At 48.1% G+C, this 57671-nt stretch carries 51 protein-coding genes and 2 pseudogenes (1 of these 53 only partly in view); 31 read left to right on the top strand and 22 right to left on the bottom strand.

Translation table 11 applies throughout. The annotated features are described in order from the left end of the window. Positions 1–369, top strand: partial view of an FMN-dependent NADH-azoreductase gene (locus OZ401_RS21025; RefSeq protein WP_341470490.1) — the 3' portion only. Its footprint begins 327 nt before the window's first position; only the last 369 of its 696 coding nucleotides appear in the window; the start codon falls outside the window, past its left edge; its stop codon occupies positions 367–369. 264 nt (positions 370–633) lie between these two features. Further along, positions 634–1236: a DUF2087 domain-containing protein gene (locus OZ401_RS21020; protein ID WP_341470489.1), complete on the top strand. Its 603-nt coding sequence runs from the start codon at positions 634–636 to the stop codon at positions 1234–1236. A gap of 121 nt (positions 1237–1357) precedes the next feature. Here OZ401_RS21020 and OZ401_RS21015 read toward each other — a convergent pair whose 3' ends face one another. From OZ401_RS21015 to OZ401_RS21005, 3 genes are all read right to left on the bottom strand, one after another. Beyond that, positions 1358–1696 carry a hypothetical protein gene (locus OZ401_RS21015; RefSeq protein ID WP_341470488.1) on the bottom strand — a complete coding sequence of 113 codons (339 nt, stop codon included), beginning with the start codon at positions 1694–1696 and terminating at the stop codon, positions 1358–1360. 20 nt (positions 1697–1716) lie between these two features. Next, a complete protein-coding gene (locus OZ401_RS21010) occupies positions 1717–2415 on the bottom strand; it encodes a hypothetical protein (RefSeq protein WP_341470487.1) in 699 nt (232 codons plus the stop codon). Positions 2416–2693: 278 nt separating this feature from the next. Then, positions 2694–4241 (bottom strand): alpha/beta fold hydrolase, encoded by a 1548-nt coding sequence (locus OZ401_RS21005; RefSeq protein ID WP_341470486.1) that lies wholly within the window; start codon positions 4239–4241, stop codon positions 2694–2696. Positions 4242–4933: 692 nt separating this feature from the next. Here OZ401_RS21005 and OZ401_RS21000 point away from each other — a divergent pair. The 4 genes from OZ401_RS21000 to OZ401_RS20985 all read left to right on the top strand — a co-directional run bounded on the left by OZ401_RS21000 (position 4934) and on the right by OZ401_RS20985 (position 7331). After that, entirely contained in the window at positions 4934–5527 is a 594-nt protein-coding gene (locus OZ401_RS21000; protein WP_341470485.1) for a YggT family protein, read from the top strand. An 89-nt stretch (positions 5528–5616) separates the two neighbouring features. Continuing rightward, the gene (locus OZ401_RS20995; protein WP_341470484.1) at positions 5617–5880 is read left to right on the top strand and encodes a GlsB/YeaQ/YmgE family stress response membrane protein; all 264 of its coding nucleotides are present in this window, start codon (positions 5617–5619) and stop codon (positions 5878–5880) included. A 589-nt stretch (positions 5881–6469) separates the two neighbouring features. Further along, positions 6470–6838 carry a response regulator gene (locus OZ401_RS20990; protein WP_341470483.1) on the top strand — a complete coding sequence of 123 codons (369 nt, stop codon included), beginning with the start codon at positions 6470–6472 and terminating at the stop codon, positions 6836–6838. Positions 6839–7133: 295 nt separating this feature from the next. Continuing rightward, positions 7134–7331: a hypothetical protein gene (locus OZ401_RS20985; protein ID WP_341470482.1), complete on the top strand. Its 198-nt coding sequence runs from the start codon at positions 7134–7136 to the stop codon at positions 7329–7331. Between the two features lie 56 nt (positions 7332–7387). Here OZ401_RS20985 and OZ401_RS20980 read toward each other — a convergent pair whose 3' ends face one another. The 4 genes from OZ401_RS20980 to OZ401_RS20965 form a co-directional block, all read right to left on the bottom strand. After that, entirely contained in the window at positions 7388–8245 is an 858-nt protein-coding gene (locus OZ401_RS20980; RefSeq protein ID WP_341470481.1) for a metal ABC transporter permease, read from the bottom strand. Continuing rightward, positions 8235–9104, bottom strand: a complete 870-nt coding sequence (locus OZ401_RS20975; protein ID WP_341470480.1) for a metal ABC transporter permease — start codon at positions 9102–9104, stop codon at positions 8235–8237. The genes OZ401_RS20980 and OZ401_RS20975 overlap by 11 nt, the downstream gene beginning before the upstream one ends. A gap of 19 nt (positions 9105–9123) precedes the next feature. Beyond that, entirely contained in the window at positions 9124–9828 is a 705-nt protein-coding gene (locus OZ401_RS20970) for a Uma2 family endonuclease (RefSeq protein ID WP_341470479.1), read from the bottom strand. An 86-nt stretch (positions 9829–9914) separates the two neighbouring features. Further along, positions 9915–10817: a metal ABC transporter solute-binding protein, Zn/Mn family gene (locus OZ401_RS20965; protein ID WP_341470478.1), complete on the bottom strand. Its 903-nt coding sequence runs from the start codon at positions 10815–10817 to the stop codon at positions 9915–9917. 377 nt (positions 10818–11194) lie between these two features. Between OZ401_RS20965 and OZ401_RS20960 the strand changes: the two genes are divergently transcribed. Next, on the top strand, positions 11195–15094 hold the full coding sequence (locus OZ401_RS20960) for a PAS domain S-box protein (protein ID WP_341470477.1): 3900 nt from the start codon (positions 11195–11197) through the stop codon (positions 15092–15094). Positions 15095–15187: 93 nt separating this feature from the next. Here the strand turns inward: OZ401_RS20960 and OZ401_RS20955 are convergent, their stop codons facing one another. Further along, a complete protein-coding gene (locus tag OZ401_RS20955) occupies positions 15188–15661 on the bottom strand; it encodes a VOC family protein (protein WP_341470476.1) in 474 nt (157 codons plus the stop codon). A 205-nt stretch (positions 15662–15866) separates the two neighbouring features. Between OZ401_RS20955 and OZ401_RS20950 the strand changes: the two genes are divergently transcribed. From OZ401_RS20950 to OZ401_RS20940, 4 genes and pseudogenes are all read left to right on the top strand, one after another. Then, positions 15867–16208, top strand: a complete 342-nt coding sequence (locus OZ401_RS20950) for a DUF1801 domain-containing protein (protein WP_341470475.1) — start codon at positions 15867–15869, stop codon at positions 16206–16208. A gap of 340 nt (positions 16209–16548) precedes the next feature. Then, positions 16549–17271, top strand: a pseudogene (locus OZ401_RS25950) (WD40 repeat domain-containing protein); the annotation flags it as partial. Further along, entirely contained in the window at positions 17251–17403 is a 153-nt protein-coding gene (locus OZ401_RS25945) for a hypothetical protein (protein ID WP_425607641.1), read from the top strand. The pseudogene OZ401_RS25950 and the gene OZ401_RS25945, both read left to right, overlap by 21 nt. A 75-nt stretch (positions 17404–17478) precedes the next feature. Continuing rightward, on the top strand, positions 17479–19143 hold the full coding sequence (locus tag OZ401_RS20940; RefSeq protein WP_341470473.1) for a RodZ family helix-turn-helix domain-containing protein: 1665 nt from the start codon (positions 17479–17481) through the stop codon (positions 19141–19143). 252 nt (positions 19144–19395) lie between these two features. Here the strand turns inward: OZ401_RS20940 and treS are convergent, their stop codons facing one another. The 3 genes from treS to OZ401_RS20925 form a co-directional block, all read right to left on the bottom strand. Beyond that, complete coding sequence (gene treS, locus OZ401_RS20935) at positions 19396–21021, bottom strand: maltose alpha-D-glucosyltransferase (RefSeq protein WP_341470472.1); 1626 nt, start codon at positions 21019–21021, stop codon at positions 19396–19398. A gap of 59 nt (positions 21022–21080) precedes the next feature. After that, positions 21081–23093: an alpha-amylase family protein gene (locus OZ401_RS20930; RefSeq protein WP_341470471.1), complete on the bottom strand. Its 2013-nt coding sequence runs from the start codon at positions 23091–23093 to the stop codon at positions 21081–21083. Between the two features lie 72 nt (positions 23094–23165). Beyond that, positions 23166–24182 carry a LacI family DNA-binding transcriptional regulator gene (locus OZ401_RS20925; protein WP_341470470.1) on the bottom strand — a complete coding sequence of 339 codons (1017 nt, stop codon included), beginning with the start codon at positions 24180–24182 and terminating at the stop codon, positions 23166–23168. Positions 24183–24499: 317 nt separating this feature from the next. Here OZ401_RS20925 and OZ401_RS20920 point away from each other — a divergent pair, with 317 nt between their 5' ends. The 7 genes from OZ401_RS20920 to OZ401_RS20890 all read left to right on the top strand — a co-directional run bounded on the left by OZ401_RS20920 (position 24500) and on the right by OZ401_RS20890 (position 30766). Continuing rightward, positions 24500–26029: an ABC transporter substrate-binding protein gene (locus OZ401_RS20920; protein WP_341470469.1), complete on the top strand. Its 1530-nt coding sequence runs from the start codon at positions 24500–24502 to the stop codon at positions 26027–26029. Positions 26030–26302: 273 nt separating this feature from the next. Next, a complete protein-coding gene (locus OZ401_RS20915) occupies positions 26303–27427 on the top strand; it encodes a carbohydrate ABC transporter permease (protein ID WP_341470468.1) in 1125 nt (374 codons plus the stop codon). Beyond that, on the top strand, positions 27427–28554 hold the full coding sequence (locus OZ401_RS20910; RefSeq protein WP_341470467.1) for a carbohydrate ABC transporter permease: 1128 nt from the start codon (positions 27427–27429) through the stop codon (positions 28552–28554). Before OZ401_RS20915 ends, OZ401_RS20910 begins: the two co-directional genes overlap by 1 nt. Before the next feature lie 177 nt (positions 28555–28731). After that, entirely contained in the window at positions 28732–28992 is a 261-nt protein-coding gene (locus tag OZ401_RS20905) for a hypothetical protein (protein WP_341470466.1), read from the top strand. Between the two features lie 69 nt (positions 28993–29061). Then, entirely contained in the window at positions 29062–29508 is a 447-nt protein-coding gene (locus tag OZ401_RS20900; protein ID WP_341470465.1) for a hypothetical protein, read from the top strand. 30 nt (positions 29509–29538) lie between these two features. Further along, positions 29539–29730 carry a hypothetical protein gene (locus OZ401_RS20895; protein WP_341470464.1) on the top strand — a complete coding sequence of 64 codons (192 nt, stop codon included), beginning with the start codon at positions 29539–29541 and terminating at the stop codon, positions 29728–29730. Between the two features lie 76 nt (positions 29731–29806). Further along, the gene (locus OZ401_RS20890) at positions 29807–30766 is read left to right on the top strand and encodes a hypothetical protein (RefSeq protein WP_341470463.1); all 960 of its coding nucleotides are present in this window, start codon (positions 29807–29809) and stop codon (positions 30764–30766) included. 14 nt (positions 30767–30780) lie between these two features. On the opposite strand, the gene OZ401_RS20885 is transcribed toward OZ401_RS20890, so the two are convergent. From OZ401_RS20885 to OZ401_RS20865, 5 genes are all read right to left on the bottom strand, one after another. After that, positions 30781–31149 carry a hypothetical protein gene (locus OZ401_RS20885; protein ID WP_341470462.1) on the bottom strand — a complete coding sequence of 123 codons (369 nt, stop codon included), beginning with the start codon at positions 31147–31149 and terminating at the stop codon, positions 30781–30783. A 264-nt stretch (positions 31150–31413) separates the two neighbouring features. Continuing rightward, positions 31414–31812, bottom strand: coding sequence for a hypothetical protein (locus tag OZ401_RS20880; RefSeq protein ID WP_341470461.1), 399 nt, complete (start codon positions 31810–31812; stop codon positions 31414–31416). Between the two features lie 149 nt (positions 31813–31961). Then, entirely contained in the window at positions 31962–32360 is a 399-nt protein-coding gene (locus tag OZ401_RS20875) for a tetratricopeptide repeat protein (protein WP_341470460.1), read from the bottom strand. Between the two features lie 203 nt (positions 32361–32563). Next, positions 32564–33184 (bottom strand): DUF1295 domain-containing protein, encoded by a 621-nt coding sequence (locus tag OZ401_RS20870; protein ID WP_341470459.1) that lies wholly within the window; start codon positions 33182–33184, stop codon positions 32564–32566. Positions 33185–33339: 155 nt separating this feature from the next. Further along, positions 33340–33702 (bottom strand): hypothetical protein, encoded by a 363-nt coding sequence (locus OZ401_RS20865; protein ID WP_341470458.1) that lies wholly within the window; start codon positions 33700–33702, stop codon positions 33340–33342. Between the two features lie 135 nt (positions 33703–33837). Here OZ401_RS20865 and OZ401_RS20860 point away from each other — a divergent pair, with 135 nt between their 5' ends. Beyond that, positions 33838–34944 carry a cystathionine gamma-lyase gene (locus OZ401_RS20860; RefSeq protein WP_341470457.1) on the top strand — a complete coding sequence of 369 codons (1107 nt, stop codon included), beginning with the start codon at positions 33838–33840 and terminating at the stop codon, positions 34942–34944. 378 nt (positions 34945–35322) lie between these two features. Further along, the gene (locus OZ401_RS20855; protein WP_341470456.1) at positions 35323–35508 is read left to right on the top strand and encodes a hypothetical protein; all 186 of its coding nucleotides are present in this window, start codon (positions 35323–35325) and stop codon (positions 35506–35508) included. A 14-nt stretch (positions 35509–35522) separates the two neighbouring features. Here OZ401_RS20855 and OZ401_RS20850 read toward each other — a convergent pair whose 3' ends face one another. From OZ401_RS20850 to OZ401_RS20830, 5 genes and pseudogenes are all read right to left on the bottom strand, one after another. Continuing rightward, complete coding sequence (locus OZ401_RS20850; RefSeq protein WP_341470455.1) at positions 35523–40379, bottom strand: PAS domain S-box protein; 4857 nt, start codon at positions 40377–40379, stop codon at positions 35523–35525. 217 nt (positions 40380–40596) lie between these two features. After that, the gene (locus OZ401_RS20845; RefSeq protein WP_341470454.1) at positions 40597–41097 is read right to left on the bottom strand and encodes a beta-class carbonic anhydrase; all 501 of its coding nucleotides are present in this window, start codon (positions 41095–41097) and stop codon (positions 40597–40599) included. A 137-nt stretch (positions 41098–41234) separates the two neighbouring features. After that, entirely contained in the window at positions 41235–41759 is a 525-nt protein-coding gene (locus tag OZ401_RS20840) for a GNAT family N-acetyltransferase (protein WP_341470453.1), read from the bottom strand. Positions 41760–41777: 18 nt separating this feature from the next. Then, positions 41778–42227: a hypothetical protein gene (locus OZ401_RS20835; protein WP_341470452.1), complete on the bottom strand. Its 450-nt coding sequence runs from the start codon at positions 42225–42227 to the stop codon at positions 41778–41780. A gap of 45 nt (positions 42228–42272) precedes the next feature. Beyond that, positions 42273–42431 (bottom strand): annotated as a pseudogene (locus OZ401_RS20830) (carbohydrate kinase); the annotation flags it as partial. 221 nt (positions 42432–42652) lie between these two features. Between OZ401_RS20830 and OZ401_RS20825 the strand changes: the two are divergent. Next, positions 42653–44185: a glycosyltransferase family 39 protein gene (locus OZ401_RS20825; protein ID WP_341470451.1), complete on the top strand. Its 1533-nt coding sequence runs from the start codon at positions 42653–42655 to the stop codon at positions 44183–44185. Positions 44186–44232: 47 nt separating this feature from the next. Here OZ401_RS20825 and scpC read toward each other — a convergent pair whose 3' ends face one another. Then, positions 44233–45750, bottom strand: a complete 1518-nt coding sequence (gene scpC / locus OZ401_RS20820; protein WP_341470450.1) for a succinyl-CoA:acetate CoA-transferase ScpC — start codon at positions 45748–45750, stop codon at positions 44233–44235. A gap of 351 nt (positions 45751–46101) precedes the next feature. On the opposite strand from scpC, the gene OZ401_RS20815 reads away from it, so the two are divergent. The 10 genes from OZ401_RS20815 (at position 46102) to OZ401_RS20770 (ending at position 57595) form a co-directional block, all read left to right on the top strand. After that, complete coding sequence (locus OZ401_RS20815; RefSeq protein WP_341470449.1) at positions 46102–47799, top strand: hypothetical protein; 1698 nt, start codon at positions 46102–46104, stop codon at positions 47797–47799. Between the two features lie 445 nt (positions 47800–48244). Continuing rightward, positions 48245–49555, top strand: a complete 1311-nt coding sequence (locus OZ401_RS20810; RefSeq protein ID WP_341470448.1) for a Rieske 2Fe-2S domain-containing protein — start codon at positions 48245–48247, stop codon at positions 49553–49555. Between the two features lie 224 nt (positions 49556–49779). Next, on the top strand, positions 49780–50598 hold the full coding sequence (locus tag OZ401_RS20805) for an IclR family transcriptional regulator (RefSeq protein ID WP_341470447.1): 819 nt from the start codon (positions 49780–49782) through the stop codon (positions 50596–50598). Positions 50599–50607: 9 nt separating this feature from the next. Further along, positions 50608–50811 carry a hypothetical protein gene (locus tag OZ401_RS20800; RefSeq protein ID WP_341470446.1) on the top strand — a complete coding sequence of 68 codons (204 nt, stop codon included), beginning with the start codon at positions 50608–50610 and terminating at the stop codon, positions 50809–50811. Between the two features lie 13 nt (positions 50812–50824). Then, positions 50825–51331, top strand: a complete 507-nt coding sequence (locus OZ401_RS20795) for a transposase (protein WP_341470445.1) — start codon at positions 50825–50827, stop codon at positions 51329–51331. A gap of 59 nt (positions 51332–51390) precedes the next feature. After that, the gene (locus OZ401_RS20790) at positions 51391–51609 is read left to right on the top strand and encodes a hypothetical protein (protein WP_341470444.1); all 219 of its coding nucleotides are present in this window, start codon (positions 51391–51393) and stop codon (positions 51607–51609) included. Between the two features lie 34 nt (positions 51610–51643). After that, positions 51644–53455, top strand: a complete 1812-nt coding sequence (locus OZ401_RS20785; RefSeq protein WP_341470443.1) for a beta-galactosidase — start codon at positions 51644–51646, stop codon at positions 53453–53455. Between the two features lie 67 nt (positions 53456–53522). Further along, complete coding sequence (locus OZ401_RS20780) at positions 53523–53807, top strand: hypothetical protein (RefSeq protein ID WP_341470442.1); 285 nt, start codon at positions 53523–53525, stop codon at positions 53805–53807. A 129-nt stretch (positions 53808–53936) separates the two neighbouring features. Beyond that, the gene (locus OZ401_RS20775; RefSeq protein WP_341470441.1) at positions 53937–56015 is read left to right on the top strand and encodes a hybrid sensor histidine kinase/response regulator; all 2079 of its coding nucleotides are present in this window, start codon (positions 53937–53939) and stop codon (positions 56013–56015) included. A gap of 131 nt (positions 56016–56146) precedes the next feature. Then, entirely contained in the window at positions 56147–57595 is a 1449-nt protein-coding gene (locus OZ401_RS20770) for an SUMF1/EgtB/PvdO family nonheme iron enzyme (protein WP_341470440.1), read from the top strand. Positions 57596–57671 lie beyond the last annotated feature (76 nt).

Here is a 57671-nt window from a genome sequence, read left to right as displayed (position 1 = left end):
ATTGATGCCATCGTTCAACCGGGCTACCTGTTCCGATACAATGAAGAGGGTCGTCCTGAAGGACTGGTAAAGGGCAAGAAAATGATTTGCGTTACCTCACGCGGCGGGGATTACTCGACTGGTCCACTCCAAGCTTTTGATTTTGTGGAAAGCTATTTGCGTACCATTTTTGGGTTCGTGGGCATTACCGACATGCATTTTTTCAACGCCCAACCGATGGATGTTTCCCTCGATATTCGCAAAGCTGCCTACAAAAAAGTTATCGGCGAGGTTCGAGACTATGTAGCACAAAGCAGTTGGCAATTTGAGGCGGCTGCCGCAATCCTTGCCATGCCGGAGGGAATCAAGCCCGCGCCTTTGCTCGATTAAATATAGCGCGTGACGTTGCGCGATGGGGCGCATCGCTTTGCCAGCATATACGCGATGATGCTATTGAAGCCGCCAGTTGTTTTCGGCGGCTTTGATTGGCGGTTATCTTGGACTCCCCCTTACTCTCCTACACTCCGGCAGGCACATCAAGTTAATGCCCTAAAACGGTTCTTGCCACTGCTTCGGGTTTGCGGATGTTGACATTATATAAATGCCATTATATATTATAATCAGGTAAGCTATTAAAAAAAGGTAGGTAATATAATGGACAACAACTCTTTGCAAGAAACGCTTCAATTGCTGAAGGCTTTTGCTACTCCCATGCGCCTCGCAATTTGTGGGTATCTGGCAGCACGACCCGGACAAAGTATTCAGGTGGCAGAACTCGCGCAAATACCCGGCGTTATCCGTGAAGGTTTTGAGAAAGACCTACGGCAATTATCCGATGCTGGTTTGGTAACTGTCACGGAGTGGGTAAACTGGGTAAATTCAGGCGAACGACTCCCGGCAGCACTTTCCATTAATCCTGCCTACCAGCAAATTATGTCCGCGCAGATTGCTGGTTTGCAGCGCATTAATAAAACCCTTGCCCCCGTAACAGCTAAACCTATTCAAGATGAGCGTGAGAAAACGCTCTCGCACTTTTTCAAAGATGGACGTTTACTGGAAATGCCGGTACAGTTAAAGCGCCAGCAGTACATTCTAGAAGTAATTGCCGCTTCGTTTGAGCCTGACAAACGCTACACTGAACGAGAGGTAGATGCTTTGCTCAAAACCATCTACCCGAAAGACCACTGCACCTTGCGCCGGAATCTGATAGATTTCAAACTTCTCCAAAGAGAGAATGGAATTTACTGGAAAATATAAAAGTAGGTTACGTGTTGTTACGAATAAAAAGGCTCTAGCTAATAAAGACAAGGGGCTTAAACCCCTTGTCTGAAATCACCTCTAAAATGGATGTGAAAAGTTACCTTGCGAACGATACCTCTTAACCCTCCGGCGTTTCCAATTTGGTGTTAGCCAGATTTGGTTGAGGGGTGGAAGCATTACTGCCCGCGGCTTGTGCCGACAAGTTGGGGCGCATTACCGCTTGTGAAAGATTGGCTCTAGCTAATGCCGGCATTACCATCCCGTGACCGGACGGCATAAACTCGCGGTCTTCCGCAATTGAAGCAATAATCCGATAGCTTTGCCCGCCCGCCTCAGTTTTGGCATGCACAATTGCTTGGCTCTCGGAAAGGCTAATTTCAGCCTGTACCCCCGCTTCCTTTAGACATTCCTGTATTTTCTTGGCGAGGGTTACTTGAATATTTCTCTTACTTTCCATTGTTAAACCTCCTTGGACTGCTATCGTGGCAGTAACGCTAACGAAACATGCTCATTGACATTGACCGCGCCGCCGCCGCTGCGAGTGCCATCCCCCGGCAGTAAGTAAATCATATCGAATCTGCGGTCGGCAAACAAGGCGAGGCGAGAGTCCAACATTGCTTGCAGCGTTGCCACTCCACCCGGCACTCCGCCGTTCAAGCGGTCATTGATTGCACCGGTGCAGAAAGGGCCACCCCCATTATAATGGTAACTCCAGCCATCAACATGCGCGTGTAAATGACCTGCGCCATCCAAGAAAAGTACCACATAATAATCTATATCCCCATCGGCATCGCTACAGTACCACGGGGTACTAACATGGAAGTTGAAAAAGATACGCACCAACAAATCCATATCGGCGTGTCTGCCGGGGTCTTTGGAATGATACGGCACGTAGCGCCACGGAATCCAACCCGCTTTGATACCGGAGGTTCGGTGCGCTTCTCCGCCCCCGAAGATGCGGTCAACTCCGGCTAAAACATCGCTTGCGTTAAGGATGGGCAGCAAATCGACTACAAACTCGCGATCTTCGCGTTCCCATACCAAGGTGCTATGGGTTGAGCCGATATTACCCCAGTTGATAAAAGCCCATCCCCCGGCAGGATGTCCAATGTTCAAGAATTGGGTGTTGCCCCGAAAATCGGTGTCTTGAAACCAGTAATTGGTCAATACAGGCATATTTATACCTCCACGATAGAAAGATTTTATACAAATAATAAGGAACTTAACAAAGCCGTGGTGAGAAAGAAAGAGACTGACGCGCCGGAACTGCTACGCCTTTCAGAAATGTACTACTATTGGCTATTTCTAGTAAACGCTAGGAAAATATTTTTTTACGATTCGATATCGAATTATTTGTGGAAATTCATTTAAACCGTGTTGAGGAAGATGCCTTAAAAAATAAAGGCTGGGATAAAATATCCCAACCTGTTTTTAGCTTTGTTAATCACACAGAATTAGCCGAGTGTGGCTGATATGTCTTTCAGAACTGTATGGTTGTCATTTTTGAGGCTGCTTTTGCTCATAAGCTCGCTTACAATCTGGTTGAACTGGAAGGGCTTTTCGTCATTGCAAGCCATTCGGGTATCATCCAAAATTTTAAGCTCAGCTTTGGGCAACTGTTGTACAAGTTTGTACGCCTCTTGGATTGGGGTAATCCGTGATTCCCTACCCCACACTAGCACCACGGGTTGCTGCAACTTACCGAAAGCTGAGCTAAAATTCGCATTGAGCTTGCCCGCCAAAAAGGCAAGTGGCGCGTGTTCTGCTCCCTTTTGGTGGGCGGCAATGTAGTAATGCTCTACTAGCTCGTATTTAACCTGACTCGTATCATAATAAAGCTGGTTTTGCATAAATGAGCGAATATTAAAGCGAGAGGCTACGAAGCTAAATAATCCCTGCCCTAATATCGGCAACCGCAAGAAGGGGTAGCTATAACTTCCTGTAACATTAGCGCCGGAAATTCCGGCAGCCCTGTTAATTCCGCTCGGTTCTAACAGTACCAACGCGTTTACCAGTTCAGGGTGGCGATGCGCCACTTGGATAGCATGCCCCGCCGATAGGGAGGATGCCACCAACCCGGCGGGTTTTTTCACCACTATTCGCAGAAAATCTGCCATCAGGTTGATATATAGCTCGGCGGTGTAGGAAATCAGGGGTGAATGTTCGCTCTTACCAAAGCCTAACAAGTCATAGGCATAAACATGGTAATCTTGCGCCAGCGCTTCAAAATTCCTACGCCATTCGTAGCTACTCGCGCCTGCCCCTATGCCATGTACCAGCACAATCGGGGGATTTTCGACATTTCCTGCCTCTTTATAGAAAATTTGACCCCAACGCGAGATGAAATTCTGTCCCTGCCCCACTAATTTGCTTTCGAGGATTGGCACATTATTCCACAAACGCTTATTGTTCCAGTTGAGTCCTGCTGCCGTTAAGGCAGTTAATCCTATAGTGTTACGGATAAAGTGTTTTTCCTTCTTGGGTTTCTCATACTTACCGTTAAGCACCACCGCTTGCGCTCCAAAGTTTTTCAACTCTTTGGCAGCTTTCGCGGACAACTTATTGTTCGGCAACTTCATTTCTGAGATGGCTGGTTGTTTTTCAACCATTTTGGTTAATTGTTCCTTAACCTCAGCCAACTTTTTCTCAGGCTCAAGCTGACTCACGAAATCGCCGACCATACCGGGCAATTTCTCGACCTGATGGACAGCGTTGTTAAATTTCTTCTCGGTTTCAAGCTGACCCACGAAATCGCCGACCATGCCGGGCAATTTCTCGACCTGATGGACAGCGTTGTTAAATTTCTTCTCGGTTTCAAGCTGACCAACGAAGTCGCCGACCATGCCGGGCAATTTCTCAACCTGATGCACCGCGTTGTTAAATTTCTTCTCAGGCTCAAGCGAGTCTATTAATTTATTTGTCTGTTTTTGCCAATTATGAAGTTTTTTATCGGCTTGTTTTCGGAACAAGTGCAACTTCTTATTGGTTTGTTTATTAAACATGGGCTTATCCTCTTTCGTTAAAATAGTTTCTGAACAATGTCTGATTCTATAAGAAAGCAAGAATTATGCCACCATAAAATAGCAATTCTCTACATTTGGGTATTACCTTTGTTAGGGAGTACCTATAAGGGATCTATAAAGTGATTATGACTTCACAAATCTTTCCCCCATTACAAACAGGTTTCCAAAAAGTTCCATCCTTTAGTTATAAGCATAGGGCAACTAACTAAAATAGTCGGTTCGCTATCACACATACAATGAATCCCCACAAGAATCCGATCGGGTGCATAATGAAATGGCGATTATTCTATAAGTGCGGTAACAGACAGACCACGTTCCTTTTCTGGCGTATTCTATTATTAAGCAAGAAACTGTCGCTGTAACTATATCTCTTCTCCCTGAAATGCTTAAACGTGAAAAGACCCCTCAACTCTTGAGAATCAAAAAAAGGTAACAACAATTTACCCCCTAACCCCTTCAAGGGGAAAAGGAGAGAGCGTGGAGTTATAGGGAACATCCCTATGACCCCGGCGGGGAAATTCCCCCCTGTCTGCCTGTGCCCTGAAAGGGTATGAACCCGTAGGGTTACACCCCCTTTTCGTTAATTCGTTTCAAGGGCTGAGTAGTTACAAAATACCTTTAAAAAAGCGTCCCGGCGTTCTAAAACAACCGGGAAATAGGAGACAAAATATATGGATTCACCTCTAGACCCACAAAGAAGGGGCAACCTGACCGGAGATATTGTGATCGATTCAAACCCGCCGGTTAACCAACCGCCTTTAATGCCGGATCAGCCGATCCCTCAGCCGATTAATAACCAGCGAAACTATTCTCAGGCAGGTAACGCTAGTGTGGAAACCGTTCGCCAGAGCTATTATGACCCAACCGGGGCATTAGTGGAAAAGCAAGAGCAAGTAGTAGATGACCCCTTCACTCGCCGCAATAATATATTAGAACGGACAACTCAGATAATCTACTTTGTATTGGGTATTTTAGAAGTATTGTTGGCGCTACGTGTGCTCTTACGCTTTATCAGTGCGGATAATGGTTCCGGTTTTGCCAACTTTATTTACAACTTTAGCGCCCCGTTTGTTGCGCCTTTCAATGGCATTTTCAATAATGACCAAGTGCTTAATCGAGTCGGGGTTATAGAATTCTCTACCTTACTGGCAATGGTTATTTATTCTTTATTTGCTTATGGAATGGTCAGGCTACTATATATAGTGTTTGAACCTAACCGTAGCAGCAAAGAAATTTATTCGACTTCTAGCCGTCGTAAGTTTTAGCTTAAAAAATAGAAGGGTATATGTTCGGCATAGCCCTTCTGAATTTATCTTTACTAAATTTGAGAATAAAACAAAAAGGAGATATGTATATGAGTATTGTTGCATGGATCGTAGTCGGCTTGATCGCTGGCTGGATTGCTAACATGATTATGAGTAGCGGGGCGGGTGGCTTAGTTGCCGACCTAGTGCTAGGTGTATTGGGCGCTATGTTAGGTGGGTTCCTCTTAGGCGTGGTTACCGGGGTTGATTACACTACCGGGATCAACATACCTACTATTTTGGTATCAATCGGAGGCGCAGTTATCTTGATTGGAGTCTACCGAATGCTAAGTGGAACCCGGTTGCGTAGTTAATTAAGCGCAACTGCATGAGGTGGCTGTAGCCGATGCGGCTATAGCTCCCTCACGTATTATTGTAAGATTCAGGAATAACCCACGATGAACCTTCCTTTGGGAAGTATCTATTAAAGTATATGTAAAAAAATCATAGCTAGAATAACACATATACTATACCCCCTTTCTATTTAAATAAATTAATGGTATAATAAACTACTAATAAAACTTTTGTGAAAAAATTCTTGAACATTGTTTGCTTGCCTATTTCTCCTAACAAGTAGGAGTGTAGATGCTTTTATGAGTTAACGAGCAGAATTAAGCTCAGTTAGCGTAGTAATTCTAGCTTAGATAAAGAATCTTAGCACCATATTTTAGAATACATCCTCCCTCTTTATTTTTAGCAGCACAAACATTAGACAAATCTTAAATTTAGCCTACTTCTTGGGGAAGTTGGTTGAATTATTTAGCTTATCGCAATGGCGCGATAGGTATGTTTATAGCCACACGAAAAACAATGGGGTGGCTCTAACCAGCCACTCTTTTTTTACTAGCTAGTTTTAATTAAAATAAATATATTAGGTTGAGGTTGGGTGGAGGATTATTACCCATGGTGATTCTAATTGTTAATGGTGACCACGACTTCAGAAATATCGTCCGTATAATTCTCAAACCGTATGGTTATGATGTGGTGGAAGCCGGCAGTTATAGGGAAGGGTTCTGGAGAGCGGTTGAATTCAAGCCCCAGATTGTGTTAATGGATAATATTATTACCTCTAAGTCTGGTATTGATTTGTGTAGGGATATTCAAGCAATTTCCGGTATGCAAGCCACTGAATTTTTAATTTTTACTGACTTTGATGATGAGTTAGAAAAGGTTGTGGGTATCAGTATAATGGGTGTGATTAAAAAGCCCTACATATTTCCTGAACTGAGAAAACTACTACCCTTCTCTTCTATTCAAGAGCAAGCTGGTTAAGCTTGCATTTAGACTATTGACCCCTCGAGCTTTTCCTCGATGAGCAGCATAACCTTAAAGCCGGGAATAAGTCACCCGGCTTTTTATTACTAAGTCCTGTCCCTAAGTGCGGTAACAGACAGACAGTATTTCTTTTTTGGCTTATCCTGCTATTAGGCAAGAAACTGTCGCTTAACTATATTTCTTTTCCCAAAAATGCTTAAGCGTGAACCCCTCGGCAGCTCTTGAAATTTCCATTGGCATTTTAGACACCAAACTTAAAACTTTTTAGAACCTTATAATGGAGGATTGAATAATGAAACTTGGCAAACACAACAAAGCTAAAGGTAAAGCTAAAGTAGTTGCGGTCAAAGCGGGAGATGTGATGAGTGATGCGGAACTGCTCGCCAAAGAAGCTGTTGCTAAGCTCCAAACTGCGACCGGGAAAGTGGTTGATGCGGCTAAGGAGAAAGTGGAAACTGTAGGCAAGCAGAAAAACAAACACAAGAAATAGTAATCCTCGACTCTCTCCTATCGCCGGAATCGTTCGGCGGGAGAGGGCTTATTGATTCAAGCGCGGGCGGGACGTAGACGGCGGGTGAGTAGCCCGTAGCGGGGCGAGAGGAAGTACGCCAGCAGGAAGAAAATGGTCAGCACCAGCACCACCATTGCGCCCGACACCAGATTCAGATGCCACGCCAGATACACGCCCATCACTCCACCTAGCAGCGAAAGCAGACCCGACAGCAGCATGACCATGCGCAGTCGGTCGGTGAGCAGACGCGCCGTAGCGGGAGGCGTGACCAGCAACGCCACCGTTTGGATGTTGCCAACCGCCGGAAGTGCGGCTACCACCACCAGCGAGAGCAACGCCAGAAAGCCCAATTCCAGCAGCGCGACAGGTAAACCCTGCGCCATCGCCATCGCCCGGTCGAACGACACCAGCAAAATCTCCTTACGCGCCAGCCCATACGCCAATATCACCAGCAGAGTCACGACAGCCGCAATCACAATATCATCGTCACCTACTGCAAAGAGTCGCCCGAACAGGAACTCGCTCAGGCGGCGAAACAGCCCCGCGCTACTGATGAGCATAATGCCAGCCGCGAACGCCCCGGTGTAAATCGTGCCGATCGCGGAGGCGTGACCGACTCGCGAATTGCGACTGCTCAAGCCGATTAATAGGCTGATACCCACCGCTACCACCATGCTGGTTAGCAGCATATTCCAGCCCAGCAGCGCGGCAAGCACCACCCCCGGAAAGATGGCGTGGGAGAGCGCCAGCGTGAGGAAGCTCAAGCCGCGCAACACCACATATGTACCGACTATCGCCACTGCCACGCTCAGAATAGCGATTTCCAGCAAGGCGCGTTGCACATAGGGCGCAGAGAGCGGTTCGAGCAGGAAGCGGGTTACATCATCCCACATTGGCAGGCGACTCCTTTCGGCGGAAACGACTCAGCCAACCGTAGCGCGGAGAAAATGTCAACGCCAACAAGAAAAGCAAGCTTGAAACCGTCACGATGGATGCGCCTCCCGCCAAACGCATATAATAGGAAAGATAGATGCCAATGAGGCTGGCTAGGAAGGCGAAAACCGCGCTGAGAATTATCAAGCGGTAGAGCCTATCGGTGAGCAGACGCGCCGTAGCAGCAGGCGTGATGAGGAATGCCAGCACCAAAATATTGCCAACGGCGGGCAACGCCACTACCACCGTGAGCGCGACTCCCAGATACAACGCTAAGTCGAGCCACCAACCGCTATAGCCCATTGCGCGTGACATCGAGGGGTCGAAGCTGCTCAACAGCAGTTCCTTGCGCAACGCCACAAACAGCAGCGTCACCAACCCGCCCACTAACAGCGTATTGGTAAGGTCTTGCTCGGTTACGCCGAAGAGTTGCCCGAACAGGATGTCCACCGAAGTACCCCGAAGGCTTTTGTCCGATAACGCCAGCGTGGTTAGAATTACGCCCAACGCAAACGCCCCCGTGAAGAAAATGCCCGTTGCCGAATCTTCGCTGACCTGCTCATGGCGACTGGTAAAGCTCACCAGCACCGTCACTACCAACGCCGCTACGAACGCGCCCGCAAAGGTGTTACCGCCCATCAGTAGCGCCACCGCGATTCCCGGCAAGATGGCATGCGACAGTCCGTCCACGATAAAGGCGATGCCCCGCAATACCACGTACACGCCCACCACCCCCGAAAGTACGCTAATCAACGCCAGTTCTTTCAGGGCGTTTTGGGTAAAGGCGGTGGTGAAGGGTTCGATTAACCAATCCAACATAATTTATCGGTTAGGGAGGCTACAACTGCTCAGGGTCAATGCCCAACTCGCGCAACTTAGCCCATGCCGCCTCTTTCGCCGCTTGCTCGGCTTCGGCTTCAGTGGGGCGCATCTCACCGTTCCGGTCGTACAGGCGCAAATACGCCCCGTCCTCTCCCAACCAACTCTCCAATTCCTCGCTCCAAAGCCAGCCGCGTTCGTCCGGCAGAATCGTTTCGGGCTGCTTGCTAGCCCCATAGCGCCAACCCAGCAGACGCTTCCCTACCCGCTTTGGATATACTTGTGGTTCGTTGGGGTCGTAGCTGAAATATTCCTTTACCCCTATCAAGCCATACGAGCGCGGTTTCTTGTCCGGGTTGATGTCGCCGGAGTAGGTGCTGCCTGAGCTTACTTCTAACACCAGCGGGGGGCATTGGCGTTTTCCGCCGCGCATATCCCAACTGGATAAACGCAATTGTTCATCCGCTGCTATCTCAATCCCCTTGAACAAGGCGATGTCTGGTACGATTAAATTCTCCGAGTTCTCAATCTCCTCGTGGTAGTGGTTGAAATTGCCCGCCACCATCCACCCCTCCTTGTGGTACAGCCATTTCAGCACTTCCAGCAGATAGGTAAAGAGCGTTACTTGCGGTAAACTGTCGCCCATTAAATCCTCGTGAGTGGGGTGAGTATCGTAGTAATATTCCAGTTTTGAAGGGCTAATATCCGTTTTGCGTAGCGCCATATGCTTGCGCCTCCCGAAATACAGGGTTATTTCAATAGCTGCCTCATGTTAGCACAACCGCTCTAAAAACAGCAATAGTGCATCCGCTATTTCAAGCCGTTGGCAATATTGCGAGCGTTGGACAGCAGCATCTTGAGATAGGTTTCGCCCTCGCTGCCCGGTTCGCCTAGCGCATCCCCGTACAGATTGGAGAAGATTTTCACGCCTGCTTCCTTGCTGATTTGCTCTGCCAACTTGGGGTTGATGGTGGTTTCGGTGAAAATGGCTGGCACTTTCTCCGCCTTGATGCTCTTGACCAATTCGGTTAGAGCCTGTGCGCTCGGCTCGGCGGTACTATCGAAACTGGGGATTATCGAGCCGACAATTTTCAGGTTGAACTGAGCGGCAAAGTAGGTAAAGGCTTCGTGGTTGGTGACGAGCTTGCGCCGATCGGCAGGAATAGTGTCGAGCAAAGTTTTCATCTGCCGCGTGGTATCGTCAATTTGTGCTTTGTAGGTGGTGGCGTTGGCTTCATAGGTGGCGCTACCCGCCGCGTCCACCTTCGCCAACCCCTTCGCGATGTTGTCCACCATGATTTTGCCGTTGTCGGGGCTGTGCCAGATGTGCGGATCGGTATCGCCCTGCGCCGTTTTCTGCACGCTCACGCCATCGGAAAGCTTTACCAGCGCGGCTTTGGTGCCGCTATTCTGCACCGTTTTGTCCAGCCACGCTTCCAGCCCTAGCCCGTTGGACAGCACCAGTTGAGCGTTAGCCAGCGCTTTGGAATCCTCGGCGGTAGGCTCATAATCGTGCGCATCCCTACCGGGCTTGAGAATGGCGTAAATCTCGGCGCGATCTCCCGCCACGTTTTTTGCCATGTCGGCAATGACGCTGGTAGTCGCCACCACTTTGATTTTGCCGCTCGCGCTTGAGTTGGTAGCAGTATTATCGCCACACGCCGCCAATAGCATTAATAGCATCAAATTTATAAGCAAGAAGCGTATTTTCATTAGTAGCCCTCTAAGCATGATTTTGAGATACAGTATCATTACCCGCAAGCAATAATATAACCTTGCGCTTTGCCTGTCAAATAAATGATACACAGTTTCAAAATGGCTAGAATTATTTGAACACGCCCTTCGTGGGGCTAATAAATATAGTAAAATACAACTATATTAGTAGGGGTATTTGTAACTATTCACCCCCTAACCCCCTCAAGGGGGAAAGAGGGGAGAGGGTAAGTTCAAGGGGACACCCCTTGCGACCCCGCACAGGGGTTGCACCCCTGAGAACCCCGCTTGGATTCCGTTAGTTACATAGGTCTATTTTCTATTTGGCTGACTTGTTACGGGTATTTATGAATTATTGATATACCGAGAAAACATGGATGAAGATATTACTAAATGGTGAGGGGAGTGACTTCGCCACTATCAGCGCGATACTTACTGCTACTACCGCTTTCGAGGTCATTTCGACGGAGGCTTGGCAAGTGCAGCGGTTAGCGACCCCGCTTGACTTAATATTACTGGATATGGAAGCGCGGGATTTTAAGGGCATAGAAACCATTGACCGCTTACAGCGACTGTATCCCCACTTGCCGATGGTACTGCTTGCCGGAGAAAATCAGGAAGAAGCCGCGCTAGAAGCTATTCGCCGAGGGGCGCAAGATTATCTGCTCAAAGCAGAGCTAACCCCTACCCTGCTGGTACGAACTATACGCCTTGCCTGCGAACGCCACCGCTCACAGCAACACTTAGCGCAACCAAGTCAACGTTATCGCGAAATCTTAGATACCCGCTCAGAGATGATTTTTCGCTATACCCCTGATTTTATAGTGACTTACGCCAACCGCGCTTACGGTCAGCATCATAATCTTTCGCCCGAAGAAATGATCGGGAGGAATATTCTGGAGTTGATACCCGAAGAAGACCGCGCTCGCGCCAAAGCCCATGTAGAAAGTCTCAGTGCGTCAAACCCGCTTGGCTCTTCCGAGCATCGCTCTATCTTGCCGGATGGCTCGGTGAGTTGGTCTTTGTGGACTGACCAAGCCATTTTTGATGCTAGCGGCAACCTTATCGAATTTCAGGGCACGGGACAGGATATTACCCCCCTCAAACAACTAGAACTGACTGTGCGCGACCAGAATAAGCTTTACCGCATTATTTTTGAAAACAGCTTTGATGGGTTGATGCTTACCGCGCCGGATGGCAGGATTTTTGACGCTAACCCTGCTGCTTGTGCTATGTTGGGTTATTCTAAAGAAGAAATCTGTACGCTCAGTCGTGACGTTCTTGTGGATTTAACCGATTCACGGCTGGAGGATTTTTTGAAAAAGCGCAGCGCCGAGGGCTATGCCATCGGTGACCTTATCCATATCCGTAAGGATGGGGGGAAGCTTTTAACCCATGTATCTTCTCAAATATTTCAAGACGAGCAGGGAAAAATACTTGCCAGTGTACGCATCAGGAATGTTTCCGAATCCCGACGCTTGGAAGAAGCCTTGCGCGACAGTGAGGAGTTATACCGTAGCCTTATCGAAAGTAGCGATTCGATTATCGCGCTTATCGACAAGGCGGGTCGCTTCCATTTCGTAACTGAGAAAGGCGCACGGCAATTGCGTACAACGCCTTCTGAAATTGTCGGTAAATTCTTGGCTGATTGGTTTCCGCCTGATAATGCAACTAGAATGTTAGCTAATATCCGGCAAGTTCTCCAAGGTGGACAGGGTAACATCACCGAAGAACGAGTTGGTATTCCCGGCGCGGTTCACTGGTATCGCACCAGTATTCAGCCAGTGCGCAATAAAGAGGGACAGCCGATTTTTGCTTTAATTAACGCCGATGATGTATCTGATATGAAGCTGGCAGAGGAGAAAATCCGCAATTCTGCCCGCCGCTTGGAAGGCTTGAACGCGCTTGATAAGGCAATATTGGTCGCTAATAATGTGGAGGAATTAGCTCGGTTGGCGATCGAGCAACTGGTTAAACTAGTTCCTTGCCAACGTGCCACCATTTCCTATGTCGATTTGAACGAAAAATTTCTTTTCCCGATTCATAGCTGGTCGCAACTGGATACAAGCGTAAAGCCCGGAATAAAATTTCCTATCCACGAATCATACTTAAAATTGATAGAGGCTGAATCTTATCTACTCCGTACCGAACTGGATAACTCTCCCAATCAAATCCCACGTCAGTTTTATAAAGAAGGTTTTAACTCGATGCTCTATGTTGGGTTGAAAACCGGAGGTAAGCTTATCGGGCTAATGCTACTGCTTTCCAGCGATCCAGCTTTTTTCACTCAGGAATACCTTAACATTGCGCTTGAAATCGGGGATATTTTGGCGATCGGGATTAGTAATGTCAAAATGAACCAGACAATACGGGAACATTCTGCCGAACTGGAAGAAAAAGTAACGTTGCGCACCGCCGAATTGGAGCAAGCCCGTAACCGCGCCGAATCTATCTTTCAAAGCAGTAGCGATGGCATCCTGATTATTGCTTCCGACTCTGAAATTGAACGCGCTAACGCGGAAGCCTACGTTTTGTTTGAGGATATGGGTAAGGGCGCTACCAAAAAGCTGCTATTCCTTACTAATGAAACAGATCGCCCTATACTGGAAAAAGCTATAAGCGCGGCTTTACTTAGCGGCAAGATACAGCGTTTAGAAGTAGCCCTCCGGCGTAGCGGAGAACAATATTTTGAGGCAGAATTAGGCATTGCCCCGTTAGGTAGCCCCGCGGTGGACAAGCCTTCATTGGTTTGTACCGTGCGGGACATAACCGAACGCAAGCTTGCCGAAAATGCCGTGCGTGAAAGTGAACTGCGCTATCGTTTGCTGGCAGATAATATCACCGATATGGTGGCGGTGCATACGCCGGAGGGGAAATATACTTATGTTTCGCCTTCGCTCAAGATGTTGGCAGGCTATCAGCCGGAAGAATTGGTGGGTAGATATGGCGTTGAGTTTGTTCACCCTGATGATGTCGCTCTTGCAACCTCTGCCTATGCCAGAGCCACTGTTAAACGCGCTCATTATAATCCAACAATAACGCGTTTCCGCCACAAAGATGGGCATTATATCTGGCTGGAAACTGTGGGGCAGACACGCTATTCTGAAGAAACGGGCAAACCGGTAGAACTTATTACCAGCACCCGTGATATTACAAAGCGCAAAGAGGTGGAAGATGCCTTAGCAGAAGAACGCAATCTGCTACGCAACTTGATTGATAACATCCCGGACTATATTTACATTAAGGATAAAGAACACCGCTATATAATGAATAACACCCCCCATGCTCGTTCGATGGGTACAAACTCTCCGGCGGAGGTGGTGGGTAAGACCGACTTTGATTTCTTCCCGCCCGAATTTGCCGAAAAATACCATGCGGATGAGGACGAAATATACCGTAGCGGGGAAGCCATTATAAATAAAGAAGAAAAATCATTTGGATTAAACCGAGAACCGATTTGGGCGGCTACCACTAAAATACCCCTGAAAAACTTGAGCGGGCAATTGGTAGGCTTGGTGGGCATAACCCATGATATAACCGGACTAAAGCGCACTCAGGAAATTATTCAGAATGCGCTTGAAAAAGAGCAAGAGCTAAGCGAACTAAAATCGCGCTTTATCTCGATGGCATCGCACGAGTTCCGCACACCGCTGGCAATCATTATGGTAATCGCCGAAAATCTCGGTCTTTATCGTGACCGGATGGACGAGCAGCAAATTGAGCAGCGCATTGTTGGGATAAAGAAGCAAGTTAAACGTCTCACCGATATAATAGAAGATATGCTCGATTTGTCCCGTATCCAAGCAAATCGCATTGAGTTTAAGCCAGTATTGACCGACCTAGATGCCTTCTGCAAAGAAATAATCGAAGAATTTGAGAGTAGGCTGGATGTTCTTCATCCCTTTAGCTATAGCTGTATTGATACCCCCTTGCTATTAAAGCTGGATACCGCTCTTTTTCACCGAATAATGAATAATTTGCTTTCCAATGCGGTGAAATATTCCAATCCGGGCAGTACGATTTTTATCAGTGTAGAAAAGCAGGCAGGGTTTATTCAATTGCAAATCAGGGATGAAGGCATCGGAATACCCGAAGCGGATATTAAGCATATCTTCGAGCCATTCCATCGCGCCGCTAATGTGGAAGCTATTTCTGGAACTGGGCTTGGGTTGGTAATTGCCAAACAATCGGTAGAGCTTCACGGGGGCAGTATCAGCCTCGATAGTACCCCCGATATAGGCACAACTGTCACCGTAAGCTTACCTGACCTAAAGTGAAAAGGGGCAGTTCAAACCTTGCCTTTCCAAATTAAAACAAGGGGCTTTAAGCCCCTCGTCTTGATTTAACTTTCGTCCTATGAGGTTACACTCCTACCCATTCGCGTAGGCTTGCTTCAACGCCTGTATGTCAATTTTACTCATTTGGAGCATTGCCTGCATCACTCTGCCCGCTTTCTCAGGGTCTTTGTCTCCCAACAACTCGCCCAAAGCAGTCGGAATAATTTGCCACGACAGCCCGTATTTATCTTTTAGCCAGCCGCATCTATCTTTTTCTCCGCCTTCCGAAAGCTTCTCCCACAGTTCATCCACTTCTTCCTGCGTTTCACAGCTTACAAAGAGCGATATTGCGGGCGTGAAGCTGTAATGTGGTCCACCGTTCAGCGCGAAAAACTCTTGTCCTTCCAGTTGGAAAGTTACGCTCATCACCTTCCCCGGTGCGCCGGGGGCTTCTTCGCCGTAGCGCGAAACGCTCATCACCTTTGAGTTTTTGAAAAGAGACACATAAAAGTTCATTGCCTCTTCGGCTTTATCATTGAACCACAAGAAGGGGGTAATTTTTTGCATCAAAGTTCCTCTATTTCTGATCAATTAATTGATCTATCTTTAATCTCAATTTGCTACAAATCCAAATTCACAGAATATATCAACATCCTATTGTATTTGAACCTCTGGTATAATTATAGCACCTTTGTTTTTGAAGCTAACAAACCAATCTACCAATTAGAGAAAAAGAGCCGATATAATTGGAACATACAAGGGGGCTAAATATATGACGGTGGACGAATTTGTAGAAACCAACGTGTTACCGCAATTTCATGAGGTTGTGGCGCTGATACGCCAGCTTATGCGTGAATTAGCGCCCGCTGCCAAAGAATCAATCAGCTATGGTATTCCTGCTTACACAGGCAACAAAATATTTGCAGTTATCAGCCCAACCAAAAAGGATATTACCTTATCCTTTTCACGAGGCATACAATTTGAAGATAAATACAATTTGTTGCGAGGGGTGGGCAAATCCTCAAAGCATGTAAAAATCAAAAGTGTAGAGACTGCAAATATAGAAGCTCTTAAATACTATATAAATCAAGCTCTGGAACTGGACAAAAACTAAGCATTGGGTATCCGCCCAAATCCTTCTTCTCTAATCTTTAGCTATCTTAAGGTGTGACTTTATGCGCGGAATGAAAAAAACAAATCTGGCTAGTCTGTTACTGCTATTAACATTCTTTCTGGTGGCTTGCGGGGATAATACTGCTACTGCTATCCCTTTGACCACTACTGCCCCTACCACGAGCGTTGTGCCAACTACGAGCGTTGCAGTAACCACAATCGCTCTCCCAACCGCTACAGTTGCACCGACTACCACTTCAGCAGTAGCTACCACACAAGAGACTACCAACCAACTCGCCCTGAAATTTCGCTACTCTACGCCGCCTGCCCTTCCCGGTATCTCTGTCGAATCGGTAGCGTTTAGTCCGGACGGAAAGAGCTTTGCCAGCGGGAGTTATAAAGAAATCAAGCTGTGGGACAGCGCAACGGGGAAGGAACTCCGTACCCTCACAGGTCATTCGGGCGATGTCGAATCGGTAGCGTACAGCCCGGATGGAAAGACCCTTGCCAGCGGTGGTGATAATACCATCAAGCTGTGGGATGTGGCATCGGGCAACTTGCTCAACACTCTCACAGGTCATTCGAGCGAGGTTGAATCGGTAGCGTACAGCCCGGATGGAAAGACCCTTGCCAGCGGGAGTATAGATAAAAGCGTTAGGCTGTGGGATGTCGCTTCTGGTAAAGAACTTCGCTCCTTCACGGGTTATTCTAACTATATCATATCGGTAGTGTTCAGTCCGGACGGAAAGACCCTTGCCAGCGGGAGTTATGAAGAAATCAAGCTGTGGGATGCGGCATCGGGCAACTTGCTTAACACTCTCACGGGTCATTCTGGCTATATCAGGTCGGTAACGTTTAGCCCGGACGGAAAGAGCCTTGCCAGCAGCGGTGATAATACCATCAAGCTGTGGGATGCGGCATCAGGCAAATTGCTCAACACCCTTACTAGTCATTCGGACGAGGTCTTTTCGGTAGGGTTTAGCCCTAATGGGAAGAACATTGTTAGTGGTAGTCTCTCGGATAGCAGTGTAACTCTATGGGATGTGGCTTCTGGCAAGGAACTTTACAGCAATATCATTGCCCAAACTGCTCAAACCACCGGGTTTATCGTTTCCACCCTTTCGCCAGATGGCAAGCTACTTGCTACAGGTCATTGGGATGGTTCTATCAAAGTATGGGAAATCGTGGGGCTTTAATGTGGAAAGGTTCTAGGCGTGGCTATCTCTATAATTGCCCTTCCAGAAACCGAACATAACGAGAGGAACGTTTTTATGAGAAGACCTAGCTTCTATCTAATAACTTTAGCGTTATTGTTATTAACGTTCTTTCTGGTGGCTTGCGGGGATAATACTGCTACTGCTATTCCTTCGCTCACTGCTACCGTTCCCACGCCCACCGTTGCCCCCACCACGAGCGTTGCGCCAACTGTCACGCCCGTTTCTTTTGTAGCCACCGTCACCCCTGCGCCAACCACCAGCGTTGCGGTAACCACAATCGCCCTCCCAACCGATACAGTTGCACCGACTAAAGCGGTATCAACCACCACTTTGCCCGTCACTACGCTTGCCACTACCACCGCTGCCAAGCCAACCCCCGCGCCAACCGCCCAACCTACGCCCACGCCTGATTCCACTATCGGCAAATTGGCAAATGTTGTTTACTCCAAAAGCGACGGTTTGTACGCTTTCAACCGCGCTAGTAGTCGCAGCTTTAAACTGTCAAATGATCTCATTTTCAAGTTTGTTGTTTCCCCCGATAATCGGGTGGTTGCTTACTATGCCATCATCGACCAGCATTTAGAGTTGAAAGTTATAACCCTGAACGGCGCATCTGCTACCCAACCGCGCACCCTCGATAGCATGGTCGGTACTTACACTCCCTCTACCCAGAGTAATCCTTACGCCGGGAACTATTTGCGGGCATATTCACTGGCTTTCTCGCCCGACAACAATTTGCTTGCCTACAGCAAAATGAACCTTGCCGGGGCGGCTTTCAATTTCTGGGGTACTGAGGTCAACCCGATTGAGGTTTGGGCGGGGGATGTCACTGCTCTTGCGGTGCGTCCGCTTGTGCCGAACAAGCAAAAAGACTTTATGTACAATATGGTTTTCAGCCCGGACGGAGCGCGGGTTGGCTTTATCCGAACCGCTTATTTCCCCACCGATGTAAGCGGAACTTCGGCTATCTATTCGGTGCATAAAGACGGTTCTAGCCTTGCTCTGTTGGAAGATGGCGCGGTTATCGGCAAACAGGTCACGCCGGGAAATCAGACGGTAGTAGGTTTGATTAAGGATTTCTCGTGGACAGGTTCGCTTGGGATTACTTTCAGTATGATGGGAATAGAGAGCTATAGCGTGTGGGGGCATGACCTTAACTCCGGCAAAGGCTGGATGCTATTTAACGCTAAAGACTTGGACAATCAAAGTTATTTTTATGACCCTTATTTGCAGCGTTACGCTTTTATTTACAACAAAGGGCTTTACACCATCGGCGCTACCAATGCCAATGAGAAAATGACGCTGGCTAAAAATAACCTCGGTGCAACGCTTTTGAGCGGAATAACACCTATAAACTTTTATAATAGTAATCTGCTCTTTGTCACCGAATCAAATACCGTGGCTGTCCAAAGTATTAACCCAGACGGTTCTTTGCTCAGCATAGCTATTGGCTTACCCGCGCTACATAAGCCCAACGGCAAAATCGTAGGGGCGCTACCCGGCTATGGCAATTGGGTGGTCACTTGGAATTTTGGGGATAGTAATCTCTATATCGGGATTTTTAGCGGGGATGGCAAAACTGTAATAAACTCGATAGTCCCGCCAATTTTGGACGGTAAGTTAGAAAGGCTAAGCCCGGATTTATTGCTGGTGCGCAGTTCCGCCGGGTTACAGTTGCTGGACTTAAACGGCTCTACTTTGCTAATGACTATCTATTAGGATTAGAGGTTTTGCTTGAATATAAGGAGAGGCAGAATTATACATTCTACCCCTCCCAAGCAAGGAGAAGGTTATTTGACCATGAGAGAGTTTGCTTTAGCCCCCCGACTGTACCATTTCTTCTAGTAACAACTCAGGCTAGGTACAAAACAAACGAAAAAGGGTGCAGGGGAAACCCCCTGCCGGGGTAATAGGGGTGTCCCCTATAAATTCCTCCCTCATTTCCCCCCCTTGAGGGGGCTAGGGGGTGAATTAAAGTTTGAGCCAGTAATAACCGAACGGCTCGGCGCTGATTGAGTAGGGCGCATCTCCGATTGCCGGGAAAGCCACCTCGCCTATCAGGTCAACCGGAACAGACCCGGCAAATCGGCGCAAATCCAGTTCGCAGCTTTGGCGAGCGCTTGAAAGGTTGTTTACTACCAGAATACGGGTGTCCTTATCGCGGCGAATATACGCCAGCACGCTTTTATTTTCAGGATAGAGAAATTCAAGCTCTCCTAAGCCAAAGACGGGGTATTGCTTACGCAGTTTAATTAACTGCTTCACCCAGTTTAATAGCGATGACGGATCGTGCTGCTGCGCTTCTACATTCACCCATTTGTAGCCAAAAACCGGGTCTTCGATAACCGGAGAATAGAGTTGTGCCGAATCGACGGTGGAAAATCCCGCGTTGTGGTTGGCGTTCCACTGCATAGGGGTGCGCACACCGTTGCGGTCATACAGATACACATTATCGCCCATCCCTATTTCATCCCCATAATATAGAATCGGGCTACCGGGTAGGGAGAAAAGCAGACTGTTTAATAGCTCAATCCTTCGGCGATCATTATCGAGCAGAGGCGCTAATCTTCGGCGAATACCCACATTTATTTTGTGGCGCGGGTCGGGGGCGTACACCTCGTACATAAAGGCGCGTTCTTCGTCCGTAACCATTTCGAGGGTTAGCTCGTCATGGTTGCGCAAGAAAAGACCCCATTGGCAATTCGCCGGAATTTCGGGCAAACGGCTCATAATATCAACAATCGGGGTGCGCTCTTCTTTTTTAATTGCCATATAAAGGCGCGGCATGATGGGGAAGTTGAACGCCATTTGGCACTCGTCACCCTCCCCAAAATAAGGGCGCACATCCACGGGCCACTGATTGGCTTCTGCCAGCAAAACTTTGTCGTTATAATGTTTGTCTATTTCGCTGCGCAACTTTTTCAGGTAAGCATGCGTTTCGGGCAGATTCTCACAGTTAGTACCTTCGCGCTCAAACAGGTAAGGCACTGCATCCAAGCGGAAGCCGTCAATGCCCATATCCATCCAGTAGCGCATTACGTTGAGCAATTCCTCTTGCACAGCGGGATTATCGAAATTCAGGTCGGGTTGGTGCGAGAAAAAGCGATGCCAATAATACGCCTTCGCCTCGTCATCCCATGTCCAGTTGCTGCGCTCGGTATCGGTGAAAATGATACGCGCCCCGCCGTATTTCTGGTCGTTATCATTCCACACGTAATACTGCCCCTTAGCGGAGTGCGGGTCGCGCCGCGCTTCCTGAAACCAAGCGTGTTGGTCGGAGGTATGGTTCACCACTAAATCGGTAATCACCCGCATATGGCGTTGGTGCGCTTCTTCCAGAAAATTTTTGAAATCTGCCAATGTCCCAAAATTGGGATTTAGCGCGTAATAATCCGAAATATCGTAGCCGTCATCCCGCAACGGGGATTTATAGAAGGGCAAGAGCCAGATACAATCAATCCCCAACTCTTGCAGATAATCCAGCTTTTGCCTTAGCCCTTCAAAATCGCCGATGCCGTCATTGGTGGCATCATAGAAAGTCTTAACATGCACTTCGTAAAAAATTGCAGTTTTATACCAAGGAATAACTTCTGCCATTGGTTTATACCCTTTTCATTACAGCATCCACAATAATTTCAGAAAATCCGGGCGCATCCCTACCCTTGATTCAACTCATCTTCCGAAATCAGCCACAAAAATTGGTAAGGTTGGAGCGCTAGCCTGCCCCATTCAATCCTGAGAGGCGGGTTATCCGGTTGGCTGATGTCGCGGATGGGCCAGCTTAACTTTTGCTCCATCAGGATATTTGCGCCCACGGTAACAGGGAATTCAGAGAAGTTGCATAACGCCACCATATTTCCATGCGCGGGGTGTTGGCGCACGTAAGCAAATACATGCTCGTTATCAGTCCATAGCGGATAGGCGGTAGAGGCGCCGTGTAATTGGCGCGTTTGCTGCCGAATAGTAATCATGCGTTTCATCTCTTTGAAAATACGCCCTGTAACCGTTTCGGCATCGTGGCGGCGGGCTGCCACCTTCCAAGGCATAGCGGGGCGGTGCATCCAGCGGTTGTCGTTGGCTTTTAGCGGGTTTTTCAGGTAACTTTTATCGTTGCACAGCCCTAGTTCATCGCCCATATAGATTAATGGAATACCGCCGTAGGTGAAAATTATGCTGTAGAGTAACAATATTCGCCGTATTGCTAGGTCAATATCGCGGGGATTGCCCTTTTCAACCGCTTTCTCCAGTCCTGCCAATGACGCGGTCATACCGCTCATGCGCCCATCGCCGTTAGCCGGGTTATATTGGAAAAGTTCTCCGCGCGAGAATGAGCCGGGAAATTTCCCCGAATAAAACTCGTTTAGGAAGTTGCGATGCAAGAAGCCGTTTTCGCCGACTGCTTGCGCGTTTTCATCGGTGATTGCCCAACCGATGTCATCATGCAACCGCACGTAGGTAACCCAAGTTGTGCCCACCGGAGTAGCGGGCATATTTAGCAGGGTATGCGTCATGATAGTTACTTTACGACTGGCAAGGGTACTCCATAGCAGCACCATCAGCGAGTTGTTATACGCTAGTTCGCATTCTTTCCCGGTATGTCGCCCCGTTCCCAGATAATGAATCAAGTCTTGCGGGGCAACAATAGCTTCTGCTTTGAAAATGACGCTAGGCGCAACAATACGCATCAAGGAGTGAAAAGCTTGTAGCAGTTCATGAACTTCGGGCTGGTTCTGGCAGTTAGTACCCATGCGCTTCCACATAAAGGGAACGGCATCCAGCCGTAAAATATCCACCCCTTTGTTTGCCAGAAAGAACATATAGGAGAGCATTTCGCAGAATACCGCCAGGTTGGTATAGTTTAAATCCCACTGAAATTCGTTAAAGGTCGTCCAAACCCATTTCCCCTTGCCTGCCATATTCGGATACCAGGTAAAATTGCCCGGCGCAAAATCGGGGAATACTTCAGGCAACGTTTTTTCGTAGGCATCCGGCAAGGTACTCTCATCATAAGTGAAGTAGTAATCCAGATACTTAGGGTCGCCCTCCATCGCTCGCCGCGCCCATTCGTGTTCTTTAGCGGTGTGGTTTACCACCAAATCAATACACAGGCTCATATTGTTAGAATGTAATTCCGTTGCGAGATTTTCGAGGTCGTCCATATTGCCAAGCTCAGGATTTACCGCGCAATAATCCTCAACGGCATAACCGCCATCATTTGCGCCCTCTCGCGGTTTTAGCAAGGGCATCAGGTGGATATAATTTGCGCCAAGCTCTTGCAGGTAGGGCATTTTTTCGCGCACACCCTTGAGCGTGCCAGCAAAAAGGTCAACATAGTAAATCCCGCCCACCATAGACTCGCGCTGAAACCAATCGGGGGTTATTTCTCGTTCCACGTCCAGTTTTTTGAGCGGCTCAGGGCGTTCCGCATAGGCGGCGATAATTAAGGAGGCTAACGCCATGAACTGCTCTTCAAAATCGGGTCGGGACTGGTAAAGACTTGCCAGCGGTTCGTAAAAATCGGCAAAGTAGCGTTCAAGCCGAATTAAAAACAGGTCACGGTCGCGTGGATTCCACGCTTGGGCAATTTTCTGAAGCTTTTTATTGAGTTTATCGACAAAGCTAGTATAAGCTTTTCGAGTGTTGGGGCGCATATAAGCGGCGTTAGACATATTAGAAATATTGCCTCCCAAGATTTATTTATTGTCTGGAGGAATCAACTTGAAGGCGCATAGCGGAATCTATTAGTTCACAGCACTTAAAGGGGCAGCGGTAGTTTTCCTCTCCACCAGCGCCGTTTCAAGCCGGATTAACTCGACCTCATTTGTTTTATTTTCGATTTGATTCAAAAGTTTAGTAAAACCGAGTTCACCCATAAGTTGCATTGGTTGTTGGATTGTACTCAACTCCATAATTTCTGAGAGTTCAACTCCATCAAAGCCTATTACCGAGAGGTCAAGCGGCACCAGCAAACCGTGATTGCGCGCTGCTTCCAACACGCCCACCGCCTGTACATCTGAGGAGGCGAATATCGCAGTGGGAGGCTCTGGAGATTCTAGCAATTGCTTAGCGGCGCTGCGCCCGCCCGCCCGATTCCACTCAGTTTCAAGCATCAGCGAAGGGTCATACTCTATTCCGGCATCTGACAACGCCATATGTACTCCGATAAGGCGATCGTTTGCCTGATTGAATTTGAAGCTACCTTCGACAATCCCGTTAATAAAGCCGATGCGGCGATGTCCTTTGTCGATAAGGTGTTTTACTGCCTGATACGCGCCCATTACGTTATTAACCACAATTGAGGTTAGTAACGGACTATAGCCGTCCAGCACTACAGTTGGCAGGTTATTTTTATGAAAGCTCTGGGCGATGGCTTCTTCAGGCGAGAGCGAAACAATTATCAGCCCATCAACCCGCCGTAGCATGGGCAATTTGAGAAAATAATGCTCACGTTGTTTATTATCTTCAACGTTATAGATTACCAGTTCATAGCCCTGTTTAGTGGCAGCATTGATTAATCCCCGCAAAACTTCACTGCCGAAGAAGCGCGTTACAAAGGGCATGATAACGCCGACCGTTCCGGTGCGCCGGGTTATCATTGAGCGGGCGATAGGGTCTGGCGAGAAGTTCAGTTCCGCAATTGCTGCCAGAACTTTTTGCCGAGTGCTTTCTTTTACCGCTTCGCTATTGTTAAGCACCCGCGAGACTGTTCCAACACCCACCCCTGCTACACGCGCTACATCCACAATTGTAACTGCCATGACAAATTACCAACTTTTACGTAATAAAGGAATCTTGTGCTAGGTTAATTGGTGGAAAGGCTTCCAATATTTATAATTCTAGCATGGCTTTAACACCTTGTAAAGATTTGAAAACACAAAATATTCCGCAACCGTTTATTGCAAGTTGAGCCTGTGAGGGCATTTCATTTCAGGTATAGATAAATCAAATGGATTAATATCCGATGAACTATTGACAAGTGTTGTTATAAATGATAATTTAAAAATGTCCCATTATGGAAACGCTTCCATTATTTGTTATAAGCTCAACCATCAGTTTCTTTTCAAGGAGGATGCGAATGATGGTATCTAGCCCGAAACCCCGTATGAGGAATCGCTGGGGTATTTTCTTGCTGGTTATTTCCATGTTGACATTGGCGTTGGCGGCTTGCGGCGATAATACTGCTACGCCAGTTCCGGCTACAACTGCTGCCGCTACTAAGGCTGCAACCACTGCTGCTGCGACCACTGCTGCTGCAACGACGACCGCCGCCGCAACTACTGCTGCCGCAACGACAACCGCTGCTGCAACGACAACCGCTGCTGCTGCCGGTAAAACTGACTACAGCAAAGTTGGTCAGGAACTGGTAGATGCTTTTGCCGGTAAATACAAAGGCACCAAGGTTACTATGTTTGGTCCCTTCACTACTGACGATGAAATTAAGTTTAACAACTCCATGAAGGCGTTCAAAGATGCTACCGGTATTGACATTCAGTACACTGGGGACAAAACTTTTGAAACTACCATCAACGTGCGCGTTGAAGGTGGCAATCCGCCTGACATTGCGGACTTCCCGCAGCCCGGTTTAATGGCAAGTATTGCCAAGTCCGGCAAAGTTATGGATCTTAACAAAATGATCAATCCTGCTTGGCTGAAGCAGAACTACAATCAGGGTTACCTTGATTCTGATACTGTAGATGGACCCAACGGCAAGATTCTAGGTGGTATTTTCCAGCGGGTTAACGTTAAAAGTCTGGTATGGTATCCCAAAAAGGCTTTTGATGCTGCCGGTTACAAAGTTCCGACTACTTGGGCTGAACTTACGACCCTGATGGATCAGATCGTGAAAGACGGCGATGCACCGTGGTGTATCGGTATCGAAAGCGGTACTGCTACCGGTTGGCCCGCGACCGACTGGACTGAGCAAATGATGCTGCGCACCACCACTTTGGAGAACTATGACAAATGGGTTGCCGGTACATTGCCCTTCACTTCTCCCGAAGTAAAGAAGGCAGTACAGACTTGGTCTAGCATTTGGTTCAATGACAAGTATGTTTACGGTGGACGCAAGCAGATTGTCAGCACCAACTTTGGCGATTCTCCTACTCCGATGCTTCAGAATCCGCCTAAGTGCTGGTTGCACAATCAAGGTAACTTTATCACCACCTTCTTCGAAAAAGCGAAGCCGGGTGTAGTAGGTGGCGTGGATTACGATTTCTTCGTACTGCCCGCGATTGATACTACGTTTGGCAATCCGCTGGAATTTGCTGGTGATACTATGACAGCATTCGCCGATCGTCCTGAAGTCCGCGCTGTAATGCAGTACTTCTCCACCTTTGATGGTGTAAAAGGCTGGGTTGCCGCTGGCGGCGCTCTCTCTCCTCACAATGACTCGCAAATTTCGGTAATTACCAATCCGAATGACAAGAAGGTTCAACAGGCTCTGCTCGATGCTAAAGCCGTTCGCTTCGATGGTTCGGACAACATGCCCGGCGCAGTCGGTTCCGGTACCTTCTGGAAGGGTATGACCGATTATGTGAGTGGCTCGGCAGATATTGATGCTGCTCTGGCTGAAGCGCAAGCTGGCTGGGCAAGCGTTAAGAAGTAGTTCCACAAACGGTTTGTACAACGGGTGTCACCTTTTTAACAGGGTGTCACTCGCTATCAATAGCGGCACAGACTCTTCTCGCTCAATTAAAAAGTAAAAAGTGCCGCTAATTACCAAATTTGTAAAAATAGTGTATATTTGATTATCACTTGTCCAAAAAGAAACCAACAATCGAATCCCACTATATAATTTTGCTCCTTAATTTGTGACAAGTTAATTTCCTTTCTGATTTTTCAAACAAACCGTGCGCTGTCTTTTAATAGGAGAGTTGAAATGCAACCCACGACCGAAATAGATCCTCGGCAGACTTCAACGCCACATGTGAAAAGCTGGGAACCCGGTCAGTTTTTTCTTTCATTACTAGGCTTGTTAGTTACTCTAGTGGTGCTTTGGTGGGGCTTTCTGTTTTTACGCGGTGATTTCTTCCCAGATGCGCAAAACTGGTTTAAGGCAATTTTTGCCATTGTCTGGGGTGTAGGTGGGGTCGCCTCGTTGTTCACAGTTTCCAATATGTTGGTAGAAGCTTTGCCAAATGATGTGCGCCGAAGAATCCAGCCCTATATTTTCGTAGGACCCGGTGTAGCTTTTCTGGCTTGGTTCTTGTTGATACCTTTGCTGCGTACTTTTTACCAGAGTTTCTTTGATGCCAGTTCTACCAATTTTGTAGGGCTAGACAACTATCAATCCGCTTTCACCGATCGTCAGATGTTGGAGTCATTTAAGAACAACCTGCTTTGGCTGGTTCTTGGCACCGGGCTTTGCGTTGTTTTAGGACTGTTGATTGCAGTGTTGGCAGATCGTAGCTCTTTCGAGAATTTTGCCAAAGCCTTGATCTTCCTACCAATGGCAATTTCATTTGTGGGAGCGGGCGTGATTTTCCGTTTTATGTTTGCTTACCAGCCGGTTGACCAACCTCAAATCGGGGTTTTGAATGCGGTGTTGGTGGCTTTGGGAGGACAACCGCAGGCGTGGCTTGCACAAGAGCCGTGGAATACCTTTTTCCTAATCATAGTGTTGGTCTGGATGCAGACCGGCTATGCGATGGTGCTTTTCTCGGCAGCCTTGAAGGGTGTGCCGGAAGATTTGCTCGAAGCCGCCCGGATTGACGGCGCTTCGGAGGTACAGGCTTTCTTTGGGATTATTATCCCTCTAATCAAGGGGACGATTATTACCGTAACTACCACTATTGCTATCTTCACTTTGAAAATATTCGATGTGGTGATTGTAATGACGGGCGGTCAGTACGGCACCGAAGTGGTGGCAACCCAATTCTATCGCCAATTCTTTACCAACCGTAACTTTGGTTATGGCTCAGCGATTGCGATTGTCTTATTCATCGCGGTGTTACCGGTGATGATTTACAATCTGCGCCAGTTACGCAAGACGGAGGCATTTTAATGGCAGTCGCAGCAAGAGCAAGAACCGCAGGTTCAAAACGCTCAAAAATCACTTCCGGTATTCTGGTGAATGGGTCGTTAATCCTAATTTGCATATTGTGGGTAATTCCAACGCTTGGTTTGCTGATTTCTTCGGTGCGTACCAGAGATGACATTAATACTTCCGGTTGGTGGCAAGTATTCCCTCACCTTGAGTATGCCACTACTCGCACGATACAGCTTACCGCCGGGTTGCCGCTAGACCAACCGATTGTGGTGTCCGATTTAGGGGTGACTATTTCCGATGACCAGATGCGCGCCGGCTATAAATTGCCCGATGGCAAGCAAATTAAATGGGATAATCGCCGGGCGCGGACTGTGGCGGTGCAAGAGCAAAATTGGACTACCACCGCAAATTTCACCCTTGAAAACTATTCAAGCGTGTTGGTAGGACAGCAATATACCTATAAAACTGCCGATGGCGTGGAAAAGACCGATCAGGGGCAAGACCTCAGCGGGGCTTTTATCAGCACTCTGGTGGTAGCCATTCCCTCAACGGTTATTCCAATTCTTATCGCGGCGTGTGCGGCTTATGCTTTTGCATGGTTGCGTTTTCCCGGTCGTGGCTTGATGTTTGCGTTGGTGGTGGCGTTGCTGGTAGTACCACTACAGGTCGCCTTGATACCGATTCTCAAAGATTACACCAGTTTGGGAATCACAGGTACATACCTTTCGTTATGGTTGGCGCATACCGGGTTCGGTCTGCCGCTGGCAACGTATCTGCTCTATAACTATATCAGCACCTTGCCGCGCGAGATTCTGGAATCGGCGCAAATAGACGGCGCATCCCAATTTACCACTTTCACGCGCTTGATTTTGCCGCTTTCGATTCCGGCGTTGGCTTCCTTCGCGATTTTCCAGTTCTTGTGGGTCTGGAACGATTACTTAGTGGCGTTAATCTTCTTGGGTTCATCGCAGGGTACGCAGGTGTTGACCATGCGCCTAGCCAATATCGTTGGTTCACGCGGTCAGGACTGGTATTTGCTGACTTCCGGCGCGTTTATCTCGATGTTGTTGCCATTAGCCGTATTCTTTGGTCTCCAACGCTTCTTTGTACGCGGGTTGCTGGCAGGTTCGGTTAAGGGGTAGACTCTTCAAATAAAGTTTAACGGTAGGAGGGTTTAACCGCCCTCCTTTTTTAATTTTAAATTAAGGAAAAATGATATAGTAAATTCGGTGGTTTTGTGATAAAATTTTATGATTTTAATATTAATATTTAACTGTATTAGAGTTGTGCTTGGTACTATTTATCGATGGAGCAGCGAAATGCAAAAGTGGGAATATATGACTTGGGTGGTTGGTTATGCTGGGACAGGTGCTGATCTGGAAAATAATTGGAAAGGAGGTAGCATAAAATATATAAATGGTATTGCTGTACCTAACTGGAAGAAATCTACCAAATCATTGGTTGAGGAATTGAACAGGGTTGGGGAGGAAGGTTGGGAGTTATTAGGTTATGAATTGGCGCTCATTTCCAACGGTTTTAGCGGCGATCCAATTCTACTATTTAAGCGACCAAAACCTTAATGTTTCCAAGAATTGTTGAATAAGATGGATAGTAATCCTAGCTTATGACTATTGTAGGAAATCTAATTAATGAATTGGAATACAGATTCTGGGCAAATATTATTAAGTGTTTATGATCATTACCTTGAAGAGGGCTTCAACCAATTTTATGTTGAAAATATCATCAGAGAATTTCAATTTGATATAGCCAAATTACAAAGAGCCTTACGAAGCCTGATTTCGCTAGGATATGTTAACAAGATAAATTATCTTACTGGAAATTTGGATATTTTTGCATTTACTATTACACAAGAAGGTTTAAAAGTTTGTGCACAGGCAAGAAATGATTTAAACGAAAATTCTATAAGAAGTGTCAAAGATGCATTAAAAAATAATAGAATGAACCTTGATATAATTGATAGGAAGTTAGCTGCATTTGGTTTTGTTCATTCACCTGCTTATTTAGAGATCGAGAAACAGCACATTTTAGAAAATATTAATTATCTCGAAAAGCGTTTAAACGAACTCGAAAAATAATCTTTTACATTAATCAAGAGTCATATACAAATGCCTGAAGACAAGGAACTAACCCCACCCGATTCCGAAACCGACAAACCGGAAGAATCGGCACAAGATGGCGATGAGCAGAAACACCCACCTAAGAAAGAATCTGGCATCAGCCCTGAGCGGAGAAGCCGTTTTATGTGGGGTGAGGGCGATCTGGTGATTATTCGACCGGGCGATGATAAGAAGGAATAGATTTTGAAGGGGGCTGAAACCCCCCTTTTTTGCGGTATGATAGAGAAGGGAATTAATTTAACGAAAGGGAGGCAGGATGGCGGCTAACGTGAAGCCGGACGCAAAGCTGGAAAAGTTGCTAAGTCTGAAAGCTGCTCCGCGAGAGCAGGCGCTATACGCCGTTGAGTTGCTCAAGAGCGAGCGCAAGCGACAAACGCTAGAGGCAGCGTTGCGGGCGCTGACGGATTACCCGCTACCGGAAGCGCGTCCCGCGTTGCTGGCGTTGTACCGACGCTATGAGGCGGACGGGACGAAACTTGATTCGGGTGCGTTTCTGCGGGCTACTATTCTCAAGGCTTTACACACGCTGGCGGTGGCGGAAGATTTGCCCCTGCTGGAACGCGCCGCCTGTACCTACGAGAAGATGCCTTCGTTGCACGATGCGCAAGGTGCACACCTGCGAGCCGCTGCTTTGAAAGTGTTGTTCGAGGTGGATGAGACCATCGCGGCATTTCATTGTACCCGGCTGTTGGCAGACCCCGAAACCTCGCGCATGTCGGGCGAACCCGCCCTGACGGCGGTAAAGCTGTTGGCGATGCAGCACAATTTGCTACCGCTCTATTATTATGCGATACAGGAGGGCGAGAAGATTGCCGAAATTACGGCAGAATGTTTGCGAAGTCTGACGCGCTTGCCCGTTGCGTTGGTGGATTTGCTAGTGCAGAAATACGGCGCGTTGGGTAACGAGGCGTTGCTGATTGGGCTTTTCGATTTGTTGTTGACCCACGTAGAGGGTAGCCACTTCCACCCCTTCCTATTAAATTTTCTTGCCGTCACCCGTCACTATGATTTATATCGCTACCTCGCGCTTGGCATAGTGGCGGGCGACAGCGAGGATTTGTTGAAGGAGATGTTAGCGGCAAGCAAAACTGGACGCGATAAACGAAAAACCGAGATATTGCGCGAAGTGCTGCTGCTCTATCGTCACCAGAACCCCGCGATTAGGGCGGCTATAAACGAATTGCTCAAACCCGCCCCACCGCTTAAACAGCCCTGATTGCCTGACAATACTCAGTTGAAAGTCATATGTCGGCGTTGATGTATGCCGGAGACGAGAGTGAGTGTACCTCCCAACGCCAGCAGCAACGCGCCTCCCATCGCTACCCCTTGGTAAAGTTCGACAGTGTAGTTATTATTCGCCAGCGTCAGGTTGAGCAGACCCGGCAACGCCAGCACTATCAGCAATACCCCCCCGGTACGCGGCAAGCGCAAAGCAATTAATACACACAGCAAACTTGCCAGCGCCGGTAGCGCAAAATAGAGCATGGTGTAAAGTCCCCAAAGCGGAGAAAGACGGTCAATGCCTAGCACACAGGCTACCAGCAGCAAAACGCCTCCCGCTGTGCCACACCAGATACCTGCTTCATGTCTTTTGTTCATCGCTTTTTCTCTTTCCACAGCCATAAAAAATGCTTGCAGAGGTGACCTATCACTATCTAAATTGTAGCGCGGGCGGGTAAACATTCCGGTTAAAAAGCATAAAAAAAAGCAAGAGGCTTGAACCTCTCGCCAGAAGCAAAAAGATTATTCGAGGGTGATGCTGGCGCTTCCGGGCTGGCGGCAAGCACATAAAAACCAACCTGAACGGCAAGGTCGCAACTTCACGACCGATGCCGGGACTGTTCAGGTTGGTTTGTTATACCACTACAACTCATTAACTATAAAGGTGCGCCGGTTTAGCTGACGCTGCGCCGTGAAAGCCAGCGCGCCGCCCCCTACCAGCAACAGCACGCCTACCAGCGATAGAATCACCGGCACGATAGGTAAGCTCCAAACACCAGAAACCTGCGACAAGAACGCACACTGAAACAACAGGCCCGGTATGGCTACCAGTAATAAGGCGATTCCCTCAGCTTTAGCAGTACTAAACTCCAGCAGTAGGGCAGACAATATTATTATTACCGGTACTCCGAAAAAGATTTCAGCGGCGAATCCCATCAACGGGTTAGTCTCGTGTATTCCAACATAGACCGGATAAGCGGAAAAAACTAGCAAAACCCCGGTTATTCCGCACATCACGGCAGTTTTACGTAACCGTTTCATGTGAGTCGCCTCCTTGCTAAACTACTTCTACAGGAGTAATTATATCCGACTCAGGTTAAAATAATGGTAAACAAATTGTAGCATTAACTACATACTACAGTTGATAAATATGTTAAAGGCAGTTTAATGATTTTTGAAAAATGCGGTAATCAAACGATGTGCCATTGCTTCTTGTGCGGTTGCTGTGCTGCTTCCAATTCGCCCATATCGTGAAGCGTCCGCCCCAGCGTATTGAGGCTCATAGCAACTTGGGGATGGTTCTCGCCAAAATGCTTTTCCACTATGCGGTGGGCACGTTCTAATAACTGCCGGGCTGCTACAAAATCGCTCATTCCGTAGCGCAACATCCCCAAATTGTTTAGACAAGCGGCAACCTTTATGTGTTCAGTTCCATATATCGCCTCGGCAAACTTCAGTCTTTGCTCAAGATACCGCTGCACCCGCAGGTAATCTTCTTTGACAAAATGAAGATAAATTCCACTTTGATTGCTCAGACTACCCGCCGACTCTCTTTCCAGTATCGCGCCCACCTCATCCCATTTTTTCACTGCCGCTTTCCTCGATTCCACTTAGTTTTAGCTAATTTATTAATAATCATCATTTGTAATTTTAATAAACGCTAAATCTGTCCCAATTAGCTCAGCTTTGGGAGAATTGCTGTACAAATTTCAACATTAAATCTTATAAAGGGAGGGCGTTGTGGCTGAAAAGTTGAATCAGTGTCGGCGAAGGGTGCAGCCTTCGCCCGACATTAAAAAAGAAAAGGAAACATTCGTTTGGTGTGTGCCTTGTATTCTTTGAAATTGCTGAAGCGCGATAGCGAGCGGTCTTTGCGTACCATCTGCGGCAACCACACGAATATTATCACGCCCGCCAGCAGTAGCGGGGGCAGCCAGTGTAGCGGCATAATGCTAAAGCTGAGGTAAATCAAAAACTCTCCGGTATAATTGGGATTACGCACCTTACTCCACAGCCCTTCGGTAATCAACTCGGTAGGGCGCAATTGGAGGCTGGTGTATTTTTGCATATCGCTGGAGTAATGCAAGAAAATTCCCAGAATGTACAGGCTGATACATAACGCCAGCAACCACGGGGGCGCTTCAACATGTCCGGCAGTGATGAACCACGGCGCGATCCAGTAGAGTGACAGTATCAGCCAAATGAAAAGGCAGCGCCCTAGCGAAAGGCGACGCTCCCAATGGCTATCGGGGAAAAGGCGGCTTTTCAGCACCCATAGCAGACAATAAGTGCCATGCATGGCGAGATACGCCCACGCAGTATAATTATTCCACTGTTCGTACAGCGCTATCATTAGCAAAATAACTAGCGGAGTCGCCAATTTATGGGCATCAATAAAATATCTGGGTTTCATAACCGAATGGCTCTCCTTATAGGGGTAACCTAAAGTTACAGGGCATTAAGCAACTGTCGCAAACTTGTTATAATATTAACTAAATAAAGTGAATTTTAGGTTAATTTAGAATTAAGAAGTGATAATAAAAGTATAAGATTTGTCTAAAAACGCCCCTAGTGCGGCAAAAGCAGCAACGCCAGTAGCAACGCAATCAGTAATACTAGCAAGATAATCACAAAAGTGAGGAATTGTGACGGCAACTCACGCGAATCGGGTGTAAAGGTGGAGGAAGACGCAGAATCGGAGAGCGGCGGTTGGTTAAGCGGCTTTATCCTGATATCGTCCGGCACTTGCAAATGCCCGCGCAGTACCAGTTCGCGCTCAAGCTGTGCTATCGCCAGCATCTCTCGTTCCATTTTTTCCACCAACGCTTGCGGCACTTGTAGATAGCCATACACTTCGGCAGCATTTTCTAGTTCGGACAGCGCGGCTTTGTGCTTTTCCAGTTCATAAAATACATGCTGAATATTACTCATTTAATGTCTCCAATGGGGTACACCCCTATTAACTCGCACCCTGTCACTTCAGTTATATTACTTTCCTCAGCGAATTTCAATGGGCTATAATGGCACAAGTGAATATTCGGTCAGCAAGCGGAAAGAGATAATACTATGTACGATGCAACCAGAGTGACCCGCGCGGGTGTGCCGGAAGCGGTGCAGGGCGAAGCGTTTTTGCAAGGACCCGTTTTTGCCTCAGCTTTTCATGCGGCAGGCGACCCCTCCGCCGTACCCTATACCTACGCCCGTTTCAACAATCCCACTTGGAATCAGTTCGAGCAAGCGCTATCAGAATTGGAAGGGGGCGAGGCGGTGGTTTTCCCTTCCGGTATGGCTGCGGTAGCCTCAATTTTTGGTACGCTGCTGCGCCCCGGCGATACACTGGTGCTACCCTCCGACTCATATTACACTTCGCGGGTGATTGCGCAGGGCTATCTGGCAGAAATGGGTGTAAGGGTGCAGCTTGCCTCCACGCGCGGCAATGCTCAACTCGCCCATTTGGAGGGCGCGAAATTGCTTTGGCTCGAATCGCCTAGTAATCCGGGTCTTGAGGTGTGCGATATTCGCATGCTGGCAGAAGCGGCACATGCTCAGGGTGTGTTGGTAGCGGTGGATAATACCACGCCTACTATGTTGGGGCAAAAGCCGCTCGAATTGGGCGCGGATTTTTCGGTTGCCAGCGCCACCAAAGCTCTCACCGGACATAGCGATTTGGTTCTTGGCTATGTGGCGGCAAAGGATTCAACTTTGCTCAGCAAGGTTCGCGCTTGGCGCACCCAACAGGGCGCAATCCCCGGTCCGATGGAAGTGTGGATGGCGCATCGCTCGCTTGGTACGTTGGCGTTGCGCTTGGAGCGGCAGTGCAACAACGCGCTGGCAATTGCGCACTTTCTCTCGCGCCGCCCGGAAGTGCTGGAAGTGCGCTATCCCGGTTTGCCGGAAGACCCTGCCCATTCCATTGCCGTGCGCCAAATGAGTTATTACGGTCCGGTGGTGAGCTTTACGCTGGCGAGTCGGGAGCAAGCCGAAAAGTTTCTGGCAAATTGCAAACTGGTGTACGAAGCTACCAGTTTCGGCGGTTTGCACACCAGCGCGGAACGGCGGGCGCGTTGGAGTGGCGATATTATCTCGGAAGGCTTCATTCGCTTCAGTGCGGGCTGCGAGGACATCCGCGACTTGCTGGCAGATTTGGAGCAAGCGCTGGCGACTCTCTCTTAAGACATATCCCCAAGACGTAATATCGAAAGGGTATTGGTGTACAAAACGACTTTCTAGAAGTGGGGAAATTTCCTACATGCTCGGTACGTCCTCTTGCCCATAGCCGCTTAGTCGCAAGATACAAGCCTAATCGTCAGGATAGCAGTATCGTTCCGGTGGGGCTTTATAGTACAATTAAGGCTATCCGGCGTTGAATATTTTGTGCGATTAGGGCTAAAGGAAAGTAACTACTCATTCCTTGAGACGAATTAACGAAAAAGGGGGCAGGGGAATTTCCCCGCCGGGGTCATAGGGGTGTCCCCTATAACTCCTCCCTCTCTCCTTTCCCCCTTGAGGGGGTTAGGGGGTGAATAGTTACAAAGGAAAGGACTCAATTCGATGAAACGTAAATACACTAATACCGAGTTATGGCTGCTGTGGGGTATATCCTTCGGCATGGGTAGCTCAGTAGTGGTTTTCGCTCTCACCTCTTCAACCGGAAGTTGGGCATTAACCGGCTTGGGGGCAATGCTTGGTCTTATAATCGGTACGTTCAAAGATCGCAGCAAAAGCCCCCGTCCTTAGCTCACGCACAAGGACTACTCCGTTTCTGGTAAGGGTGCGTCTAGGACTTCGCGAATCTTGCGAGAAAATTCCTCTGTGGTAAAGGGCTTATGAATATAGGTAGATTCGGGCAATAGTGTTCCATCAATATCGAAATCCCCGGTATAACCCGACATAAAAAGCACTTTTAAGCCGCTTATTAAGCTTTTAATCTCCTCGGCTAGTTCAGGTCCCCCCATCCGGGGCATTACAACATCGCTTATCAGCAGATGAATCTTAGCATCATATTCCTGTGCCAATTTCAGGGCGGCAATACCATCTCCCGCTTCCAGCACCTTATAGCCGTTGTTGCGTAATAACCGCACCGCCAGCTTGCGAATCGCTTCATCATCTTCCACCAACAGAATAGTTTCCGTGCCGGTCACCTTTGCGCTGGATTCCGCAGTCGCTTCGGTGGGAACATTTCCTGCCTCTTTCAGGCTAGGTAAAAAAATCTTGAAAGTTGTGCCTAGCATGGGTTCACTATACACCCACACATGCCCCTCGTTCTGCTGCACAATCCCGTAAACAATGGAAAGCCCTAACCCAGTTCCTTTCCCCGTTTCTTTGGTAGTAAAGAATGGTTCAAAGATATGGCTCAAGGTTTCCTTATCCATGCCTTTGCCTGTATCGCTTGTTTCCAGCACAATATAAGAGCCGGTCTTTATTGTTATATGCTTGTCGGCATAATCATTATTGACCTCAAAATTATATGTTTTGAGCTTTAACCTGCCTCCTTTGGGCATCGCATCTCTGGCATTAACCGACAAGTTTAAAATAACTTGCTCTATCTGACCGGGGTCTACTTTTACTTTACCGAGGCTTTTTTCTAGTTCACATACCAATTCTACATCTTCGCCGATCACGCGCCGCAACATCTTTTCCAAATTTCTTATTAGCTCATTTAAATCTATCTCTTTGGTTTGCACTACTTGGCGGCGGCTCAATGTCAGCAATTGGCGAGTCAGCGCAGTAGCTCTCTGCGTGGCTTTATTGATCTCCTCTAGCTCTTCCCGATGCGGGTCATCCTCGTCTAAACTGAACTGCCATATATCAATGTAGCCCTGTATAACGGTTAGCAGATTGTTAAAATCGTGCGCCACTCCGCCTGCCAACTTGCCTACCGTTTCCATTTTTTGAGCCTGGAAAAGTTGTTCCCTATTCTTCGTCAATTCATCTTGCGCCCGCTTGCGTTCGGTAATGTCGCTCAATACCGACAAAACTTGAGGCTTGCCATCGAGTTCAATTATTTCGAAGGAAGCTATTACACTGCGGATTTCACCGCTTTTAAGGCGGTACTCGTTGTCAAAATTATGAATATAGCCTTGTTTTTTTATCTGCTCAACCGCCATATCCCTGAGTTCAGGTTTTACCCACATTTGTAGCTCAGCGGCGGTATGTCCGATAAATTCTTCTCTAGCGTAGCCAAAGAAATCAAGCGCTTGCTGATTGGCATCCAGAATACGGGCATCTTCCAACCCTGAGATTATAATGGGCAAGGGACTGGATTTAAAGACTTTGGAGAATTTTTCTTCCGAGTTGCGCAGGGCTTCTTCGGCATGTTTGATTTCGGTCACATCATTAATCATCGACAGAATTCGTTTAACTCCGGCGAGTTCTATGATTTCGTAATAAGCCAGCACACGGCGAATATCCCCGTTTTTTATACGGTAGGTAGTGTCAACCTGATGAAGATAACCCTGCTTAAGCAGCATATTACCGATGTATGCTCTATGCTCAGGCTCAGGCCATGTGCCAAGCTCCATGACGTTATGCTCGATACTTTCCTCGCGAGTGTAGCCTGAAAGTTTGAGTGCGCTAGGGTTAATATCGACAATCTGCCCTTCAGCGCTGGTAATTATAATCGCTGCCGGGCTGGCGTTAAAGATTTTGGAGAATTTTTCTTCCGAGTTACGCAATGCCTCTTCGGCTTTTAACCGCTCGCTGATGTCGCGAGCAGCCACCACGAATACCGACTTACCTTTTAAATCAAAGATGCGCAGCGCCATTTCGATGGGGAAAATTGAGCCATCCTTGCGGCGGTGATAGCGCAGCGGCACTAGCATACTGTCAAAAGTTCTGTTAGAAGTCAGTTCCTGTGTTTTTTCCGGTTCCGCCGAAATATCAGTATTGCGTAAAGCCTTAAATTCTTCTTTGGTATAACCATAAATTTTGGTGGCAGAATCATTGGCATCCAGAATTAAGCCGGTAGCTTGCTCAACTAGGAATATAGCTTCATTGTCCAGTTCGAAAATTTGCCGATATTTTTCCTCGCTCTCGCGCAAGGCTTTTTCAGCTTTTAACCGCTCGGTAATGTCTCGCGAAACACCCAGAAAGCCCTTGATATTCCCTGTATCATCAACCATCACGCAGGCAGAAACCTCTGTCCAGACGGTGCTGCCATCTTTGCAGGGCTGCTCCAACTGATACAAGTTCTTGCGCCTCTTGTAAGTACCTGTCTGAATAGCTTTAATTACTTCAGTCAACCGCTGGCGCATAATTGCGGCAGATTCGGGAGTCAACGATTCGTCTGCCGTTTGTTGCATAACCTCTTCGGGGGTATAGCCTCTGAGTTGAAATACGGAAGGGCTGACATAGGTAAATTTGCCCTCCATATCCATCGTCCAAATCACATCGTTGGAATTTTCGGCGACAAGGCGGAAGCGTTCCTCGCTCTCTCGCAAGGCAGCATCGGTTTTTAACCGCTCGGTTATGTCGCGGGTGATACCCAGAAAGCCTCTGATATTCCCGGTCGCATCAAGCAGTAGGTTGGCAGAAACCTCCGTCCATACCATACTGCCATCCTTGCGGTATTGCTCCAATATGAATAATTTCCCCTGCCTCTTGTAAGTCCCATTTTTTACAGACTTGATAGTTTCTATCATACCCTGTTGGATAATTGCGGCAGATTGGGGGGTCATGGTGTCTTTTACATTTAGTTTTAAAACTTCTTCAGGCGTATAATCGCTAAGTTGCACTATGGCAGGGCTGACATAGGTGAAATTGCCCTCCATATCCATCGTCCAAATCATATCGCTGGAACTTGCGGCGACAAGGCGGAAGCGTTCCTCGCTCTCGCGCAATGCCTGTTCCGCTTTTACTCGCTCGGTAATATCGCGGGATGCCCCAACAAAATACGAGGGTTTGCCGGAAATAGGGTCAACTATCTGCTGAATATTGGTTTCTACCCAGATATATTCGCCGTTTTTACGCCGCATCCGGTGACTAAGAGGGATTACCGCGGTACTGTAAGTTTTGGTGCGGAGGTTTTTATATATGGCTTCTTTATCTTCAGGATGGAAAAAGTCAGTTGATAGTCGCCCTAACATTTCTTCCGGTTCGTAACCCAATAAGGTGCGGCAAACCGGGGAGATATATTCAATTGAACCGTCAAGCTTATCGCGGAAAATCATGTCGGCGGCGTTTTCAGTCAGGAATCGGAAAAGCTTTTCGCTCTTGTACAAAGCTTCTTCGGTACGAGCGCGTGCTTCATCATTTTTAAAATGAGTCAAGGCAAAGCAAATGTCCAATACCATCTCATCCAGCAATTGGACTATTTCATCATCGAAGTGCCCCACTTCGCCGGAATAAAGGGTTAATATTCCAATTACCTTGTCGGATAATACCAGCGGGAAGGCAGCTACAGACCGGAACCCAAATGTCGCTGCGCTTGTGCGCCACGGTAAGGTTATAGGGTCGTTAAAAAAATCATTACAAATGTAATGGCGGTTTGAATGAAAAACAACCCCGGCTGGCCCACGCCCTTCCGGTACGTTCGAGTTAACCGCAATCCTAATAGAGTCAAGGTAAGCCAGACTTTCGCCAAACTTTGCCACCGGAACTATATATTCCCCATCGGGTTCAGGCATCCCGATCCACGCCATTCTCAAGCCGCCAAATTCTACGGCAATGCGGCAAACTTCCTTGAACAATGTTTCACGCTCTTGAATCCGAATTATCGCCTGATTGGTCTGGCTGAGGGCAGCATACATATTGCTCAATTTGAGGATACGCGTTTCAGCCGCTTTTTGCGGCGTAATATCGGTGTGCGTACCGATCAGGCGCGTGGCTTTTCCATCCGCATCTCGCTCTAGCACTTTGCCGAGCGAAAGAATCCACTTCCAGTTGCCCTCTTTGGTGCGCATGCGGTATTCCATCCTGTACTCGGTGAGTTTACCGACAATACAGTCGTTCAGCACCTTTAGGCTATGCTGTAGGTCATCGGGATGCAAAAGCTTAACCCACGAGTCTAGGCTTTCAATCAGCGAGGAAGGTTCGTAGCCAAGCATGCTGAGATATTCGCGATTGATAACGCCTTGACCTGTTACTAAATCCAGATTATAAAGCCCTTGTTTTGCCGCCTCCAACGCCATGTGCAGGCGTTCTTCACCTTCCCTATGGTTATTCTCAATCTGTTTTTGGTCGTTCAAATCCAGCGCTAATACCACTACGCCGATGATTGCCCCGCTAGAATCTCTGATGGGATTATGGATAACCTTTAAATAATGGCGATGATTTTCATCTATGCCGAAAGAAGTCTCCACCTTTCCTGCCGTACCGCTAAAAGCGCGGTCGAGATTATATTTGGCAACCTCGCGATCTGCTTCGCTGGTTATACAATCCAACTGGTTTTGTCCCAACTGGATTTCAACCTCATACAACCTTTGCATAAGTTGGGCGTGACTTTTATTGAAACTGGTATAGCAGTAATTTCTATCTAAAGAGAAGCAGGGGTTGGTGGTGCTTTCTAAAACTTCTTGCAAAATTAGTGAAGAAATATTCTCAGTGGCGTTATGGTCTTCGTATTTCTTATTATTTGCTGATGATATTGTAGTTTGTTCAAAGTGTTGCATTTTGAAACTCTTAAAAAAGCTTATCTATAATAACATTTAGCCGGGAGTTTTCATATGCCTTCTATTATCTCTCAAATTCAAACAATAAGCAATAAGTTTAGTCACATAATTAAATTAAGTATTTATAAATTAAATCAGCAATAGTGTAAACCAGGTTAAATCGACTTGTGTCATTTATTAAAAGAAGATGAGTTGGTAGGGTACATTATTATTATAATCAGCCGCGTATCTCGGTCAGCCGCCCGCTCTTTACATCGTAGATGAAGCCGCGCACTGTTATCCCACTCGCTATCCATGGGTGCGACTTTACCCGTTGCATCTGATTCAGCACGTTCTCTTCCAGATTGGAGAAAGCATAGAAAGCGGCAGGCGAAACCGTAGCAGTGCCGGAATTGCGTTGCAAGCGGGACAGCAAATCTTCGTCCTTGAACTTGAGCATACCGCATTCGGTATGGTTGATAATCATAATCTCTTCCACCCCTAGCATATGGGTGGATACCAGCAGCGAGCGCAACGCATCGTCCGTCACCAAGCCCCCGGCGTTGCGGATGATGTTGGCATCACCGTTTTTCAAGCCCAATACATGCTCGATATTAATCCGGTAATCCATGCAAGCCACTACCGCCAGATGTCGTGCCGGTTCAAGCGGCAAGTCCTGACCTGAGAAATTCTGCACATAATTCAAATTGGCTTTGAGAACTTCGTCAATTGCACCCATACTACAATCCCTCATCTATAGTTCAAATCTATTTGTTAATTAATTCACTAACCAGTATAACAGCCGTAAGCTAACCTGCCAAACTGCTACTTGCCTCTATGCTTGCTCCAACGGATTGTGGGAAAAAGGAACGAGCGTTATTCGCCCCTCAACTTGCTGTAGACTACGATGTCGCGGTGTTCCCCGTTGCGCCATTGCGCCTTCCGCAGCACACCTTCACGGGTAAACCCGGCTTTTTCCAGCGAACGTTGCTCCGGCAGATTCTCCACATCGGTGGTAGCTTCTACCCGCATAATCGGATAGGTCGCCAACAGATAATGTGCCAACAAGCTTTGCGCTTCTGTGCCGTAACCCCTGCCGCGCTGCTCTTGCATCAAGGTGATACCGATGTTATAAACCCGGCTGCCGTCGTTTGGTCCGTAGGTTAACAGATGATAACTGACCATCCCGACTACCGTTCCTTCCGGTATCGTCACCACCAACCGCCCCCGTTGGAAATGCAGAAAACCATCCTCCTCAAAAGAATGTTCCACCATTTCAGGAGAACGCAACCCAAAAAAATTGAATTCACTACTATAAGAAAGGTCATTTGTCAAAGCTGCAAATTGTCGTACATCTTCGCGGTTATAGGGGCGCAAATTGATCTTTTCGCCAATAATCATTTCTACCTGCCTTTAGCTTTAATCACGGCGGATAGTGCGGCGAATTATCCAACGTTCATAAAAATAATCATAAGTTTCACTCACACCGTTTGATAAAGTGGGAGGAGTAAAGCCGTTATCGAGCGGACTAAGCGAACGCACCACATCACCGGGAGACATACGCGCCAACTTGCGCTTCTTGTCCTGCTTCACCGCCTGATCAATAATCTCGGCGGCAACACTGAGCGCAACCACCATCGCGCCCTTTGCCAACTTCTGCCCGGTTTCGCTGGCAAGCAACTCTCCCGCCTTCGCTAGATACGTGGGCAATTTGCGGGCGGCGGCTTTGACTGGCAAGCGCGATTCTACCACCTCCAGAGCGGTAACAGTCGTTTCGCTAAACTGACCTTCTTGCGCCAACACCGCCCCGCATTTGCGGCAAAAGGCATCGGACTCATCGCAACCAAACTGGCATTTATGGCAATACATAGTTACTTCTCCATAAAATTATTGAGAAAGCGTCGCACCTTTCTATTAGATAGATGGCATCGCCGGAATTGCGCCGGGTCGAGTAGTAGGCAGCGCGCCCGTTGCATTTGCAAAACGACAGGCTTCCGACACCTGCGCGAAGTTATTATAATCGAAATTGTCCAATCCGGCAGCAACAATTCGCGCCAGCAACCCCGCGCCAAAAGCATCGCCCGCCCATTACTATCCTGTAACACTTATTTACTTCACTTCAGCCTCACATGATTACAAGTTATAAAAACTACTAATTCAAAACATAATATATAATACCTTAAACTAAGCTCAAAGTTATTAATTGTCTAACCCAAACGATTTACAAATTAATTCTTATCACTTTGAAATTTATGTGCTAAACAAAAGCTATTTAATTTCTTGGAAGAGCAGAAATGAGTATATCTAGCAAAGCTGCCAAAGAAGAGAAAATTTACACCTACGAAGCGCCTAAACCGCTAAAGCTTATGACGTGGAATCCTACTACAGAGAAGGTAGCGCTGGTTTTAATTCTGGCGTTGGCGTTGGGCTTACGCTTGTTTAACCTTACTAGAAATTCTCTTTGGTATGATGAAACTTTAGACCTAGATATTGCTCACCGCACGCCTTTCTGGGAAACTTTTACTATTTTTTCAAAGTATGATGTACACCCTCCTCTGCAATTCCCAGTAATGCATTTGTGGGTAAAATTGGTAGGTTTGGGAGAAGCTAATGTAAGGTTACTTTCGGTTATAGCTGCCGTGATAACCATTGCGGTAACTTATTATATAGCGCGAAGATACCTCGATCGAAAAATAGCTTTTACCGCTATGCTTTTCTTGAGCGTCTCTCCTTTACAACTTTTCTGGTCTCAAAGCATTAGACCCTACTCATGGTTTGCCTTGCTAGTGATAATCAGTTTAGGTGCAACGCTGTTTGTGAGCGAGAGACCAACACAACTCTGGAGATGGGCAATTTATATTCCATTAGCCGCTATTCTACCCTATACCCACTACCTTGGTTTTCACGTAATTCTGGCAGAAGCGGTATTTTTATTATTTGTCTTTTTCAGACAGTGGGGCAATATTTTACGTTTGTTAGTCAGCTTGATGCTGGTAGGGGCTTGTTTTATTCCGTGGCTATCAAATTTTCTTTTGCAAACTACCTACGGTTTAACATTTTTTACTAATACCGGACCAAGCCAACTAATAGCTACTCTAGTAGCATTTTCTAGCGAATTTATTCCAAATGGCTATTTAATGTTGGTAGGGGCAGTATTTTTGCCGCTTTATTTGATCGGCTTGATATGGGTATGGCAAAATCGGGCAAAGATGGCTGTTTTTCTATTTTGCAGTAGCTTGCTTCCAGTATTTACCTCGTGGCTTAGCAGTTTGATTCGACCAAATTTTGGAATCCGCTATTTTATGTTTTGCGTCCCAACTTTTCTAATGACAGTAGCAGTAGGAATTTGGGTTTTGGCACGCTATTGGAAATATGCTCCTTATCTTGCGTTGCTGGCTGTGCTCGGTCTTAACCTTATATCTGAGGTTAACTATACCCAGCATTATTCATACCAGGATTGGCGGGGTATGGTCAATCATATTGTAGCTAATCAGCAGGATAACGACCTGATTTTCCTTTCTAACCCCTGGAATTATACCCAACCCTCTTTTGATTATTACTACCTTCATCAACTAGCGGCACCCGGCAACCTCGATCGGTTGGCTGTTACCGATCAGGCGAAGGTGAAAGAGCAGGTTGCATCAATCTTCAAAAACCGCCAGCGCATTTGGATGGTCAGTTTGTATGATGGCTATGGAAACTGGGTTATTAATAATATTTTCCCTAATCTACCACCCGGCTACAAAAGCACTTTCAAAATGCAATATGGGAATCCAGAGCAGTCTATACTTGAGCTTATTTTGTTAGAAAAACAACCTGAAGGATAATTTCAGTAAAAAGGCAAGGGGCTTAAACCCCCTGCCTTGTTTTTATATTAGGCGTGCATGCTGCCGGTGCGTTGGTAGCGCAAGTGCCAGCTAAAAGCCTCTTCTAATAGATGGGGCGTTTGCTTGCCGGGAGATAACTCTAGCGAACGGCGGTAATAATCGCGCAATGCCGGGCGATAATCCGGGTGTGCGCAATTTTCGATGATTTGCTTGGCGCGTTGCTTGGGCGAAAGACCCCGCAAATCTGCCAAGCCCTGTTCGGTCACGATAATCTGCACATCATGCTCGGTGTGATCCACATGCGAAACCATCGGCACAATGCTAGAAATCGCGCCTCCCTTAGCTTGTGAGGGAGTCATGAAGAATGACAGATAAGCGTTGCGGGCAAAGTCTCCCGAACCGCCGATGCCGTTCTGGATGCGCGTTCCCATCACATGGGTAGAGTTTACGTTGCCGTAGATGTCGGCTTCAATCAAGCCGTTCATTGCCAGACAGCCCAGACGGCGAATTACCTCCGGGTGGTTGCTGATTTCCTGCGGACGCAACACAATTTTATCGCGGTATAGGTCGAGATTCTGGTTCATCTCCTTGATAGCGGCAGGGCTGAGCGAGAAAGCGGTGGCAGACGCGCTTTCCAATTTCCCGGAAAGCATCATAGAGAGCATGCCATCCTGTATAACTTCGGTGTAAGCGGTAAGACCCTCGAAAGGACCTTCGCTCAAACCGGCTAATACCGCGTTGGCAATGTTACCCACGCCCGATTGCAGCGGCAACAGGTTAGGCGGGATGCGCCCTTTCTTAACCTCATGTTCCAGAAATTCCAACAGGTGTCCGGCGATTCGCTTGGAGTCCGCGTCCGGGTCTTTGAAGGGCGAGTTGCGATCGGGCGAGTTGGTTTCCACAATCGCAATTATCTTTTCGGGTGGACAATCAAAATAGGGCGTGCCGATGCGGTCATTCGGGCGAATTATGGGGATAGGTAAGCGATCAGGCGGCAATTTTGTGCCGTAGTAGATATCGTGCATACCTTCCAGCTTTTCGCTTTGCCATGAGTTCACTTCCAGAATAACTTTATCGGCTTGGTCAATCCACGTTTTATTATTGCCAACCGAGGAGGAGGGAATCAGGCGACCATCTTCGAGGATTCCCGCCACTTCAATTAGGGCTATATCCAGCTTTCCGAGAAAGCCAAACCATACAAATTGGGCTACGTGGCTCAAATGTATGTCAATATATTCCATTTCGCCGTTGTTGATGCGCTTACGACAGGTTGGGTCGGATTGATAGGGGAGTCTAAGCTCGATTCCTTCTACCATAGCCAGTGCGCCGTCTAGTTCCGGGGCGGTAGATGCGCCCGTCCAGACCCCGATTTTAAATTTGTTGCCCGCTAAATTAGCATCCATAATACGCTTTGCCAGCGCGGTGGGGGTTACTTTGGGATAGCCTGCGCCCGTAAACCCGCTCATACCGATATTGACATGCGTTGGGATAAGCGCAGCCGCTTCTTCTGCGGACATGATTTTGTCGCGCAATTGGCTGCACAGTATTCTTGAACCGGAGGACATTGGGAATTTCCTTTCTGAGTTGTGTAGGTAATCTAGCGGCATTCATGAAAGGCTGATACCGATATTGTAACGCCGAAGATTGTTACAATTATAACATTCTACTTCGCTTTAAGCTATTTTTCAGAACACCGCCCGCCTCGGCATACGACCTTACCCTAATTATTACAGTTTCTTATCGTTTTCTAATAATCGGTCTGAACCTATTGTATTAATCATTAAAATGTACTATTTTTCTGTCATATATTTACCTTTGTTAACCATTCTTTTACTTTATAAAGAGTAAAGGTGGCAAAGAATAGCTTTAGCAGCATTTTCTATAAATCACACCCATCGAAGAAGGAGTCACCTAGCATGCCGAAAAATAGTTCAAAACCCCTCAATAGATCTCGCCTCTGGCGATATGGCAGTAGTTTTGTAGCCGGTCTTATGATATTAATTCTTTGTTTTAGCCTGACCAGCCGAGATACTTTTGCGCAAACACCCCCCGACAGTCAGAATACTCCCGGCGACCAAACCCAATTACAATATACCGATGAAGATGGCTTTAAGGTGGACGAAGCTTTTACAGCGGAAGAAAAAGCCCAGTTACTTGAGCTTGCCAAAGGCGGGCTTTCCGAGGACGAAATAAAGCAAATCAAAGCTATTGCTGCTCAGAAGGTGCGCGATTATGTGCCGATAGCGATTGAGCGGCTCGACCAGAAAACTCAAAAAACCGCCGATACGCGCCTTTTCTGGGTCTTTCTAGTAATAGTGATTGGGATGCCGGTGCTGGCTTTTATCGGTTTTATGGTCTATCCGCTGGTAGTTCGCAAAAAGATTGCACAGCGAGTTCCCAACGTTAAATTGGGTAGTCTGTATAAGTTCTATTTGCCACAAGCGCTGGTAGTGACCGTAATTTTGCTGGTATTGGGTTCAGCTTTGTGGGGAATTCAATTCTTGAACGGCAGAATTCTAGGGGGGATTTCCAACCCGCAGGTGGTTTTGCAGCGAGAGGCGCTCAATAACTTGATCGACCAGAGCGATCAATTGGTGGAAGATTACACCACCATGTTTGTCAGCCTAGCCGATAATCTGAATACCGCCGACCCGGATAAAGCCGCTTTTGACTTGATTCTGGACAATGCTAATCAGTTAAAGCAAGACCCGTTGGTTAATTTTACCAGCGATGCGGTTGGGTTTGTCATGCCTTTCCTTAACTATATTTCGTTGGTAAGCTTCTTGGTCTTGCTGCTGCTGTTCTTAATGCGTATCCGACCGGATGTTATGCGGATGTTAACCTATCCGGTGGATGTAATGGAAGCGGAACATTACAAGAAGAAGTTGCCCGATTTCGATTCACGCGCCGCCGGAATCATCAGCGCGAAAGAAAATTCTAGCCTGACGATGCGGGAGATTGCCAAGAAGCTGATGTGGACTGAAGTTAAGGTGCTTGCCTTTTTCGCCGTTGCCATCACCGTAGTTGCCTTCTTGATGAGCTTGGCGCTGGTCTTTTTCTTCAATCCGATCGCTGCCATGTTGATGGAAACCGTCAACGCCGGGGTGGATAACTTCTTGCAGGCTGACGGCGCTTCCGGGTTCTTATCCTTCACGATGCTGGTGATGATGTTATTCGTGGTTGAATGTGTGGTGGTAATGCTTATTACCTTTATTATGGTGTTATCCCGCTTGCAAGATGTATTGCGCCAACGCTTTGCGGGCAAAATTAGCTGGACTCAGGTGCGAACCTACATTCAGAAGGTGCTATTACGTTTTGTGTGGTTGCTGGCAGTAATTACGGTGCTTGGTTTTGGATTGCCCTATCTGGTAGATTTTGGTATCAATCAGTTGATTGAGCATAATTCCAAAGGGCAAGAGCCTAACTGGGGTTTAGTCCTACTGGTTATCCCCATCAGCTTGATGGTAGCCTTCAACCTGTTGTTCTGGTTGTTGCGCGGCTTTAAGATGATGGCTAAGCTCATTAAAGTTACTGCCGCTATGGAATTTAATCTCCCCAAACCGGGCGTTAAAAAAGATTTGGGTAACTTACCGAAACCAACGCCACTCGGTTAAGGCGGCTTGACTTGGTTAAGCCCAACGAAGGGCGTATTCAAATACGCCCCTACGAATTAAAACCGTCTCGTACGGATGTGGTTCGGGGTAGGAGCGCATTGCGATGCGCCCGGTTTTAGATTAAGCCCCTTGTTACCGAAAGTCTTACCCCAACCCTCGTTTTACGGTTTTAATTGTTAATCCTCTTGAGCAAGTTGCCTGAACCCCCTTTGAGGAACATTTTATAGGGGGTAATTTCCTTCTTGCAATTATTCTGCCTTTCTTAAGTAACCCTTTGCGATTATTTAATAAATAAATTACATTTTTTAATTTGATTCCAATAATTGAAGTCTATAATTTTTCTTAATAGATTGGCTGTTTATATTGCTGAAGCTAGGCATCACCGCTCAATTTGTTTGAATATTTGAAGAGCGGAAGTATTTATTCTTTGGAGAAATTTGTTTATATGGCGCGTTTTGGTAAAACCCGGTATATGAGTCATGCCGGATTGGCACTTTTCACGGTATTATCCTGTTATGTAGCCTTTTTACTCGAAGGGGCTGCCCCTCTGAACGTGGTTCTGACGGATGGGCTTGGCTACTGTGCGCTAATTTTGCTGGTCGCCACGCTGGCAATCGGGCCCCTCAACCTGCTGCGCAAGCGCAAAAACCCTGTTAACTTGAATCTGCGCCGCGATTTCGGCATTTGGATGGGGCTAACTGCGCTGGTGCATGTGCTTATTTCTTTCCAACTTTACAGTAACAACGGTGTTCTCTATTACTTCTTTGAAAATGGCGTGCCTCAGATAAACACGTTTGGTTTCGCCAATTACACCGGGCTTCTCGCCACCCTCATAACGGTGGTACTGTTGGTGTTCTCTAACAACCGCTCACTCAAGTATTTGAAGGGGAAACGCTGGAAAGCTATTCAGCGTTTTAATTACCCCTTGTTCGGTCTGACTGCGCTGCATACGCTCGGTTACCTGATTTTCAACGAGCGTGCCACCACGCTCTACCTCGTCCTGATAGGCTTGGTAGCGGTGACTTTGCTGGCGCAGGGTGTTGGTATCGTAATATTTATGGCGCGTGATCGTTCCCGCGCCGGGTTGTACGGTGCGCCTGTGCCGGTGGAGGCAAAGGGCGATGTTATGCGCCGCCGCTTTGTCGTAGTAATGGGTGCGGCGGTACTCGCGGGTTTTGGCGGCGGCATGGTGCTACGCCCGCTGCTTTTCAAGGAAAATAGCCAAACGGCGGTTGCTGACCTTACGCCGGAAGTCACCACCACCGCGCCTGCTACTACTGCACCAGTACGCGGTAACGGACGGGATGGCGGACTGCGCGGTACACAACCAGTTCCCGGCTCGAATCAAACTCAGCGCGCACAGACTCAAGCGCCTGCCGCTGCTACAACTACCGCTCAAGCGAACGCCCAAGCGAAAACCACTACTCCTGCGGCTGTTTCAGGTGGTACGGTGCTTGCCACTCTCGCTTCGCTGCCGGTGGGCACGGTTCAGCAATTTACTACGCCCGACACTCACAAAAGGGCTTTTGTAACGCGGACGGCGGACGGTTCGGTTAAAGCTTTTAGCGGCATCTGCACTCACCGCCCCTTTGACCTAGTGTACAATCAGGGGTTGAAGCAACTATACTGCTCGCTGCACGGCGCGTGCTTCGATCCTGCCACCGGCGCAGCCACCCGAAGCCCCGGACGTATCGCGCTTCCGGCTTTGAAGGTACAGGTGGATGGACAGGGTAACATTGTTTACACCTCCCTCTAATAGATTTATTGTCCCGCACAAGCTAGCAGAAGGATACGGTTCACCCCGTGTCCTTTTGCTTTCATAGCAACTGTTCTTCTCTCCATATTCCACAATGTGATATTTAATAGTTCGAGCTGCAAAACGTGTTGCTTGAGTTTCCACCTGTCAAAAGAGCATTTTCGTTTGACAAAATATAAGCTATCGGATATATTTTCGTCTGGTGAAAATTCAGGAGAAAAATTATGCGAGGCAGACCTAGAAAAGACCCTGAAAATGAGGGCGAACGCCATACCGTCCAATCGGTAGAGCGCACCTTCGATATAATGGAAGCCTTGGCGGAGTTCAAACGCCCGGTGACGCTTTCGGAGTTGAGCGCGAAGGTTGACCTCAACATCAGTACGGTACATCGCTTGCTCTCCACTCTCATAGAACGCGGCTACGCCCGGCAAGACCATGCCACCGGGCGTTACAGCGTGGGCAATCGTTTGGTAGCGCTGGCAAGCGGCTTGGATGGTGGCGGCGATTTGCAAAGCGCGGCACGTCCCGCCTTGCAACAACTGGCGCGAGTCATCGGTGAAACCGCCAACCTTTCGGTGCGTAGCGGCGATCAGCTTGTGTACATTGATCAGGTGCAATCGGATAGGCTCATGCGGATGTTTACCCGCGTTGGCACTAGCGTCCCGCTCTATTGCACCGGCAGCGGCAAGCTCTTTCTGGCGTTTGGCAGCGAACCCGCCGCACTGGAACGCGATTTGAACCGCTATTTGCTTTCGAATCGACTTGAGTCGCGCACTCCCGCCACCTTTACCGACCCCCTCGCCCTCAAAAAAGAGTTGCAAACCATTCGCGAACGTGGCTACAGCTTCGATAATGAGGAGATGGAAGAAGGGGTAATTTGCGTGGCTGCGCCGATTCTGGATCGCGCCGGGCAGATTGTAGCGTGCCTCAGCATCAGCGGACCGACCAGCCGTTTAGGGGCGCACGGTCACACCGAATTGATGGAAGTGGTGGAGACAATCAAGCACGCCGCCTACGAAACCGCCAACCGCTTGAATAGTTAGTAGGGTTGGGTGGCGTTTATCGTGGGTTGGGGCAGAGAAGAGCAATCAATACCGGGCGGTTCACGAACCGCCCCTACGGGTTCGGAGGTTCGGGTTGGTAGGGGCGCATCGGGATGCGCCCGGGTTGGGTGGCTTTTATCGGGGGATGGCGATAGGCGCAATCAATACCGGGCGGTTCACAAACCGCCCTACAAAACCATTTTCATGGGTTGAGGAGTCAATGCAAATGGATTTTGAACCCGAAAAGCATCACAGGCATTCAATTCGCGTACAGGGATACGATTATAATCAAGGTCTTTTTTTCTTGACGCTTTGCACATACCAACGTGAGCATTTATTTGGTGAGATTGTAAATAATGAAATAAGATTGAATCGATTTGGTGAAATTGTACTGGAAACATGGGAATGGTTATCCGTAAAATACACCTTTGTAGAACTTGATATGTGCGTGGTGATGCCTAATCACTTTCATGGGATTCTTCATTTGAAAGGCACTGATATTGAACCTTCCAAACCGAATCTGAAAACTTTAGGAAGTATCGTTGGAGTTTTGAAAACCGTTTCCACAAAAAAGATTAATCTGATTAGAAATTCTCCTGTTACACCAATTTGGCAGCGTAATTATTACGAACATATTGTGCGAAATGATAACGATTTAGATCGTATCAGGGAATATATTGCAAATAATCCGGCGACATGGGAAACGGATTTAAATAATAATTGGCAAAAGTAGCGGTACAACCATGTTGGGAATGGTATTAATTCGTAGGGGCGCATCGCGATGCGCCCGCGATGGGTGGCGTTTATCGGAGGGGTTGGGGCAACACGCGCAATCAATACCGGGCGGTTCGTGAACCGCCCCTACGAACCAAATCTCATGAAAATCGATTTGTAGGGGCGCATTACGATGCGCCTGCGATGGGTGGCTTTTATCAGGGGGGTTGTGGCAACAAACGACGGGCGGTAAAAGCGCAACCGCGCCCCCGCTCGCCTGTTATAATAGTTAGGTAGTTTGGTTATAAATCACTTTCAGGAGGTTTGAGGCTTGCGTTCTGCTACTGGCACGCACCGGATTTGCGTTTTGCTCTTCGCGCTTTTAGCAATGAATCTACTCTTAATGGTGTTTCCTCCGGTTGAAGCGGACGCGCTTGAAATCTCCCCCGCCATCATCTACGCTCCTGATACCGCTTTTAACCCAGATGTGACCAATCTTCCCACCGCCCCGGCACGCCAGAAGTTTGGCATTGCCGCGCATCCGTGGTGGCTCGACATGTTTCTCGATCGCTTTATTGCATACTATAAAGACCTGAAGGTTACGACAGTGCGGCTGCCTTTCGAGTGGAAAGTGGTTGAGCCGCAAGCGGGGGTTTATGATTTCTCGCGAGAAGACCGTATCCTGAACCGCCTGACAGACGAGGGTTTCGAGGTAGTGGTGGAATTTGTCACCGTGCCGGTCTGGGCAAGTACCAACCCTGAGCAATGTATCAAAGATGATCTGCTTTGCCGCCTCGATTCGCGCTATTCCGAACGGTTGGCGCAGGTGACGCAAACGGCGGTAGCGCGTTATCCTTTCATTCGTAGCTGGGAGTTTTGGAACGAGCCGGATTTGTGGCAAAACTTCGGGAAGCGCGACATCAGCGATTATGCGCCATGGCTCAAAATCTTCTATGAATCGGTGAAGCGTGCCGACCCAACCGTGTTGGTGGCAGCAACCAGCCTGAGCGGTTACGACTATACCCAATGGCTCTACAATTACAGCGATGCGGTGTTTGGCATGCGCCCGTGGGATGCGATTGCCTACCATCCCTATACCCCCGAAAAGTGCCACATGAACCCAAATGCAAGCCGGGTGAGCCTGAATTTTAATGGGGTCGAGCGGTTGCGCGAATTGATGGTAGAGCGCGGCGACAGAAATAAGCCGATTTGGCTGACCGAGGTGGGGTGGTTGGGTACGCCCGAAGACCAAACCGCTTGTTTGAAAGAGACTTTTGATTATGTCAGCACGCGCCCCTTTATCACCATGACCCATGTGCATATGCTGCACGATTGGGAGTCAGAGCAGTATGGCTTGATGAAGGTCAAACAGGACATTTTTTGGAAACGTCCCCTGCAAAGCACCGATGAGTTTGTACCCAAACAGCCCTTCTATGATGCCTATAAATATTACGATAAACGTTCGCTGCCGCTTCGTCCTGCTTTTTCCGCCGATACGCTCATTTTTGATGATACACGCCACACCGTAACGGGGGTTTTCAAACGCGCGTGGGAGCGGGGCGGCTTGACGCTGTTCGGCTACCCCAAAACGGGGCAGTTTTACGAGCGCAACCCTGCCGATAATAAATACTATCTGGTGCAATATTTCGAGCGGGTGCGCATGGAATATCACCCTGAGTTCAAAAATACGCCAAGCGAGGTACTATTCGGCTTGCTCGGCAATCAGCTTTTAACCGAGCGCGGTTGGTTGGACTGGCACGGGCTGCCTCTTGCGGGCGCAACCTTGCCCGAAGAGAAGCCCACCCGCACCGGGGCAGATTTGTTGTGGTTCCGCGAGACGCAGCACACGCTCTCCGGCGCATTCTTGCAAGCGTGGAACAAGCAAGGTGGGCTTGCCATCGTGGGTTTGCCCAAAACGCGGGTATTCGAGGAGCGCAATCCGGACGATGGTGGTATTTATCAGGTGCAGTATTTCGAGCGGACGCGCATGGAATTACATCCCGGCAAGAACGGTCAGCCTGATATTGTGCTGTTCGGCTTGCTCGGCAATGATCGCTTGCGCTTGCAAAGCCGTATCCTGAACGATAATCAGCCCAATTTTGATGCTTACTATAACCCTGCTCTGCCGGAGTATCGGTTTTAAGTCTCCCAAACGATAAACGCCACCCAGTCCCTTTCAGGATACAGGCAGTAGGGGCGGTTCGCTGCCTGTGACCCGTAGGGTTACGCCCCGTAGAGGGTGTGACCCGCCCTTCGTTTGTTGCCCCACCCCCCCCGATAAACACCACCCATCGCGGGCGCATCCCGATGCGCCCCTACCAATCGATTCTCATGAGATTTGGTTCGTAGGGGCGGTTCGCGAACCGCCCGGTATTGATTGCGTGTGTTGCCCCAACCCCCACGATAAACGCCATCCAGTCCCTTTCAGGATACAGGCAAAGGGAGGCTTATTTGCATACGCCCTTTCCCCCGATTGCTGTTCTTCCCATTTATAGTTTAGGACTTTCCTTCAACACTTAATTCTTATATAATTTAACCAAGAATATTGCCTTGAAGAATAAACTTAGCCGAAATACTTAGTATTAAAGAATTTTAATTATTATTTAAAACCGAGACTATCAGAAATGAATGCCAGAAACCAATTACTCAAGAAGCTCTGCACCATTGGGTTGATTACCGTACTGGCTGGTATGATCACCATAACCGTAACCACTTTTCTTTTCTACCAAGTGTGGGATGCTTATGTCTGGGGTATGTTGATTCTGTCTCTGCTAGGGGTTACCTTTGGTTCCGGTTTGTTGCTTAATAACCAACCGCAACTGGCAGAGCGCGTAATGGTTTATCTGTTGGTAGGGGTGGTTATTCTTGCCATAATGGCTTTCGGCAACAACCTTCCGCTTCTCACATGTACCTTTTTAATACCGCTGATTATGGGTGTAGTGCTGCTGGAAAAAACCGAGTCGCTTATCCTGATCGCCTCAACCACATTCATTGCGGTGGTTTTAATCCTCTATGTATCGTTAGTCGCGCCCGATACAGCCATTAAATCGCTCTCCCCAAGCCTCGTGATACTCTCCAATTCGATCATTACTGTGTTGCTTATCCCGACGATTTCGTCGCTGATACTGATTCCAACCCTAGATCGCAAAAGAGCGCAGGAGCGGCTTTCCGCCCAGAAGAAACAACTCGAAGTAGTGCTGCGTTCGATTACCGACGCTGTTATTGCGATTGATGCCACCGGAAAGCCGCTTTTGTTCAATCCGGTCGCCGAAAATATGCTCGGTATGACTTTGTCGGAGGCAGAAGGTAAAACGCTGGAACAATTGCTGCCTGTCAACTACGGTGAAACTACTATCGGCGCGTATGTGGCACGAGTGCTGAAATCCGGTCGGCATATGTCGTTTGAAAACAAGATTTTTCTATCAGGGCAGGAAAGAATGCTGTCCGGTAGTATCTCGCCCACTCGTGACTCGGCTAACCAAATCATCGGGGCGGTGGTGGCTTTCCGCGATGTTACTATTCGTTATCTGATGGATCAGGAATTGCAGAAGACGGGTAAACTCGAATCGTTGGGGGTGCTGGCGGGTGGTATTGCTCACGATTTTAACAACATCCTCACCGTTATCTTGGGCAATATTGCGCTGGCTTCTCGGCTGGATGGCGAGGAATCGGGTGAAGCTTTGGAAGCTGCCGAGAAAGCCACCAACCGCGCGACCAACTTGGCGCAACAACTGCTCACTTTTGCAAGGGGTGGCGAGCCTCTCAGAAGCAATATTCAACTTGAGCAGATGCTACGTGAGGACGGCAGGTTTGCCAGTCACGGTTCCAACGTGGAAGTGGAGTTCTGGTTCGCCCCCGACCTTTGGGGGGTGGTAGGTGATCGGGGTCAATTGGGGCAGGTAATTCAGAATCTGGTGATAAACGCTATCCAGTCCCAACCCTCTGGGGGTAAAGTTCAGATTCGGGGGCAGAACCTGATTCTGAGCGAGGAAATGGGTCTGCCGCTAACCGCCGGGAAGTACGTCAGGATTTCGGTGCAAGACTGGGGTTCGGGTATTGCTCCCGAAAATCTCCCCAAAATATTCGACCCTTATTTTACCACCAAGCAGAGTGGAAATGGATTGGGACTGGCTATCAGCTATTCCATTATCAGGAAGCACAACGGGTATATAGTGGTGGAATCGGAGCGGGGCAAGGGCGCTACCTTCCATATTTATCTGCCTGCGGTGGATAACATCGTCCCAGATATTGTGCCAAATAATGAGCCGATTCGGTCGGTTCGAACCGGGTTGCGGGTGTTGATAATGGATGACGAAGCCGGTATCAGGAGAATGGTGGGGCGGGTATTGCGGCACGAAGGACATACGGTGGCGGAAGCCTCAAACGGGGAAGAAGCGATTGCGCTATATCGGCAGGCACAGCAAGCGCAACAGCCCTTTGATGTGGTGCTTATGGACTTGACTATACCCGGCGGTATGGGTGGCAAGGAGGCAATCCAGTTATTGCTGGAAGTGGACGCAAACGCAAGGGTTATCGTTTCCAGCGGCTATTCTTCCGACCCGGTGATGGCGCACTACCAAGAGTACGGTTTCAAGGGTATGGTAGCCAAGCCTTTTAACATGAAGGACTTGCTGCGTGCAATCGAGGCGGTGATGCAAGTCGATTCCCCATCCGCTCAAACCGAGTTATCGGCTTCGCAGTAAACCAGCCGGGTACTTTTCTCCGTAGTCTTGGCGGTAGTAGAACCTCTCATGCTAAGTAGCAAAGATTCACAATCTTGATTATAATTAAACCGCGATTGCGTTACTGATAAACCCCACGCTGGAGCGCGAACATGCCCGACCCTGCCAAACTGAAAGTGTTTCTGTGCCACTCCTCCGGGGATAAGCCCGTGATTCGCGAACTGTATCGCCACCTCAAAGCCGAAAGCTGGATTGACCCGTGGCTGGATGAGGAAGAACTGCTGCCCGGACAGCCGTGGCAGTACGCCATTGAAAAGGCATTGGAAGAAAGCCATATCATATTGGTGTGTCTTACACCTGAGTCGGTGTCAAAAATTGGCTATGTACAGGCAGAGATAGAAACCGCGCTATACTATGCCAAATATATGCCAGAAGGGCTGAGCAATATCATCCCCTTGAAACTGGCAGAGTGCGAAATTCCGCGAAGGTTGAGTCGGTGGCAAGCGGCGCGGTTCTATGATGAGCGTGGACGCGAAATGCTATTGGAAGGGTTGCGCTTCCATGCCAAGAATTTCCGCATCGCCCTACCCGAAACGCCTTCCACTCCGCCCGTTGCTGCCCCTAACCCTGCGCCACCCGTATCAAGGGTGGTTGAGCCAAAATCTGCCCCTCCCGTAATAAAGGCGGTTGAGCCAAAACCTGCGTCCGCGCCTGCCAAAACCGAAGCGGAACGCTTGTTCGATGAAATTGCAAACCCAAAAACCATACACACCCGCCGCATGGCTATTGGCGATAGGTTGAGCGCAATCGGCGACCCTCGGCGCGGGGTAGGCGTGCGCCCCGACGGTATCCCCGACATCGCGTGGCTGGCGGTTACGCCGGGCGGCAATCTGGCAATCGAAAAACAGACCTTTGAGGTACAACCCTTCTACATCGCGCAATACCAAGTAACCTTTGCGCAATTCGAAGCCTTTGTGAAAGCGGGGGACGGCTACCAGAACCGCGAGTGGTGGCAAGGTTTTCCGAAAGAGTATCAACCGCAAACGCTGAAAGAGCAATATCAAAAAGGCTTGAGCATACCGCGAGACAGGATGTCGTGGTATCAGGCGGTGGCGTTTGGGCGGTGGCTGAACAAACACATGTTGGGTTGGCAATTGACCAGTTCGGAAGATATAGGCAACCCTTTAATCATCGGCAATAACGCGCAGGTGCGTTTGCCAACCGAATGGGAATGGCAGTGGGCGGCGCAAGGGGGCAACCAGCAGCGTGAATATCCGTGGGGCGCATGGCAAGAGGACTACGCCAATACAAGGGAAGCACGATTGCGACGGGCGATTGCGGTGGGCATGTACCCGCAAGGGGCAGCAGCATGCGGGGCGGACGATATGCTTGGAAATGTATTGGAGTGGTGTCTTAATGACTATGCTGCCCTGAAAAATGTAGCGTTGGACAATGGTCAGCCGAAGGTGCTGCGGGGCGCGTCTTACGTCAACTATGGAGCTTATGCGTCCTGTGTGCTCCGCAAAAACTACAGCCCTAACCTCGGTGGCTACAGTTTTGGTTTTCGGTTGGTAGCGTCGTCTCCTATTGCGTCACTCTGAACTCTGAATCAAATACCGGGCGTATTCAAATACGCCCCTACGAATTAAACCCGCCTCGTTCGGATGCGGTTCGGTG

Origin of the sequence: Candidatus Chlorohelix allophototropha, from assembly GCF_030389965.1 — a bacterium.
In the GTDB taxonomy this organism is placed as follows: Bacteria; Chloroflexota; Chloroflexia; order Chloroheliales; family Chloroheliaceae; genus Chlorohelix; species Chlorohelix allophototropha.
Note: the sequence above shows the minus strand (reverse complement) of the source record. Positions and strands in the feature narration are given on the sequence as shown.

Excerpts from the sequence above, each read along its gene's own strand:
- OZ401_RS21020 (WP_341470489.1), top strand. The coding sequence starts at position 634 with ATGGACAACAACTCTTTGCAAGAAACGCTTCAATTGCTGAAGGCTTTT.
- OZ401_RS21015 (WP_341470488.1), bottom strand. The coding sequence starts at position 1,696 with ATGGAAAGTAAGAGAAATATTCAAGTAACCCTCGCCAAGAAAATACAG.
- OZ401_RS21010 (WP_341470487.1), bottom strand. The coding sequence starts at position 2,415 with ATGCCTGTATTGACCAATTACTGGTTTCAAGACACCGATTTTCGGGGC.
- OZ401_RS21005 (WP_341470486.1), bottom strand. The coding sequence starts at position 4,241 with ATGTTTAATAAACAAACCAATAAGAAGTTGCACTTGTTCCGAAAACAA.
- OZ401_RS21000 (WP_341470485.1), top strand. The coding sequence starts at position 4,934 with ATGGATTCACCTCTAGACCCACAAAGAAGGGGCAACCTGACCGGAGAT.
- OZ401_RS20995 (WP_341470484.1), top strand. The coding sequence starts at position 5,617 with ATGAGTATTGTTGCATGGATCGTAGTCGGCTTGATCGCTGGCTGGATT.
- OZ401_RS20990 (WP_341470483.1), top strand. The coding sequence starts at position 6,470 with ATGGTGATTCTAATTGTTAATGGTGACCACGACTTCAGAAATATCGTC.
- OZ401_RS20985 (WP_341470482.1), top strand. The coding sequence starts at position 7,134 with ATGAAACTTGGCAAACACAACAAAGCTAAAGGTAAAGCTAAAGTAGTT.
- OZ401_RS20980 (WP_341470481.1), bottom strand. The coding sequence starts at position 8,245 with ATGTGGGATGATGTAACCCGCTTCCTGCTCGAACCGCTCTCTGCGCCC.
- OZ401_RS20975 (WP_341470480.1), bottom strand. The coding sequence starts at position 9,104 with ATGTTGGATTGGTTAATCGAACCCTTCACCACCGCCTTTACCCAAAAC.
- OZ401_RS20970 (WP_341470479.1), bottom strand. The coding sequence starts at position 9,828 with ATGGCGCTACGCAAAACGGATATTAGCCCTTCAAAACTGGAATATTAC.
- OZ401_RS20965 (WP_341470478.1), bottom strand. The coding sequence starts at position 10,817 with ATGAAAATACGCTTCTTGCTTATAAATTTGATGCTATTAATGCTATTG.
- OZ401_RS20960 (WP_341470477.1), top strand. The coding sequence starts at position 11,195 with ATGAAGATATTACTAAATGGTGAGGGGAGTGACTTCGCCACTATCAGC.
- OZ401_RS20955 (WP_341470476.1), bottom strand. The coding sequence starts at position 15,661 with ATGCAAAAAATTACCCCCTTCTTGTGGTTCAATGATAAAGCCGAAGAG.
- OZ401_RS20950 (WP_341470475.1), top strand. The coding sequence starts at position 15,867 with ATGACGGTGGACGAATTTGTAGAAACCAACGTGTTACCGCAATTTCAT.
- OZ401_RS20940 (WP_341470473.1), top strand. The coding sequence starts at position 17,479 with ATGAGAAGACCTAGCTTCTATCTAATAACTTTAGCGTTATTGTTATTA.
- treS (WP_341470472.1), bottom strand. The coding sequence starts at position 21,021 with ATGGCAGAAGTTATTCCTTGGTATAAAACTGCAATTTTTTACGAAGTG.
- OZ401_RS20930 (WP_341470471.1), bottom strand. The coding sequence starts at position 23,093 with ATGTCTAACGCCGCTTATATGCGCCCCAACACTCGAAAAGCTTATACT.
- OZ401_RS20925 (WP_341470470.1), bottom strand. The coding sequence starts at position 24,182 with ATGGCAGTTACAATTGTGGATGTAGCGCGTGTAGCAGGGGTGGGTGTT.
- OZ401_RS20920 (WP_341470469.1), top strand. The coding sequence starts at position 24,500 with ATGATGGTATCTAGCCCGAAACCCCGTATGAGGAATCGCTGGGGTATT.
- OZ401_RS20915 (WP_341470468.1), top strand. The coding sequence starts at position 26,303 with ATGCAACCCACGACCGAAATAGATCCTCGGCAGACTTCAACGCCACAT.
- OZ401_RS20910 (WP_341470467.1), top strand. The coding sequence starts at position 27,427 with ATGGCAGTCGCAGCAAGAGCAAGAACCGCAGGTTCAAAACGCTCAAAA.
- OZ401_RS20905 (WP_341470466.1), top strand. The coding sequence starts at position 28,732 with ATGCAAAAGTGGGAATATATGACTTGGGTGGTTGGTTATGCTGGGACA.
- OZ401_RS20900 (WP_341470465.1), top strand. The coding sequence starts at position 29,062 with ATGAATTGGAATACAGATTCTGGGCAAATATTATTAAGTGTTTATGAT.
- OZ401_RS20895 (WP_341470464.1), top strand. The coding sequence starts at position 29,539 with ATGCCTGAAGACAAGGAACTAACCCCACCCGATTCCGAAACCGACAAA.
- OZ401_RS20890 (WP_341470463.1), top strand. The coding sequence starts at position 29,807 with ATGGCGGCTAACGTGAAGCCGGACGCAAAGCTGGAAAAGTTGCTAAGT.
- OZ401_RS20885 (WP_341470462.1), bottom strand. The coding sequence starts at position 31,149 with ATGAACAAAAGACATGAAGCAGGTATCTGGTGTGGCACAGCGGGAGGC.
- OZ401_RS20880 (WP_341470461.1), bottom strand. The coding sequence starts at position 31,812 with ATGAAACGGTTACGTAAAACTGCCGTGATGTGCGGAATAACCGGGGTT.
- OZ401_RS20870 (WP_341470459.1), bottom strand. The coding sequence starts at position 33,184 with ATGAAACCCAGATATTTTATTGATGCCCATAAATTGGCGACTCCGCTA.
- OZ401_RS20865 (WP_341470458.1), bottom strand. The coding sequence starts at position 33,702 with ATGAGTAATATTCAGCATGTATTTTATGAACTGGAAAAGCACAAAGCC.
- OZ401_RS20860 (WP_341470457.1), top strand. The coding sequence starts at position 33,838 with ATGTACGATGCAACCAGAGTGACCCGCGCGGGTGTGCCGGAAGCGGTG.
- OZ401_RS20855 (WP_341470456.1), top strand. The coding sequence starts at position 35,323 with ATGAAACGTAAATACACTAATACCGAGTTATGGCTGCTGTGGGGTATA.
- OZ401_RS20850 (WP_341470455.1), bottom strand. The coding sequence starts at position 40,379 with ATGCAACACTTTGAACAAACTACAATATCATCAGCAAATAATAAGAAA.
- OZ401_RS20845 (WP_341470454.1), bottom strand. The coding sequence starts at position 41,097 with ATGGGTGCAATTGACGAAGTTCTCAAAGCCAATTTGAATTATGTGCAG.
- OZ401_RS20840 (WP_341470453.1), bottom strand. The coding sequence starts at position 41,759 with ATGATTATTGGCGAAAAGATCAATTTGCGCCCCTATAACCGCGAAGAT.
- OZ401_RS20835 (WP_341470452.1), bottom strand. The coding sequence starts at position 42,227 with ATGTATTGCCATAAATGCCAGTTTGGTTGCGATGAGTCCGATGCCTTT.
- OZ401_RS20825 (WP_341470451.1), top strand. The coding sequence starts at position 42,653 with ATGAGTATATCTAGCAAAGCTGCCAAAGAAGAGAAAATTTACACCTAC.
- scpC (WP_341470450.1), bottom strand. The coding sequence starts at position 45,750 with ATGTCCTCCGGTTCAAGAATACTGTGCAGCCAATTGCGCGACAAAATC.
- OZ401_RS20815 (WP_341470449.1), top strand. The coding sequence starts at position 46,102 with ATGCCGAAAAATAGTTCAAAACCCCTCAATAGATCTCGCCTCTGGCGA.
- OZ401_RS20810 (WP_341470448.1), top strand. The coding sequence starts at position 48,245 with ATGGCGCGTTTTGGTAAAACCCGGTATATGAGTCATGCCGGATTGGCA.
- OZ401_RS20805 (WP_341470447.1), top strand. The coding sequence starts at position 49,780 with ATGCGAGGCAGACCTAGAAAAGACCCTGAAAATGAGGGCGAACGCCAT.
- OZ401_RS20795 (WP_341470445.1), top strand. The coding sequence starts at position 50,825 with ATGGATTTTGAACCCGAAAAGCATCACAGGCATTCAATTCGCGTACAG.
- OZ401_RS20790 (WP_341470444.1), top strand. The coding sequence starts at position 51,391 with ATGGGTGGCGTTTATCGGAGGGGTTGGGGCAACACGCGCAATCAATAC.
- OZ401_RS20775 (WP_341470441.1), top strand. The coding sequence starts at position 53,937 with ATGAATGCCAGAAACCAATTACTCAAGAAGCTCTGCACCATTGGGTTG.
- OZ401_RS20770 (WP_341470440.1), top strand. The coding sequence starts at position 56,147 with ATGCCCGACCCTGCCAAACTGAAAGTGTTTCTGTGCCACTCCTCCGGG.